Genomic DNA, 57671 nt, shown 5'->3' on the forward strand with positions numbered 1-57671 from the left:
TTCATATTTTTATCAAGCACAATGAAAATCTCCCCTCCTCATTTATTGTTAATGCGTTAAAAACTGCTCTTTGATTCTATGTGTTTTTCTGTCACATACGGTAGTGTCAAAATGTCATGGTTTCTATGACATAGCTATTAATACAGCCGTTTCCCACTCAATTTTTGTTGTTCTTTATAAATATGACAAAAGCTCACTATCGACTATGACTCGCCGCTTGCTACACTTTGTTCATACGCTAACGAGCCGCTAACTCGTTGTGCTAACAAAAAATTTCAATCAAATAAAGGAGCGTACAAAAATGAAAAAAGCAATTAACAAACTGGGGATCGTTGCCATTCTTCTTACTTCTTCAACCATGATTTCTGCGTGTTCCCAACAATCGTTAGAAGCAGGAAAATCAAAACCATCGGCATCCACGACTAATATCCAAATGAAGAAAGGACCTAATAATAAAAAAGAAATAGAATCTTTTGCTGATCCGTTATTTGAAGAAAAAATGAAGAAGTTCAATGTGAACGGTTCTAGTTTTGTCGTCGTTCATGATGGAAAGGTCGTTGTCAATAAAGGGTATGGATATGCCGATAAAGAAAAGAAAATCCCCGTCACTAAGGACACGGTCTTTCAAATCGGTTCAGTCACGAAAACTTTTACTGCTTTGGCTGTGATGCAGCAAGTCGATAAAGGAAAGCTTAAACTAGATCAAGACGTACAAAAATATTTTGGTGGATTAAAAATGCCTAATCAAACTGGGAAGCCTCTTACCCTGTTTGATATGCTCACTTATACCAGCGGGGTGGATTTTCCCGATCTTACAAACATAACTGGACCTGAATATATTAATAATAATAATAGTATACCGATGAAAGAATTTTTCTCTAAACAAATGCCAACTGTGGTACGGCCACCAGGAGAAGTTTATACGTATGACAACGTCGGATTTGCGCTCGCAGGGTTTGCAGTGGAGAATGCTACCAACACCCCTTTCTCGAAATATATGGAAAAGAATATTTTCAAACCATTAGATATGAAATCTACAAGCATGAGCTTTACGCCTGATCTTCTCGAAAAAATGGCTACACCTTATGGTCCCACTGGCGATCCGATTCCAGCAAGTGGGAGCGGTTTAAGGGATACACCACAAGGAGGCATTTTATCTACTGCGGAAGACATGTCAAAATACATGATTATGCAACTACAGAAAGGAAAGTTTAAAGACAAGGAAATTGTAAGTAAAAAAAGCATGGATATGATGCATGCCTATCAAGTTTTTGATGATAAGACGATTCCTGTTGCGACAATTGGATTTGAAACGCCTTTTAATGAATTTGCTAACGGTCAACATGTTGTAATAAAAGGGGGAAGCATGCCTGGACATCAATCACTGCTGATTTTAGTGCCTGAACAAAAAACAGCATTCTTCATGTCTTACAATAATGATTCAATGATGAGTGTAGACATATATGAAACTCTCATGGATCACTATTTCCCTGCTAAGAAGAATGAAGGAAAAACAAGTTATCTCCCGTTAGAGGAAAAAGAAGCTCATAAATACTTCGGCTTATTTCAAAATACGCGTTTCGCTGCACTTCGCACTCATTTTACTTATGAAAATGGGAACTTGGTCATGGAGAGTGGATTTGGAAAACAAGTTCTCAAAATGATTCATCCGTTGTTATTTGAAGATTCGGAAGGCAGCAAAGTTGCTTTCAAAAAGAATTCAGCTGGAGAAATCGCATATTTTCACTACAACTCTCCTAAAAGCCTTGATTTTGTAGCAGATGCCCAGAGATTTAACAACAAACCACCTTTTGATGACGTTCCACAAAAGAGTAACTATAGAAGTCACATTGATAATCTTCATGCTCTAAATATTATGGGTGCTAAAACAGGTAATCTATTCAAACCGATGGACATCATGACACAAGGAGAGTTTGCGGATACGTTGTTACTTGCTTATGGATGGAACGGTTTTCCAGACGACTCCAAGGTGGCAAGGGAAAAAGTTATGAAAGGAATTCCAGGGTATGACCGTGCAACTCCGATTACCCGACAGGTCGCAGCAACCATGATTCAAAACTTAAAGCAAATTCATGACATGAAACCGATTCAACCTGACAAAGCTATTAAAGTTAAATTACTTGATGCTCCGGATGACTGGGCAATTCAATCGATTCAGGCACTTGCCTCCCAAGGAATTCTAGACCCTGATACTTCCATCAATGCCGACGGATCCATTACCTTCCGTCCGAAGGATTTGTTACTGCGTCAAGAAGCAAGTGCTTTGCTGGATTTAGCTTTTGGCTATCATGCACTACCTAACAAACAGCAGTAGAGATTGAAAAAATTGGATGCTGATGAGAAACCAACATCCAGCTAAAATAATACAAAAAATTCGACTTTGTAAGACCTTTATGAAAACGGAAACGATTCTAAAGATAATGTTATTGCATTTAAAGAAGGAACCTATCATGAAATATGATAGGTTCCTTCTTTGTTATATAGGGGGAATCATACTTAAGGGAGAACCCGCAGGCGCAAAAGCGCCGAGGAGGCTTACGGACCGCCCGCGGAAAGCGAATGCCTGGAGCGGAAATCAACGGTTCGAGTTTTATAAACAAAATAACTTCAGGCAACAATGAGGTCTATCTAAGTATTAAAACAAAGTTGATTGGAGCGGGTGTTCGAGACTCCTGCGGAAAAAGCGAGTCCAAGGGAGACCCCGCAGGCGCGAAGCGTCGAGGAGGCTCACGGCCCGCCCGCGGAAAGCGAGTGCCTGGAGTGGAAATCAACGGCCGCGTTCTACAAACAAAAAAACTGCAGCCAAACTCGCTTTTCCTCGAATATATCTCCAGTCAGTCTGGGAGTTCCGATTGGTCTAATGCTAAACCATGATTTTAAAACAAGACTAGATTATTCTTCATGTTTTTTTACTGTAATCCTTATTGGATGGAAGAAATTTGCGACACTCCTGCCGAATTACTGGCTAGCCAAGACACCGCAGCCGCTAGGCGAGGAGGCTTGGCAGACAGTCGGCGGAAAGGGAGCGGATTTCTGAAATCAACTGGTACCTTTTTTTTAAAAAACAAAAACTCGCTTTTCCTCGAATATATCTCCAGTCAGTCTGGGAGTTCCGATTGGTCTAATGCTAAACCATGATTTTAAAACAAGACGAAATTATTCTTCATGTTTTTTTACTGTAATCCTTGGATGGAAGAAATTTGCGACACTCCTGCCGAATTACTGGCTAGCCGAGACACCGCAGCCGCTAGGCGAGGAGGCTTGGCAGACAGTCGGCGGAAAGGGAGCGGATTTCTGAAATCAACTGGTACCTTTTTAAAATAAAAAAACTGCAGCCAAACTCGCTTTTTCCTCGAGTTCGTCTGCAGTCTGTAACAGGTTTAATGTCCGCCTAAATAGGCATTCTTGATTTCTTCGCTTGCGGTCAGTTCCTCTGATTTGCCTGATAGGACGATTCGGCCGGTTTCGACAACATAGGCTCTGTCCGCGATGGATAGTGCTAAGTTGGCATTTTGTTCGACCAGCAGAATCGTCGTACCTGTTTTGTTGATTTCTTCAATGATATGAAAGATTTGCTTCACCAATAATGGAGCAAGTCCCATCGATGGCTCGTCCAGTAACAGAAGCCGGGGCTTGGCCATGAGTGCCCTGCCCATCGCGAGCATTTGCTGTTCCCCGCCGGAAAGGGTTCCGGATTGCTGTTTCAGGCGCTCCAGCAAACGCGGGAACAATTCATAGACTTTCTCCATGTCCTGCTTGATGCCTGCCTTATCCTTGCGTAGATAAGCACCAAGCTGAAGGTTTTCTTCGACGGTCATGTTAGCAAAGACCCGCCGGCCTTCAGGGACATGGGAAATGCCCATTTTCACGATGGATTGCGCTGCCTTCCCTCCGATGGAATCCCCTTCGTATATGATCTTCCCTTGTTTTGGTTTTAATAGGCCGGAAATGCTCTTCAGCAACGTGCTTTTCCCGGCTCCGTTCGCCCCGATCAGGGTTACGATTTCGCCTTCGTTAATAGAAAGCGAGATTCCTTTCAAGGCTTGAATGTTTCCGTAATAGACGTTGATGTCCTCGATTTTTAACATTATGAAACCTCCTCGCCCAGATAGGCCTCGATGACTTTTGGATTGTTACGGATTTCCTCTGGCTTTCCTTGAGCGATCAGTTGTCCGTGATCGAGTACATATATGCGTTCGCAAACACCCATGACGAGCGGCATATCATGTTCTATCAATAATACGGTCAAATCGAATTTCTCACGGATGAGGGCAATCAGGTTCATGAGTTCGTGCGTTTCCTGGGGGTTCATCCCCGCTGCCGGTTCATCGAGCAAAAGCAGTTTCGGGTTGGCGGCAAGGGCACGGGCGATCTCCAAACGTCTTTGTTTACCATATGGCAGGTTCTTTGCCTTTTCATCCTTATATTGATCAAGGTTGAAGATCTTCAGGAACTCAATCGCTTTTTCATCCATTTCCTTTTCGCCTTTAAAATGGATCGGCATGCGGAAGATCGAACTTAAGATGCCATGCTTCGAAAGCGAATGATAGGCCACTTTTACATTGTCGATCACCGATAGTTCGCTGAATAAGCGAATGTTCTGGAATGTCCGGCTGATCCCTTTTTGCGTAATTTTATATGGAGGCAGTTTTCTTAAGTTCTCACCTTCCAAAGAAATGGTGCCCTCCGTCGGGACGTAAACTCCTGTCAGCAAGTTAAAGAAAGTGGTTTTTCCAGCGCCGTTCGGCCCGATCAAGCCAATTAGTTCTCCTGGATATAATTCGACGTTAACATCAGAAACGGCTTTAAGCCCTCCGAACTGGATGCCGACCGAATCGACTTTAAGCAGCGGTGTTTTTATTTTTTTCATGGCTGCTTCCTCCTTTACGTTTGAACATGGATGTTATTTCTTTGGTACCCATTAAACCTTGCGGGCGATAGAGCATCATCACGATAAGCACAAGACTGTAGATGATCATTCGTGTTTCCGGATAATCCTGCAGGAAAGTCGTGACTACCGTCAGTAATATCGCTGCCAATACGGCACCGGAAAGACTTCCAAGACCGCCAAGTACGACAAGGATCAAAATATCGAATGATTTCAGGAATCCAAAGTTCGATGGCTGGATGATATAGAAGTTATGAGCGTAAAGCCCCCCAGCGATACCGGCAAAAAAAGCACCGATGGCAAAGGCGACAACTTTATAATAAGTCGTGTTGATTCCCATAGAATCGGCAGCCGTTTCGTCCTCGCGGATCGATATGCAGGCTCTTCCGTGGGTCGAGCTAGTAAAGTTTCTGATGACGATGATCGTTACGATGACGGAAGCGAATACCCACGGCCAAGTGGTCAAATGGGAAACCTGCATGCCGCTCGCCCCGCCGACATAATCGATATTCAAAAGCATGATCCGGACGATTTCCCCAAAACCAAGGGTCGCAATCGCTAGATAGTCACCTTTTAAGCGTAAGCTAGGAATTCCGATGATCAATCCTGCCAGCGCTGACGCCAAACCGCCGACTATCAATGCTGCATAAAATGGCATTTCCAGCTTCATCGTCATGACGGCTGAAGCATAGGCACCGACTGCCAGGAATCCGGCATGCCCGATGGAGAACTGCCCGGTTATCCCGATGATCAAGTGCAGGCTCGCCGCCAGAATGATGTTGATCCCGATGAACATGAGCGTATTTTGATAAAAAGGATTTAGCGATCCGCCGCCGATTAACACTTGAACTACGGCGAAAAAGATCAATGATAGTGAAATCGAGAGCCAAAAACCTTTTGCTCGCTTAATTGTAGTCATTGCTTTGTCTCCCCTATACTTTTTCTTTTTTGTTTTTACCGAATAAGCCTTGTGGCATGAAAATCAAGATAAGAATCAGTACGACGAAGGCTACAGCATCACGCCATAATGAGTAACCGGCGGCACTGACCAAAGCTTCGATGACACCTAGCAATAGGCCACCGACCATCGCGCCCGGTATAATCCCGATCCCTCCAAGTACGGCGGCAACGAATGCCTTCAATCCCGGAAGCACACCCATGAGCGGCTCGATCTTAATATAGTAAATACCGAAAATGACGCCCGCTGCCCCAGCCAATGCGGAACCGATTGCAAAGGTGGCAGAAATCGTGTTATCGACATTTATACCCATCAGCTTAGCTGCATCCGCATCGTAGGAAACGGCACGCATCGCTTTTCCAATTTTCGATTTATGAACGATGATTTGAAGGATGATCATCAAGACTACAGCCACTCCAAAAATCAAAATCGATTGACTATTGATGGAAACTCCAAAAATATTGAACTTGTCTGTCGGCAATACATCATTCGGATAAGCTTCCGGCTGTGCACCGCGGACGTAGATGAATCCGTATTCGATCAAAAGGGAAACACCGATGGCAGTGATAAGTGCCGCGATACGTGTTGCGTTACGCAATGGCTTGTACGCGATACGTTCGATCAATACTCCAAACAGAGCACAGACCGTCATCGAGATTAATAGGGCGGGCACGAATGACAGATCCAGGACCGTTATTGAGTAAAACCCAACGAATGAGCCGACCATGAATACATCGCCATGTGCGAAGTTTATCAATTTAACAATCCCGTAAACCATCGTATATCCGAGAGCGATAAGGGCATAAATACTTCCTAATGAAACCCCGTTAATTAACTGTTGTATCAATTCCATGTTCGACTCTCCTTGAAAATCTAATTTTATGAGTGATTAGTCCAGACTCTTTTCATTCCGCTAAGGGGATGTTCAGCACCCTGGCATGCTTGAAAAATGAGAATTCGCCAGCACCTTCTTATTAAGGAAGGGCCGGCGAAAGGGTTGGAGTTGTTCTCCGAAATTAAGGATTGATTTTTGTGTTGAATACTTGTTTTCCTTCTTTAAATTCAAGGATGGTGGCAGATTTGATTGGATTATGTTTTTCATCCAATGTGAATGTACCCGTAACAAGCTTAAGGTCAGCCGTTTTTTCCAGCGCTTCTTTGATTTTTTCCGAATCCGCTGAACCAGCACGTTTAATCGCGTCTGCAAGGAAGTATCCTGTGTCATATCCTAGGGCATTGAATGCATCCGGGGACTTATCTTTGTATTTCGCTTTAAATGCTGACACAAAATTCTGAATTTTCTTATCAGGATCACCTGAAGAATAGTGGTTCGTGATGAACGTATTATTTAGAGCTTTTGCACCGGCAATTTCAACTAGCTTAGGAGAATCCCAGCCGTCGCCGCCCATGAATGGAACGTCAAGTCCAGTTTCCCGTGCCTGCTTCACGATCAGACCAGCTTCCTCATAGTAACCAGGAAGGAAAATGAAATCAGGTTTTGCCGATTTCAAACGAGTCAATGTGGAACGGAAATCAGTATCCTTCGCAATGTAAGCTTCCTCAGCAACAACTTTTCCGCCATTCTTTTCGAATTGTTCTTTAAAGGCTGCGGCTAACCCTTTTGAATAATCACTTGAGCTGTCAATATAGATGGCTGCACTTTTGGCTTTGATTTCTTTAGCGGCAAAGTTTGCAGCTACCGTCCCTTGGAACGGATCGATGAAGCTTGTCCTGAAAACGTAATCGTTCAATTTATCCTTGCTGAAAGTGATTTCAGGGCTTGTACCAGAAGGTGAGATGACCGGTACTTTATTATCTTGGGCAATCTGTACTTGTGCAATCGAGTTCGTGCTTGTTGCTGCGCCCACGATCGCTGCAACCTGATCTTGCGATGTCAGCTTGATCGCCCCGCTTGTCGCTTCGGACGCTTCAGATTTATTATCGACTTTAATTAGTTTGATTTTTTTACCGTCAATGCCTTCTTTATTGATTTCTGCAGTTGCAAGCTCCAGACCTTCTGCAATCGATTGTCCATATGAAGCTACACCGCCTGATAATTCAAGGTTGACACCGATTTTGATCGTATCTCCATCCCCGCTTGATTTTTCAGATGAACCAGAGCCGGAACAACCCGCTAGCACTCCTGCAGCAAGTGATAGAGAAAGGAATGCACTTGCTAATTTTTTCTTTTTCATAAATAATCCCCCCATTTTGTAATCAAGCTCTGATGCATGAATATTTATTCATGATCCTTCAGAAAAAAATTGATTAGATGAAATGTTTCAAATTAAATTAATATTTCGAAAAATAGTTTACCGCATAATTTTCATTCCGTCTATACAATAATTGCGAGAAGATTTCGGTAATTAGGATATTTTTCACAGGTAGTGCTCTATCATTTTTATCTTTATATATTTTAAATATTGCGACAATAGGCGATATAATCAGAAAAAACGGATAATTAAATTATATTGATATTATAAATTCCTTACTTACAGATCAAAAAATTTTATTCATTCTCTAATTTTTATCATCCTATTAATTACATTTTTACCAAAATACAAGTATATTGATAGGGAATTAAACCCAGTTTTTTCGTGTTTTTTTAGTCTTAATTCCTATATCAAAATTGAATAATACTATATTGGATGTATAAAATCATGCATGAAACCCTGTGCTTTTTTATCTTTTTGCATATTTTGCATAACCCGATCAACAAACAAAAAAACCGCCAAACGGCGGTTTTAGTGGCCTCCTAAATAGGCCATTTTTATTTCTTCACTTGATGTTAGTTCCTCGGCATTGCCCGACAGGACGATTCGGCCCGTTTCAACGACATACGCCCGATCTGCAATGGATAAGGCGAGGTTGGCGTTTTGCTCGACCAAAAGGATCGTTGTGCCGGACTCACTGATTTCCTGGATGATGTTGAATATTTGCTTCACCAAAAGCGGTGCAAGGCCCATCGAAGGTTCATCGAGCAGTAATAATCGCGGTTTCGCCATTAAGGCCCTGCCCATTGCAAGCATCTGCTGTTCGCCGCCTGAAAGCGTGCCAGCCTGCTGTTTGATTCTTTCCAGCAGCCTTGGAAATAGCTCGTATACCTTTTCCATATCCTTATGGATGCCATCCTTGTCTTTTCGCAAATAAGCTCCAAGCTCCAGGTTTTCGGCCACCGTCATGTTGGCGAAGACACGTCGTCCTTCAGGCACATGGGATATGCCCAGTTTCACGATGGCCTGTGCAGCTTTTCCCCCAATCGGATCGCCTTCGAACAGAACTTTTCCTTGCTTTGGTTTTAACAGACCGGAAATCGTTTTGAGCAGCGTGCTTTTTCCCGCTCCGTTCGCCCCGATCAAAGTCACGATTTCCCCTTCATTTATCTCCATGGAAACCCCTTTTAGCGCTTGGATATTGCCGTAATAAACATTGATGTCCTCTATTTTCAGCATCAGGAAACCTCCTCCCCTAGATATGCCTCGATAACCTTTGGATTGTTGCGGATTTCATCCGGCTTTCCGTGAGCGATGAGCTGTCCATGATCAAGGACATAAATCCGTTCGCATACACCCATGACCAGTGACATATCATGTTCGATTAGCAAAACGGTAAGGTTGAATTGCTTCCGGATAAAAGCAATGAGGTTCATTAATTCTTTCGTTTCATGGGGGTTCATCCCGGCTGCCGGTTCATCCAGTAAAAGAAGTTTCGGATTGGCGGCAAGGGCACGGGCGATTTCCAGCCGCCTTTGCTGTCCGTATGGAAGATTCTTCGCTTTTTCATCCTTAAAATGGTCAAGGTTGAAAATCCGCAAAAATTCGAGCGCCTTTTCATCCATTTCCTTTTCCCCTGAAAAATGTCCGGGCAACCGGAATATGGAGCTTGGAATTCTATGCTTGGCAAGCGAGTGGTAAGCAACCTTCACATTATCGATCACGGATAACTCACTGAAGAGACGAATGTTTTGAAAGGTCCTCGAAATCCCTTTTCGGGTAATTTTATAAGGCTGCTGCTTATTTAGATTTTCCCCGTTCAAGGCGATCGTTCCTTCTGTAGGGACATACACACCCGTCAATAAATTGAAGAAGGTCGTTTTCCCAGCTCCATTCGGCCCGATCAGGCCTACAAGTTCCCCTGGAAATAATTCCACATTCACATCGGACACCGCTTTCAATCCGCCAAAGCGGATACCTACCGAATCTACCTTAAGCAACGGTATTGTGGCTTCCATCCTTTGGGCCCCCTTTCGTTTTTTTATGTGTGAACAATGATGTGATTTCTTTTGTTCCCATTAACCCCTGCGGGCGGAAAATCATCATCAGGATCAGGACAAGACTGTAGATGATCATCCTCGTTTCCGGGTAATCCTGAAGGAATGTCGTCACGATCGTCAGTAAAATGGCGGCCAAAACCGAACCTGAAAGACTTCCAAGACCGCCAAGTACGACGAAAATCAGTATATCGAAGGATTTCAGGAAACCGAAATTCGATGGCTGGATAATATAAAAATTATGGGCATAGAGCGATCCGGCAATTCCGGCAAAAAAAGCTCCGATGACGAAGGCCGCCACTTTATAATAGGTCGTATTGATTCCCATCGCATCAGCCGCCGTTTCATCTTCCCTTACGGATATGCATGCACGCCCGTGAGTCGAATTGGTGAAATTCCTGATGACTAAGACGGTGATCATGACACAGGCAAAAACCCATGGCCATGTAGTCAGGTGGGATACCTGCATCCCGCTTGCACCGCCTACATATTCAATATTCAAAAGGACGATCCGGACAATTTCCCCAAAACCAAGGGTGGCTATCGCCAGGTAATCCCCCTTCAGGCGCAAGCTGGGTATCCCGATCACCATACCCGCAACAGCGGCGATGACGCCCCCAGTCAATACAGCTATGATGAAAGGAAGTTCCAGCTTCATTGTCATGACTGCCGAAGCATAGGCCCCAACCGCTAAAAAACCTGCATGCCCGATCGAGAACTGCCCGGTTATTCCAATGATTAAATGAAGGCTCGTCGCCAGCATGATATTGATGCCGATGAACATGAGCGTGTTGATATAAAATGGATTGAGGATACCGTTTGAAATGGTGTACTGCATGATTCCGAAAAAAATAAGTGCGAGCACGATCGAGAGCCAAAAACCCTTTGAATTCTTTAAAGTAGTCATCGCCATGTCTCCCCTACACTTTTTCTCTTTTATTTTTACCGAATAGTCCCTGCGGCAAGAAAATCAAAATCAAGATAAGTACGACGAAAGCCACACCATCGCGCCATAATGAGTAACCGGCGGCACTGACCAAAGCCTCGATCACTCCAAGCAGCAGACCGCCGACCATCGCTCCCGGAATGATGCCGATGCCGCCCAGGACAGCTGCAACAAATGCTTTGAGGCCAGGAAGGACACCCATCAACGGTTCGATTTTAATATAGTAAATGCCAAAAATGACACCAGCCGCCCCTGCCAGGGCCGAACCTATGGCGAACGTAGCTGAAATCGTATTGTTCACATTGATTCCCATCAGCTTGGCCGCCTCGGAATCGAATGAAACGGCACGCATCGCTTTGCCGATTTTGGTTTTATGGACAACGAATTGCAGGATAATCATTAAAATGATGGATACGGATAAGATCAATATCGATTGACTGCTGATGGAAACTCCGAATATATCGAGTTTATCCATCGGAAGGACATTATTTGGATAGGCTTCCGGCTGGGCGCCCCGGATGTAAATCAGCCCATTTTCTATCAGAAGGGAAACACCGATGGCCGTTATCAAGGCCGCAATCCGTGTTGCATTACGAAGGGGTTTATAAGCAATGCGTTCAATTAAAACGCCAAAGATGGCACATGTAGCCATTGAAATCAATAAAGCCGGTATGAAGGATAAGTCCATTACGGTAATGGCGTAAAAGCCCACAAATGAACCGACCATGAATACGTCTCCATGAGCGAAGTTTATGAGTTTGACGATTCCATACACCATCGTATAACCAAGCGCGATCAAAGCATAAATGCTTCCGAGTGAAATGCCATTTACCAATTGCTGAATCAGTTCCATATTGCACTCTCCCCGTTAAGGTGTTTTTTAAGTGAATATAGAATAGGGGGGACTTGCCCCCTATCCACGTAAGGTATTATGGATTGATTTTTGTCTTGAATGTTTGTTTGCCATCCACATATTCCAGGATGGTCGCCGATTTGATCGGATCATGATTTTCATCAAGGTTCAGCGTTCCGGAAACTAATTTAAGATCTTTTACATCTTCCAACGCTTGTCTGATTTTTTCAGGGGAAGCATCTCCAGATCTCTTGATGGCGTCTGCCAGGTAGTACCCAGTGTCATAGCCAAGTGCAGCAAAGGCATCCGGTGTTTTATCGTATTCCTTTTTGAAGGCTGCAACGAAATCCTGGATTTTTGCATCTTCATCTTCTGGGGAATAGTGATTCGTGATATAAGTATTTTTTAAAGCTTCCGCTCCGGCAATTTCAACGACCTTCGGGGAATCCCAGCCGTCCCCGCCCATGAATGGAAGGTCTATGCCGTCTTCACGTGCCTGTTTTAGAATCAATCCGACTTCCTCATAATAACCAGGAAGAAAAACGAACTCAGGTTTTGCCGATTTGATACGTGTCAATGTAGAACGGAAATCAGTATCTTTCGTTACATAAGCTTCTTCCGCCACGATTTTACCGCCCTTGGCAGTGAATGCTTCTTTAAAAGCTGCGGCCAATCCTTTAGAATAATCACTTGCGCTATCCACATAGATCGCAGCCGTCTTTGCTCCAATTTCGTCAGATGCGAAATTGGCTGCCACCGTACCTTGGAATGGATCGATAAAGCAAGTTCTGAACACATAATCATTTAATTTTCCAGCTTTGTTGGTAATGTCGGGATTTGTTGCAGTTGGTGTGAGTAGAGGAACTTTATTATCCTGTGCGACTTGAACCTGTGCCAATGTATTCGTGCTTGTCGCAGATCCGACTACAGCCACTACCTTGTCCTGGCTGACTAACTTGATCGAACCGCTTGTAGCTTCTGCTGCATCTGATTTATTATCAACCTTCACGATTTCCAATTTTTTACCATTGATGCCCTCTTTATTAATCTCATCGATGGCCAGTTTCAAACCATCGGCAGCCGATTGGCCGAATGATGCCGTACCTCCTGACAATTCAAGGTTGGCCCCAATTTTAATGGTGTCACCCGATTTTGATGAACCCCCGCCTGAACTGCTGGTTTTCGAGTCGCCGCTGCAGCCTGCCAGCGCCCCTGCAACCAAAGAAAGTGATAGAAACACTCCTGCTAGCTTTTTCTTCTTCATTTGAAACCCCCTTGTTTTAATATGTTCTTTTAAACAAATAGAATATCTGAATAAAAATAATATTCTGAAAATATAGTGTATCTCATTCTTTCGACCCCGTCTATATGATATGGATAAAAAAGTTATTTAAAGGAATATCTACTATTCGCCACAAAAAAACTGACCCTTTATAGAGTCAGTTGATTTTTATCAATCATTTACACGGCGAACTTCAATGTCTTTCAATATATCATTGATCACCCAACTTGCTGCAATTAAGCCCGCAACGGATGGTACGAAAGCATTCGAAGACGGAGGCATTTGGGCTTTACGGATTTTTGCCTCATCATTGCCGACCTCTTTCCGCACATCCTCCCGAATGACAATAGGGCTCTCGTCGGAAAAGACAACGGGAATTCCCTTTGTTATGCCCTCTTTACGCAATCTAGTACGAATGACCTTGGCAAGCGGATCGGTATGCGTTTTGGAGATATCGGCAATTTGAAAACGCGTCGGGTCCATCTTATTAGCTGCCCCCATGCTTGAAATCACCTTGATATTCCGTTTGAGGCACTCCTTCATCACATGGATCTTGTAAATGACCGTATCCGATGCATCAATCACATAGTCCAAGCCATAACTGAAGAATTCTTCAAACGTCTCTTCTGTATAGAACATTTTAAGAGCGATCACTTCGCAATCGGGATTGATATCTTGAATGCGATTTTTCATCAATTCCGCTTTCGGTTGACCGACTGTTGATAATAGAGCATGAATCTGCCTGTTTACATTTGTGATGTCGACATCGTCTTTATCCACAAGAATAATACGGCCTACCCCGGAACGTGCCAATGCTTCGGCTGAAAATGAACCGACGCCTCCAACACCGAGGACTGCAACGGTCGTATTTTTCAGTATATCGATTCCTTCCTTGCCAATTGCCAATTCATTTCGTGAAAACTGATGCAGCATATATATTCAACTCCAATAAATTCTGTTCTTATTTAGCTTCCCAATTAACAATATATCATAAACATCATTAATGACAAGCGAAATATGAGCAGTCTAATCGGAATTAGTGTGCTAGGTCATTTTTGATAATTTTTGAATGACGGTTGCCAATAGGAGTGTCCTTTCCGTAAGGCTTGGGATTTCCAAATACTCCTCTTCACTATGTGCATTCCCTCCAATGGGCCCGAGTCCATCCACTGTCGCGATTCCCAAATCAGAAGTGATGGAAGCATCCGAACCTCCACCCGTGGCCGTATCCGTGATTTCGATGCCGATTTCCTTCCCAGCCTGGCGGATCGTCTCTAAAAGCAAGTTCGTTTTCTCATTCTTTTCCATGGGAGAGCGGTCCATTTTCCCGCTTAATGTCGTTTTCGTTCCTGGAATATAGGTTTCGGCACAGATTTTTTTCAGTTGCTTGAGGATGATGGCTTCCTGCCTTTTTTCCGAAATCCGCACATCCACAAAGGCAGCCGCATGGGAAGCGATCATATTGACAGCGGAGCCCCCTTCAATTTTGCCGACATTCACGCTGATTCCTTTCTGCTGATCATTCAATCGATGTAAGGCGATGATCTTATGGGCCAATTCTTCAATTGCACTTCGTCCCTTTTCCGGCTCGATCCCTGAATGGGCGGCCACCCCCGCAATATCCACTTTAAACTGACCGCAGCCCCTTCTTGCCGTGACAAGCGAACCGTCCGTCCTTGCCGGTTCAAGAATTAACGCAAACTTCTTATTGGCCGCTTTTTCCGATATGAGTGAAGCGGATGACGGAGACCCGATCTCCTCATCACTATTAAGAATGATCTGGACATGCTTATAGCCTGTCTGCCCCGTCTGTTTCAGGCAAAGAATCGCATAAAAAAGCTCAACCAAACTAGACTTCATATCCGCCACACCAGGACCGTATGCCCGATTTCCCTTCACTTTAAAAGGACGTTTTTGCGCTGTGCCCTCCGGAAAAACCGTATCCATATGGGCAACGACCAGAATATGCGGTTGATGCGCATCACGATGCTGGATGACCAGCTGATTGCCATAATTCTGCTGCTCAACGGTATCCACAATAAAATCCAGACTTTCAAATTTCGTTTTCAAAATCGAACCAATTTCATCAATACCCTTTTTTGTATGAGAACCACTATCTATATTCACTAGCCGCTCCACTAATTGAAGCATTTCCATCCTCTTTGCATACAATAAATCTTTCAAAGCCCTCACTACTTTCTATCCTTAGCTGACTATTGCTCAACCTTACTATAATTTACGACTCTATATTGCGGAGTGTTACTTAAATGGGAATATTTGAAGATTATTCGCTGGTTTTTGGTAGTTTTCTTTGAGTATGGGGTCTTTATTCGTGAGTCAGGATCGTTTACTCGTGAGTTTGCGGCATTTACTCGTGAATTTGCACCATTTACTCGTGAATTTGGCTCTTTTACTCGTGAATTTCCACTGTTTACTCGTGAGTTCGCCATTTACTCGTGAATTAATCCATTAAGTTTATAAGCTCTATTTTTAAACTGCCCCGAATAAGGCAATTCCAGTGAAGACAGCATCCGCTGCATAATATCAATTGAATCTATTTGTAAAAAGAGCCGTGCTTGTTTATTTGTTATATTTGTTTTTATGAGGAGAGCAAAATCGCGAAGAGCTTGAATGTGGGCATCTTTGGAGGCGTAGGAACATTGACTGCATGACCATTTGCCCCAGTGATAGTGCATATGGAAAGCAGCGCATTCAGGACATTGAACGCTTTTTAGCAGATCTTGCTCATCGATTTGATATAAATTGAGTATATCAGGATTAAGTGGAGTGTTTTTTTGCAGAATCGTATTCGAAAGTCTAGTGCTCTGCCTTTGGGTTAATTGCTCAGAAGGATACTTTTTTTCAAGGGTATTGATTTTGGTGATGAGGGTTTCTTTTCCCGTGATTTTTTTGAAAATGGGGGTAAAACCTGGGGTAGTCCTGATGATCGTATTCGAGTTTGCGTTGGCAATTAACGTTTCAATCGGCAGCGAGGGGAATTTGTGAAAAGTAAGCCAATCATTTAATCGGGATTTTTGTACGTCGACCTGGATTAGCGGATCCAGATATGCCTGTTCCTGTCCATCTTTTGAACGAATCAATTGGGGATAGGTGCGGTCAAAATAGAGCGTTCCCGCAAAGTTTTTCACTTCAATGATGATACAGTAATTCCTGGTGATTATTAGGAAATCCATTTGAAAATAACGGCTCCCATCGTGGTCTAACCTCAAATCATGAAATACTCGATATTCTTTCGGGAGATTCTTCAACTCCTTTCCAATACTCCGCTCCCCGTTAAATCCTGTACGAATTTTCCGGAAATCGTTCTTTATTCTTTCCTGTTTTGGATGATTTGATGATAGCCTCCTGCTTAATGCCTCCAATTTGAGCATTTTCATAGGCATCTCACACGGTTTTAACATCCATACATCAACTCCTTCTTCTTAAGCTTCTTTATTAATGCCCTTTTTTCCTGCTAGGAACTGAAATCAGACGTTTTACCGTAAGTTTACTCTTTTTAATTTATGAGATTTGTAGCTTACTCGTGAATTTCCGCTATTTACTCGTGAGTTTCCGCTGTTTACTCGTGAGTTTGCGCCGTTTACTCGTGAATTTCCGCTGTTTACTCGTGAGTTTGCGCCGTTTACTCGTGAATTTCCGCTGTTTACTCGTGAATTTCCGCTATTTACTCGTGAGTTCGCCATTTACTCGTGAGTTTGCACCATTTACTCGTGAGTTTGCGCCGTTTACTCGTGAATTTCCGCCATTTACTCGTGAATTTCCGCTGTTTACTCGTGAGTTTGCACCGTTTACTCGTGAATTTCCGCTGTTTACTCGTGAGTTTGCGCCGTTTACTCGTGAATTTACGCCATTTACTCGTGAGTTTGCACCATATACTCATGAATTTGCGGCATTTACTCGTGAGTTAACTATTTTAATGCACAAAAAAACCCATGTTATTTAACATGAGTTGCTTTGTAAGGTGTAAGAGTCCCAATTGTGCCGTTTACGCCTTTGTTTTGAACCCGCTCTCCGCAGGTGGGTGCTCGGTTCCTCGCGTTTGTAAGTCCTCTTCGAGGGAGGCTTTTACGCGGCCAGGAAACTAGTGCTCCCGGTAACTATAAGTGTTCGGTCAAAACTTATAGGTTAAAGAACGAACACATCAGGACTCTTACTTGTTGAAAACATCATAGCATAATGCTTAACTCTATTTCAAGGAAAAACACATAGGTATTTTTTCATATTTTTCCCAAATGAATTATTTTTTAAGTGCAGCAAGCCTTAGGTTAAGTTCAGCCAATTGCTTGTCACTTACGGTACTCGGTGCGTCAACGAGCAGGTCGCTTGCGCTTGCTGTTTTCGGGAACGCGATGGTGTCGCGAAGGTTCGTGCGGCCTGCAAGCAGCATGACCATGCGGTCCAGTCCAAGGGCGATTCCGCCGTGTGGTGGCGTTCCGTATTCGAATGCATCCATTAGGAAGCCGAATTGTGCGTTTGCTTCTTCTTCGGAGAATCCAAGAACTTTGAACATTTTTTCCTGAACGTCGCGTTCGAATATCCGCAGTGATCCACCGCCAAGTTCGTAGCCGTTCAAGACAAGGTCATATGCTTGTGCACGGACGCTTGCTGGGTCTGATTCCAGTTTGTCCATGTCTTCACGGAATGGCATTGTGAATGGATGGTGTGCTGCATAGTAGCGTCCTTCTTCTTCGTCATATTCAAGTAATGGCCAGTCCGTCACCCATAGGAAGTTGAATTTGCTTTGATCGATCAAGCCTCTTTCTTTACCAAGCTTGATGCGAAGTGCTCCAAGTGCATCTGCGACTATGCCTTTCTTATCCGCCACGAATAGGATTAAATCGCCCACTTCAGCTTCCAATGCAGATACTAATTGCTCTTGATTTTCTGCGAAGAATTTGGCGATTGGCCCTTTTACACCGTCTTCTTCAACTTTTAGCCATGCAAGGCCTTTAGCGCCATAAATCGCTGCAAATTCAGCCAAGCCATCAATGTCTTTACGGGAATAATCCGCATTTCCGTCCTTAACGACGATCGCCTTAACTTGTCCTCCGCTTGCAACAGCACCGGTGAACACTTTGAAATCACTGTCTTTGACGATTTCGGAAACATCTTTAAGTTCCATTCCGAAACGTGTATCCGGTTTGTCGGAACCGTAACGGCTCATCGCTTCGTTGTAAGTCATTCGAGGGAATGGCAGTGTTACGTCCAATCCTTTTACGTCTTTCATCACTTTAGCCATCATGTTTTCTGCCGTGTTAATGATATCTTCTTGGCTCATGAAGCTTGTTTCAATATCGATTTGCGTGAATTCAGGCTGTCTGTCAGCACGTAAGTCTTCATCACGGAAACAGCGGGCAATTTGATAATAACGTTCGAAACCGGATACCATCAAAAGCTGCTTGAAGATTTGCGGTGATTGCGGAAGTGCATAGAACTCCCCTTCGTGTACGCGGCTAGGCACTAAATAATCACGTGCTCCTTCAGGTGTACTTTTTGTTAAGATAGGTGTTTCGATATCAAGGAAGCCTTCACCGTCCAAGTAATCACGGATCGCTTTTGTTGTTTTGTTGCGCATTTTCAATGTTTCGAACATCGCCGGACGACGCAGGTCCAGATAACGATATTTCAAGCGGATGTCTTCTGATACATCCGTTCTTTCATCAATGATGAATGGAGGGGTCTTTGCTTCGTTTAAAATTGTAACGTTTTCGGCTTGAACTTCGACGGTCCCTGTTGTTACGTTCGGGTTGAAGTTGGCTTCGTCACGTTTGATGACGGTCCCTTGGATATCAAGGACGTATTCATTACGGATTTTTTCGGCTGTGGCAAGCGCGTCTGCCGAAATGTCCGGATTGAAAACGACTTGGACGACTCCGCTTCTGTCACGTAGATCGATAAAGATGACACCGCCCAAATCCCGGCGTTTTTGTACCCATCCTTTTAATGTTACTTTTTCACCAATAGCTGCTTCTGACACTTCACCATTGAAGTATGTTCTGCCAAACATGGTATTTCCCCCTTAAGCCTGTAGCTTTTTGAATTGTTCAACGAATGTTGCAAGATCCATTTGGACTTGTTCACCGGTTTCCATGAACTTTACATTGATTTTATTATTTGCCAATTCATCATCCCCAAGTGTCGCCACATATCTTGCTTCGAGGCGGTCGGCTGATTTGAATTGTGCTTTCACTTTACGATCTTGATAGTCTTTTTCGACGGTAAAACCGGCATTCCGCAATTGATGGGCAAGTTTGACGGTATAATCCTTGGCTGTTTCACCTAGTGAGACAAGATAGCAGTCAATTCCCTTTTTGATCGGAAGCTCGATGTTTTCTGCTTGGAGGGCAGCAATCAGCCGTTCAATGCTAAGTGCAAAGCCGATTCCTGGTGTTTCCGGTCCGCCAAGTTCTTCAGCCAGCCCGTTATAACGGCCGCCGCCGCAAAGTGTAGTGATGGCGCCAAAGCCTTCTGCATCACTCATGATTTCAAATGCGGTATGATTATAGTAATCCAAGCCCCTCACTAGAGTCGGATCTTCGACGAAATCGATTTCCAAATCGGTTAAGTGCTGTTTCACCTTTTCGAAATAAGTACGGGATTCATCATTTAAATATTCAATGATGGAAGGAGCCGTGTTCATCAATTCGTGATCGTGATCCTTTTTGCAATCCAGGATACGCAATGGATTTTTTTCGAGGCGGTTTTGACAATCGCCGCAAAACTCGCCGATGCGTGGTTCGAAATGTTTGATTAACGCATTGCGATGCGCTGTCCGGCTTTCCTTATCACCAAGGCTGTTGATGACTAGCTTCAGCTTTTTCAAACCAAGTTCCTTGTACAGGTTCATCGCAAGTGACAGAACCTCTGCATCGATTCCGGGATCCTTACTTCCTAAAGCTTCGATGCCGAATTGAACGAACTGGCGGAATCGACCTGCTTGCGGACGTTCGTAACGGAACATCGGCCCGATATAATAAAGCTTGACCGGTTGATTGGCCCACCCGAACATTTTGTTCTCGATATATGACCGTACAACCGATGCAGTGCCTTCCGGACGAAGGGTTAAGTTCCTTTCACCGCGATCTTGAAATGAATACATCTCTTTTTGAACGATATCGGTTGTATCCCCAACACCGCGTAAAAATAATTCCGTGTGCTCAAAAATCGGTGTGCGGATTTCTTTATATTGGTAACGGTGACAAATATCACGCGCTGTGTTCTCGATATACTGCCAAATTTCCGTTTGGCCAGGCAATAAATCCTGGGTACCTCTAGGAATCTGAATAGACATATGTGTTTCCTCCTTTAAAGCAAAGCGCCCTTTCTTATTCGGCACGCTATACTGATTTTTTCCAAACAAAAAACTCCCGCCCCTTGTAACGTAAATGTTACAAGGGACGAGAGTTTGGATATCCCGTGGTGCCACCCTAGTTGAAGCACACAAAAAAGTGCCCCCGCTCAAAAACAGTTAACGCCTGTTTTACGTCCATCTCCTATTAAGTAAATCCGTTCGGAGTGAAGCCTACGGAGGGTTCTTTCATTAAGTCATCATGTGGAATGCTTTCAGCCTCGGCATTTCCTCTCTTTTCATGTGTTTCTTAATTACTCTTCTCCATCATTGGTTATTGCAGTAATAAGTCTGATATTTTATAATCATACGGACGTTAACATCAAATGTCAAGGCAGACTGAGGAATATTTATCGCTTTTTACTGGTTCAAACGTTTTTTCAAATTTTTGATCGTCCGGACATTGACCCCGAATTCGGATGCCAATTCAACAAGGTTTGCGCTTTGTTCCTTTTGGATGAAATCGTGAAAATCGACACCCAGTACTTGGTTGCCTCCGCTTAAGCTCGTTTGATCTTTTTCGCTGAATTTCATGTGGTTTCCCTCCTACAGTTATTTAAGCTCTATTCTTTCCTAAAAAAAATGTTTTTTGCACAGGGAAAGAGGGAAATTTTCATTGAACGAGAATACATACATATAGACATTTAAAGGGAGAGACAACTTATGAAGAAGAAATCGGGTTTATTCGGCCTGACACTGATGCTGATATTCTCAGCGATTTTCCCCGTCCATCACGCTTTTGGAAAAGATGATGGGGAAAATATCGTGACGACCCAAGTGGTCAATGTCCGTGAAGGTGCAGGTCTCAGTTTCCCTATCGTAAAAAAACTGTCAAAAGGGGAATCGTATCCCATTCTGAATGAAGATGGCGACTGGATTGAAATCCGGATTGGCACCGGCAAAACGGGCTGGGTTGCCAATTGGTTAGTGGAGAGACAAACAGGGTCTGATACCAATCAAGTCAAAAAGGAATCCGGACAAGGGACGATATCAGGCAGCTCCGTCCGTGTCCGAACAGGCCCCGGCACTACATTTCAAACGGTTGGGTCCTTGAGTAAAGGAACTTTTGTTGACATCATTGAAAAGAATGAGAATTGGATAAATGTCAAAACGGCGGATATCGAAGGCTGGGTCTCTGCTGACTACATAACGCTTCCCTCCGCATCAGAAAAAGCAGCAAAGAAAGATTCAACTAGGGAAAAAGGAACGAATCAATCCGTAAAAACCGGAGTAACTTTGGTGGACCGGCTCAATGTCCGTTCGGAACCGTCAACAAGCAGTGCCGCTCTCGGAAAGCTTAATAAAAATACGTCAGTGACCGTGTACAGGGTTGAAAATGAATGGGCGGAAATTGATTTCCAAGGAACCCGCGGTTGGGTAGCTGAACCCTACATACAAGTAAGCGAAAATCATGATGATATGAAAAAGGACACGGCAGGCGCTACTGCAAGGGTGACCGCCACGGGTTTAAATGTAAGGAATGAAGCCTCGCTCTCAAGCAAGGTCATCGGTTCGGTGAACAAGGATGAGACTTACGCTGTGCTCCAAACAAAGGAAAATATGACACAGATCCAGCTCACTGGTTCAAAAAAGGGCTGGGTAGTGAGTTGGTACCTGGAAAAAGAGAATGTTGAGCAAACGGCGAAGGAAAAAAAGGTTGATGTAAAAGGAAACAAGATTACCATCATTCATGATGGTACGATCCTTAGAAATGAGCCGGATGGCAACTCGGGGATTGTAAAGCAGGTCAATGCAGGTGAAACGTTCACGGCATCAGGTATGAAAGGCGATTGGTATTCCATTAAACTAAAGGGCGGCAAAACAGCTTATGTGGCCGGATGGATCGTGACGATCGAAGGGAATGCCGAGCAGATCCAACGACCAGGCGTCGAGAAATACCTAAAGGATAAAACGATTGTAATCGATCCCGGACATGGCGGCAGGGATAGCGGTACAATCGGGGTCGGTGGAACACTTGAGAAAAACCTGACGATTCGAACGGCAGAATTACTGCGGGACAAACTTCAGGCGGCAGGAGCAAAAGTGATCCTGACCAGGAGCGGAAATACCTATGTTCCACTCCCTTCCCGGGTCAGCACTTCTCATATACATAATGCGGATGCTTTCATCAGCCTCCATTATGATAGCACCAAGGACCAGATCACCAGCGGGATAACCACATATTACTATCATGACTACCAGCGTGCGTTGGCGGCGACACTGGCCAATTCAATCGGTTCCACCATGCAGGTGCCCAATCGCGGATCACGATACGGGGATTATCATGTGACCCGTGAAAATAAACGGGTAGCTACACTCATTGAACTAGGTTATTTAAGTAATCCAGTGGAAGAATTGACATTAACATCGAATGAGTATCAAGAAAAAATCACATCGGCCATCTATAATGGCTTGGCGCGGTATTTTAAATAAGGACCAGAAAAGCCAGCTTCGTATAAGAAGCTGGCTTTTCTGCATAAAAAAAACCTGCCGCAGCAGGTCACTTTTTGCTTTCGAGTATTAATGTGACGGGACCGTCATTAGTAAGCTGAACATCCATCATGGCACCAAATTGACCTGTTTCCGTATGGACGCCTTTTTTGCGGAGCTCCTCGTTAAATGCTTCATATAATTCATTCGCCTCTTCAGGACGGGCGGCGTCCATGAAGTTCGGTCGACGGCCTTTACGGCAATCGCCGTATAAGGTGAATTGTGAAACGGATAAAATCGAACCTCCCACATCCAATAGTGAGTGGTTCATCTTTTCATTTTCATCTTCAAATATTCTAAGATTGACAATCTTTTCGGCCAAATAGGCGGCGTCATCGATCGTATCTCCATGGGTGACACCAACCAATAGGACGAGGCCGCTGTCGATTTGTCCGATTATTTGGTCTGCGACAACTACTTTTGCCGCTTTGGAACGTTGTAAAACAACACGCATGGCAATAAAAACTCCTTAGTTCATGATCCTTCTAACGGAATAAACATCTGAAATTTGTTTAATACGGTCGACAACCTTTTGCAAATGGGCAATGTTATGAATATAAATCGACATGTGAATGGTCGCCACCTTATTCCTGTCGGATTTACCCGAGACCGCTGAAATGTTGGTCTTGGTTTCATTGACGGCTTGAAGGACTTCATTCAATAAGCCGCGACGGTCATAGCCGCTGATTTCAATTTCCACGATGTATTCCTTGCGTTCGTTAATCGTACTTTCCCATTCAACCGGTACAAGGCGATGATCGGCATCCCCGCTATCCAGGTTCGGGCAATCTTGCCTATGAACTGAAACTCCACGGCCTTTGGTTATATAACCAACGATTTCGTCCCCTGGTACTGGGTTGCAACAACGTGATAAGCGGATAAGCAGGTTATCAATCCCTGGTACCTGTACGCCCGAGTCACGTTTTTTAGATGTATTGGAGAAGGTTTTCAGATCGGCTACCGCTTCAGAAATATCCGCTTCTTGCTCGACCATTTTCTGCTTACGCCATTTTTCGGTAAGGCGGTTAGCTACCTGAAGGGCTGTTATTCCGTTATATCCAACTGCTGCATACATATCCTCTTCATTCAGGAAGTTGAATTTATCCGCAACACGCCTGATATTCTCGGCAGCCAGGATTTCCTTCAGGTCGAACTCCATATCCTTGATTTCCTTTTCAACAAGCTCTTTGCCTTTTTCGATATTTTCTTCCCGGCGCTGCTTCTTGAAAAATTGGCGGATCTTATTTTTCGCTTGAGATGTTTGCGTCAGTTTAAGCCAATCCTGACTTGGACCATATGAATGCTTCGATGTTAAGATTTCTATGATATCGCCAGTTTTCAGTTTATAATCCAGCGGTACCATTTTCCCGTTCACTTTGGCACCAATCGTTTTGTTTCCGATTTCCGAATGAATCCGGTAAGCGAAATCAATCGGGTTGGATCCTGATGGCAGTTCGATGACATCGCCTTTTGGAGTGAAAATGAATACCATATCAGAAAAAAGATCTATTTTAAGGGATTCCATGAATTCCTCGGCATTAGTCGCATCATCCTGGAATTCAAGAATTTCCCGGAACCATGTCAATTTTTCTTCCAGTGAAGGCTGTTCACCGACATCTTTTCCCTCTTTATAAGCCCAGTGCGCAGCAACCCCGAACTCGGCAATGCGATGCATATCGGAAGTACGGATCTGCACTTCCAGCGGATCGCCTTTCGGTCCGATCACCGTCGTATGGAGCGATTGATACATATTCGGCTTCGGCATCGCGATATAGTCTTTGAATCGGCCAGGCATCGGTTTCCAGCATGTATGGATGATCCCTAAAACGGCATAGCAATCTTTTATGCTATTGACGACGATCCGAACGGCAAGCAAGTCATAAATTTCGCTGAACTGTTTATTCTGCAAAGCCATTTTGCGATAAATGCTATATATGTGTTTCGGCCTGCCGGATAGGTCAGCCTTAATGTTGACTTCCTCAACGTTTTTACGCACTTCATCAATGACTTCTTCCAGATAGTTTTCACGTTCTGCACGCTTTTTCTTCATCAGGTTGACGATTCGGTAATACTGCTGAGGATTCAAATACCTTAGTGCAGTATCTTCCAGTTCCCATTTAATCGTGCTGATCCCAAGACGATGGGCAAGCGGTGCGAAGATTTCCAGCGTCTCGTTCGATATCCTTCTCTGCTTTTCCTGCGGCAGATGCTTCAATGTCCGCATATTATGCAGTCTGTCCGCAAGCTTGATCAAGATGACCCGTATATCCTGGGCCATCGCCACGAACATTTTCCGATGGTTTTCCGCCTGTTGCTCCTGCTGTGATTTGTATTTGATTTTCCCTAACTTGGTCACGCCATCCACAAGCATGGCGACTTCAGGACTGAAATTTTCTTCAATATCCTTCAAAGTGATCTCCGTGTCTTCAACAACATCATGTAAAAAACCTGCCGCAATGGTTGCAGGGTCCATTTCAAGATCAGCCAGAATGCCCGCCACTTGAATCGGATGAATAATATACGGCTCTCCCGATTTACGGAATTGTTCTCGGTGAGCATACTCTGCATACTTAAACGCTCTATGAATAAATTCAGCTTCTTCCGGCTGAAGATATAAGCTGGCCCGTTCTACAACCTGCTCGGCAGTCAATATTTGATCATTAGCCATTTAATCACCTTAACCCCACTTTAACTGCCACCGGATATGATCCGGATTGAGTATGATTGGTAGCACTTCCCTTTATTCTGCAAAACGTGACAATTTTTGCGAAAAAAAATAAATCCGCTTAAACGGATAAAAGTGCAAATAAACTTATTAGCAGAAAAACTCTTTATTATTACTATTATCGAAAAAAAAGGCAAGGATGTAAAGAGTTAAACGTGTATTTTATTAAGAATAGTGCATTTTTTCACTGGAAATTCGACAAAATCCAGCTAAAATGGGAAAAACAGAAAGAGAGCACCCTGGTCAGAGTGCTCTCCTTTATTAAAAGCTCATTAATGTCAAGACATCATAGCCGTCTAATTTATCTTTTCCATCCAAGTCAGTCAATTCAATAAGGAAGGCAATCCCTGCTACAATTCCGCCAAGCTGTTCAACCAACTTGATCGTCGCTTCGATTGTTCCCCCGGTAGCAAGCAAATCGTCGGTAATCAGGACACGCTGTCCCGGTTTAATGGCATCTTTATGGATTGTCAATACATCCTTGCCGTATTCTAAACCATATTCGACTTTTATCGTTTCACGTGGAAGTTTTCCTTCTTTTCTCACTGGCGCAAAGCCCACTTCCAATGAGTATGCGACTGGACATCCGATAATGAATCCGCGTGCTTCCGGCCCGACCACCAAGTCGATATTTTTATCGCGAGCATACTCGACGATTTGGTCTGTTGCGTATTTATAAGCTGCGCCGTTATCCATTAATGTTGTAATATCTTTAAAGACGATACCCGGTTTTGGCCAGTCTTGCACAATTGTTACATATTGCTTTAAATCCATTGCTTTGTTTCCTCCTCAAGGTCTGTTGCCTCATGAACTAAATAATGATTGAACCAATCGAATAATTGCTGATAGGAAGAATAAACAAGCTCTTGTTCAAGCTCAAATTGCTCTTTCTTTCTTGTATACGATTCAGATTCACTGAGATCGCGTTTTTTCGCATTGGTTGTGAGCATAATTAACCCATTCTCTATTGTAACAAAATCAAGCTCAAAAAACACCTTAGAAATGAATTCCACTGTATCTCTTGACCAGCCGCGATATTTGGCCAGGTCATCACCATATCTTTTCACATCAAGCGGACCCTTCTTGGCAAGGAAGGCATAAAACCATTTAAAATGATCCCTTGTCGGCATCGTACTTAAGAAATGGTCCTGTTCATGGGAAAAGTGAGCGTAGATACGGGAAGGGTTCTTTTTGGCAACCGCCCGTTTCAAATATTCCCTGGACGGCGGCATGTCCATGAGTACCAAATGCCCTTCGAAGCAGTCGAGCTGCTCAGCATCCAGTTCATTCTCGATATAAACGAGGTCTGGATGGTTTTGCAAAAATGGATATCTGCTATAAATATCTTCCGAGAAAATGACGATCTTCCGGTTTTGTGCAGGAATGTCGGCAAGCCACTTCTCTGCTTGTCCCTTGCCGCGGTAATCGAATAACTGCCAATGGTCCACCGAGACATCCTGGACAAAGATCTGGGGCTTTTTCATATTATTCCACTCATTGATGGAGAGCTCTCCAATCACCGAAACTTCAGCGTGCGGAGCTATTTCATCGACAAAATGACCGAGACCGAAGCCCACACCGTCAAGTTTGTGTTTTTCACCATCTTCCAGCTGAACCTTCAAGTGATTTTGGTTGGCACCAATTTTACGGACACTTGAAAGTTGTACGGAATCTATCAAAATCTTCGGCTTGGGATTCGTAACCCCAAATGGTGCAAGCAAGCTCATTTCCTGAATCGTTTGAATGGAAACTTCAGCTAAAGTCGTAGCACCGTCCAAGTTTGTAATCGGTGTGAAGTCTTCTTCATTCAGTTCTTCCTTCGCAATCAAGTTCATGCGGTCCCTAAGCTCCTGAACATCTTCTATTTTCAACGTCATTCCAGCTGCCATAGGATGTCCGCCGAAATGAGGCAGCATTTCACGGCATTGGGAAAGACTTTGAAAAAGATCGAAACCAACGATGCTCCGAGCAGAACCTTTAGCTAATCCCTTATCCCGATCATAGCTCAATACAATCGTCGGCCGGTAAAAGCGTTCAACAAGTTTAGAGGCCACAATCCCCACAACTCCGGCATTCCAGCCTTCCCTGCCGATGATGAGCACGCCATTGGACTCCGGCGGGAAGTTTTCCTCGACTTCAGCAATCGCTTCCTCAGCCATTGCTGCAACCATTTCCTGCCGCTCTTTATTGATATCATTGATTTCATTAGCAAGTTCCATTGCTTCTTCGAGACTTGCGGACATCAATAAATCAACAGCGGGATCGGCATCTCCAAGGCGGCCGACAGCATTGATCCTCGGTGCCATTGCAAAGCCGATCGATTCTTCATTCAATGCTTCCTGCTGAACATTCGCCACTTTCATTAACGCAACAAGTCCCGGGCGGCGAGTCAATCGTAACTGCTCGATGCCTTTCGCAGCAATGACGCGGTTTTCCCCTTGTAAAGGCACTAAATCCGCTATCGTGCCGATTGCCGCTATTTCAAGCAAATCCTCAGGCAATTCCCCAAGCAAGGCGTGTGCAAGCTTAAATGCGACCCCTACTCCGGCAAGGTCTTTAAATGGATAGGTACTGTCCTCAAGTTTAGGATGGATGATCGCCAATGCCTCAGGCAGCTGCGGTCCAGGTTCATGGTGATCGGTCAAAATATAATCCATGCCTAGTTCGGCGGCAAGCTTCGCTTCAGCGACTGCGGAAATTCCGGTATCGACGGTTATTAATACCTTCACACCTTGCTCGGCTGCAAGGCGGAATGCCATTGGATTCGGACCATATCCTTCTGTAAACCGATTCGGGATATAAAAATCAACATCGGCCCCCAATCTCGTCAGCGCGGTCATCATCACTGTGGTCGATGTCACGCCGTCCGCATCATAATCACCGAATATACGTATTTTTTCTCCATTTTGAATCGCTTCTTTTATTCTATATACTGCTTTATCCATATCCTTCAATAAAAATGGGTCATGAAAAGTTTGATTTTTTACAAATAAAAACGATCGGGCACTTTCAATCGTATCCAGGCCTCGATTCACAAGCAGGGCTGCAACCAAAGGTGTGATATGAAGCTCTTCAGCTAGTACAGCAACTTTGTTTTCATCGGCAGTTCGCAAGTTCCACCGGGTTTTTGGCTTTAACATTTATTCACCCCTCAACCTACTCATTATACAAAACGAATATACCAGTTTCAATTTTATTTTAAACTCATAATTGGCTGTAATTCCCTATTCAATAAGCTAGTTCAACAAAAAGAAGGCTGGCATCATGCCAGCCCCCTCTCACCTATTAAACTTGTCCTTCAAGACTTTGTTTCTTTTCTTTCGCTGTATTCAGCGGACCTTTCTTCTTCAATTCCCTGATTTTCAAATCAAGCCAGAATTGGGAAGCGATCAATAGCGATGAATACACGCCGCAAATTAAACCGATAAACAGGGCAATCGAGAAGTTACGGATAGCTTCACTGCCGAAGATCATCAACGCGATGACCGTGATGAGAACGGTCAGAACCGTGTTAATGGATCTCGTCAAAGTTTGCCTGATACTGATGTTCACAATGTTCTCAAGTTCTTCGGCGGTTTTGATTTTACGGCTGAAGCGCAGGTTTTCACGAATACGGTCAAAGGTTACGATCGTATCATTGATCGAATAACCGACGATCGTCAGAACCGCAGCAATGAAGGTGATATCCACTTCGAGCCGGAGCAAGCTGAAAATCGTGATGATGAAGAAGGCATCATGTATGAGCGCGACCACGGCGGGTACGGCCATTCGCCATTCAAATCGTATCGATACATACAATATGATTCCGATTGATGCGATCGCTAACGCATACATGGCATTTTTAGCAAGCTCTTTTCCTACGGTCGGTGATACGGTACTGACATTCGGTTCCGCTCCGTAATCTTTCTTGAAATGGTCCTTCAATTCAGCAATCTCTTGTTTATTTAGGACACCGACTGTCCGAACGACAGCATTTTTATTGTCTTGTCCAGCGAGCCTGACATCCTTGATATCATCCTCGTCGATACCGACCTTTTGCATTTCGGTTTTGACTTGCTGAGTCGTCAAGACATCTTTGGAAGCGATCTCGATTCGGGTTCCGCTCGTGAAATCAATCCCAAGATTCAATCTGAAGACGAGCAGGAAAATGATCCCGATAATGGTGACACCGATTGAAATGCCATAAAAAACTTTCCGATGTTTCACGAAATCGATTTTATCAAAGCGTGTTGGCAATGACATTAAATCCATTTTCTCTTTTAAATCGTGAATGTATTTCTTCTTCACGCCAAACCACGATGCACGTTTGTCCAGGAACCCGCTATTCACCCACAGGCTCATGAAGAGGCGTGTACCATAGACGGCTGTAATGAAACTCATTAAAATCGAAATGATCAAAGTGGTGGCAAACCCTTTAACCGAGCTTGTTCCATAATAGAACAGAACAGCCGCAGCCAGCAGGGTCGTTAAGTTGGCATCCGTGATTGTAGCAAGTGAATTCTTGGTACCTTCTTTATAAGCCGCTTTAACCGACCTGCCAAGTTTCATTTCATCCCTGATTCGCTCATAGGTTATGATATTGGCGTCGACGGCCATCCCGACCCCGAGTACCAATGCTGCAATACCAGGCAGCGTAAGGACCGCATTCATCCAATCAAACACTAAAAGCGTCAAGAAAAGGTATATGCTTAAAGTGACGACTGCAATGAATCCCGGGAAGCGGTAATACACAAGCATGAAGATAAAAACAAGTGCAATTCCGATGATTCCTGCAAAAATAGTATCATGCAGTGCACCTGCACCAAACTGGGCACCTACAGAAGTCGAATACTTTTCTTTTAAATCTACAGGCAAAGCACCGGCATTAAGAAGGGCTGCAAGCTCTTTCGCTTCTTCCACCGTGAATTGACCGGTAATATACACCTTCTTCGTATTGAAAACTTCACTGACAGCCGGAGCGGATATCATATTGTCCTGTGAGGCTGTATCCTTAATGGAATCTTTTCCTTCCTCAAAATCCAGCCAGATTGCAAGTACATTAGTCGGACTTGGCATCGAGGATATTTTTTGAGTGATGTCCTTAAATTTATTTACGTCTTTCAATGTGACTTCGACAACCGGTTTATTATCTTGGAACGTTTGTTTCGCGCCGCCTTCTTTAAGGTCGGCACCGGTCATCATTTCCTTATCGTTATAGTCACGGAAAGATAATTTAGCTTGTGTCGAGAGGATTTCGCGAGCGTTGTTTTGGTCTTTGACTCCAGCCAATTGAACGCGGATCCGGTCTTTCCCTTCAATTTGAATGTTAGGTTCGCTAACGCCCAAAACATTGACACGCCGTTCAAGTGAGCTTACTGTAGCCCGTAAAACGTCCGGGGTTATCTTTTCCCCTGACAGCGGTTTTACTTCATATAACACTTCAAACCCGCCTTGAAGATCAAGACCCAGCTTGATATCCTTTAGGATTCCTTTTGAAGTTGTCCCCATCGCTGCGAAAATCAAAAGTGCGATTAGAAAAAACGCAACGATCCTGCTTCTTTTTACCATTATGTAGTAGGCCCCTTTCTATAATACGCCTGTTCCTGAAGTTAATAAAACCGTCATTTGTTGTTTAAATGATAACTGCATACCCTATGCTTCTTGAGAAAAAAGACACAACTTTCCATACTTTTTCCAAAAAAGCATAACCATATCTATTATGAGTCATATACAAACAGCTGTCAATTTAAGTATATCTTTGCGTTATTCTTTCAAAAGCTCCTTCAGTTCCTCTTCGGAAAGCGGCTCGAATAGGTTTGGTGATTTATAAGCTTCGACCATTTGGAAGGTCATGAACTGGTTGCTCGAAAATGTCACGATATCTGCGACAAGTTCATGAAGGTGAATGTTTTCCTGCGGGCGCTTCCATTTATTTTTGGTTAAGGTTCCCCAAATGTCTTCCTCTGTTACGGCATTCAATCCGACCATTTGGAATTCCTCACGCTTACTCTTCAAGAATGGACGCACCTTTAGATAATACCTTTGATAGGGATGATTCTTTTTTGCCATCACTTTGCCTCCAGTAAAATGATTCTCAAATGAATGCGCAGTTTCTTAGAAGGGTTTCTTATCATTTGTTAGAACGCAAACAAACACTTTTGTCATGCTTTGTCCAAGTACAAGCATATAGATAATTGTATAGCATAACCGCTTTTTTGAGAAGGCAGGGAGGGAGTTCAATGTCCAAATTTTTAAAAGGGACGCTGATTTTATTAATCGCAAGCCTGATTACAAGGGTTCTTGGTTTCATTAACCGTATTGTCATCGCCCGCTTCATCGGCGAAGAAGGCGTTGGTTTATATATGATGGCTTTACCGACACTCTTTCTCGTCGTGAACATAACCCAGTTGGGCCTGCCAATCGCCATTTCGAAATACGTGGCCGAAGCCAATGCCAGGGGTGATGAACGGAAAATCAAGAAAATCCTTGTCGTCTCTTTGGCCTGCACCTTTACTCTATCGATGATTTTCACTCCTGCGATGCTGCTTTTCGCACCGGTTCTATCAGAATACCTATTCACGGACGAACGGACGTTATGGCCGCTCATGGCGATTGCCCCAATCGTACCGATCATTGCCATTTCATCCGTACTGCGCGGTTATTTCCAAGGCAAGCAAAATATGAAGCCCTTCGCTTTCTCACAAGTTATCGAACAGGTGGCCCGAATCACTTTCATAGCCGTCCTGACCAAGGCCTTTTTGCCATATGGAATCGAATATGCGGCAGCCGGGGCAATGCTTGCATCGATTATCGGTGAGCTCGTCTCTCTCATTTACTTATTGACCAGCTTTAAAATAAAGAAACATTTTAAGTTCAGAAAGGGTTTCTTCAATAATGTCAAATCCGGAAAAGGAACGTTCACCGAATTGATGGGGATTGCCCTTCCTACCACCGGAAGCAGGATGATTGGATCGGTATCGTGGTTTTTCGAACCGATAGTGGTCGCCCAGAGTTTGGCACTTGCCGGAGTCACCGCTGCCGCAGCCACCAGTCAATACGGGGAGTTGACTGGATATGCTCTGCCTTTACTCATGCTTCCTTCCTTCGTTACATCATCATTGGCGACGGCACTTGTCCCGGCAGTGAGCGAAGCCCGTACGACCGGAAACTTTTTACTCGTTGAACACAGGCTTCAACAAGCCCTGAAAATCACCTTCATCACAGGCTGTTTAGCTATCGTCATTCTGTTCATCTTTGCCGAACCGATCTTGCAAGTCATGTATGGATCTTCGCATGCTGCCGTTTTCATTAAATTCCTGGCACCTTTTTTCATCCTTTATTACTTTCAATATCCGCTGCAATCCATGCTGCAAGCACTGGACCTTGCAAAGGCTGCAATGTTCAACAGCCTGGCTGGGAACATCCTTAAAATTGGTGTGATCTGGCTTCTGGCTTCAAAGGAAAGTTTCGGGATCATGGGAGCCGCAATCGGGATAGCTGTCGGTACGATGCTCGTTACTTTCCTGCATTTTTCAACCGTGCTGAAGGTCGTCCCTTTCACGCTTCATTTCCGAAGCTATATGTCAGCTCTGGTACTTGCTTTAATTTCAGGATGGGGCGGTTATTATCTTTATCAATTCCCGCTCTCCTCACAGCCTATCGGCATACGGCTTTTGCTTTCCGTAACCGTGGTTATCCTGCTGTTCACATTTTCCCTGCTCATGACCGGCAGCATAAAAAAGGCCGATCTGATCAGGATTCCTGTAGTGGGCGGCTTTTTGTCAAAATTGGCTTGGAAATAAAATGAACCGAAGCATTCAAAGGCTTCGGTTCATTTCTTCGTTTCATTTTTATCGATGTAAATTTGGCCATCTATGTACCCGCAAATCGAAATCTCTTTAACCTTCGTTTCTCCATGTTCTTTTAACTGATTCAGAAGCCAAACATGGTTTTTCCCAATTTTATCAAGATTTTCTTCCTGTATCTCTCCGTCGACAATCAGCGGGAATGGTACCTGATTTTCCACTCCTTCTTCGTCGCTTTTTTTAATCACTGAGAGCTTTCCTGAAGTTTCAAGGATGGCAAATTGCACTTCGTTTATATCAATAATTCCTTGTTCACGAAGTTGCGTCAATAAGTCATCAAAATTATATCGTTGTTTGCGCATCGCTTTTTCATCTATTTTCCCCTGATTAATGATGATCTGCGGCTTACCGTCCATGAGATTGCGTAATTTGACACTTTTCAATGAGGCAAATGCCAATGTGATTTGGAGGAACGCGAGAACAAACATCGGGATAGTCTGTCGGATAAACGGTTTTTCCAAATCTTCAAAGGATAGCACAGCAATGTCCCCTATCATGATGGATACCACTAAATCAAGAACGCTCAGTTCCCCAACTTCCCGCTTACCCATCATTCGAAAAAGGAACCAGATGACCAGATAGATTACCGTCGTTCGAAATATAATCCCTAGATAGATATCCACTTCAACAACACTTCCTTCATCCATAGCATGGCTTGGGAATTGAAAAATTACTCCATAATCTTTTCTAATTTTACGTGAAGCTTCTTAAACCTGGTCTAAAGGTTCGATATCGGGAATATGCTTGTACAAACACATAAACAGGCTATACGTATCAGCCTTTTAAAAAGGAGGAATACCCATCGAAACTAAAAAAATGAGTGTCGCCGTAATTTATGGCGTAGGCTCCATCTTTGCCATAGCGATGATTGCTAGTTTAATCGTTTCCATCCTTCTTCGCTTTACTTCATTGACGGAATCATCCCTGACATACGTGGTCATGATCGTGTCCTTTTTATCGCTGTTCATTGGTGGATTCATATCAGGAGGCAAAGGGAAAAAGCAAGGACTATTCCTGGGCGGAAGCACTGGGCTACTTTATCTGTTGGTCGTGTTCCTTTTTCAATATTTAGGTCACGATGCCCTTTTCACCATCAAGCAATGGATATACTATGGCTGTTTTGTGATTACGGCCATGATGGGTGGCGTTCTTGGGGTCAACATGAGTTCCGACTCACGCTCCGATTAAAAAAAGACAGCAAAAAACCGGGCACATGGCCCGGTTTTCGTTTGTTTTATAGGGATGCTTCTTTATTCGGTGCGCTTTCCGTAATTTCACGGATTGCTGCACGGTCAAAAGTCAGTTTTGTACCGTCTGGTGATTTAATGACGATTTGCTGTTCATCGATTGCATCGATTGTTCCGTGCATGCCGCCGATAGTAGCAACTTTATCACCTTTTTTCAAACTGCTTTGCATGCTTTGCGTAGCCTTTTGGCGTTTTTGCTGCGGACGGATCAATAAGAAATAGAACAATACGAACATTAAAATCAACGGAAGTATTTGTGTTAAAGAACCCATTTAAGTATATTCACTCCTTTCGTTCATTAAAATATTTATGGAATTAGAAGTTTCTCGCATTTGGTTCATTGAAACCATACTGCTCAAAAAACTCTTCCCTAAAGTCTCCAAGACGATCTTCTCGAATAGCTTGTCTGACCTGTTCCATCAAGTTTAACAGAAAATGAAGATTATGGTAAGTCGTAAGGCGAATTCCAAAGGTTTCTTCACATTTAATCAAGTGGCGGATATATGCCCGGCTATAGTTCTTGCAAACATGGCAATCGCAATTTTCATCGATTGGACCGAAATCGCGTGCATACTTCGCATTTTTCACAACCAGCCGCCCATTGCTCGTCATGAGCGTACCATTACGCGCGATTCGCGTTGGCAGTACACAGTCAAACATATCAACACCGCGGAGTGCACCATCGATCAATGAGTCCGGTGAACCGACCCCCATAAGATAGCGCGGTTTATCAGATGGCAGCAGCGGAGTTGTAAACTCAAGGACGCGGTTCATGATATCCTTCGGTTCCCCTACGGATAGTCCTCCAATAGCATAACCCGGGAAGTCAAGGGAGACAAGGTCTTTTGCACTTTGTTTGCGAAGATTTTCAAACTCCCCGCCTTGAACGATTCCGAACAGCCCTTGGTCATTTGGACGCTCATGTGCATTCAAACAGCGTTCCGCCCAGCGCGATGTCCGTTCAACCGATTTCTTCATATACTCTTCAGTAGCCGGGAATGGCGGACATTCATCAAATGCCATCATGATATCGGAGCCAAGCGCATTTTGTATTTCCATCGCTTTTTCCGGAGATAAAAATAATTTATCGCCATTCAGATGGTTCCTGAAATGCACACCTTCTTCTTCAATTTTGCGGAACTCGCTTAAACTGAAGACTTGAAAGCCGCCTGAGTCGGTCAAAATCGCCCGATCCCAGTTCATGAACTTATGCAATCCGCCAGCTTCCTTGATGATTTCATGCCCTGGACGCAGCCATAGGTGGTACGTATTGCTCAGGATGATGCCTGCCCCCATTTGTTTCAAATCTTCCGGGGACATCGTTTTGACAGTAGCCATCGTTCCAACCGGCATAAATGCCGGCGTTTCAAAAGAACCATGCGGTGTATGGACCCGTCCTAGCCGTGCCCCTGTCTGTTTACATGTTTTGATTAACTCATATCGTATTGCAGTCAACGCAATAACTCCCTTCAAGAGCTTCTCACTCTTATATTACTTAATTAACATTGCATCTCCAAAGCTAAAGAACCTGTATTTTTCTTCCACAGCCGTTTCATAGGCATGAAGGACATGCTCCCTGCCTGCAAGTGCAGAAATAAGCATGATTAAAGTCGATTTAGGCAAATGGAAGTTCGTTATCATCGCATCGATCCCTTTGAACTCATAACCAGGATAAATGAAGATGCTCGTCCAGCCATTCTCTTCCTTGAAAACCCCATCATTACGGGACGCAATCGTTTCCAATGTCCTTGTTGACGTAGTGCCGACCGTAATGATTTTCCCGCCTTTTTCCTTCACGTCATTCAGTAATCTGGCAGTGCCTTCCGTCATTTGATAAAATTCCGAATGCATTTCATGGCTGTCAATATCGTCGACACTTACCGGACGGAATGTACCAAGCCCGACATGCAGCGTGATGAAGGCGATGTGGACACCCATCCCTTTAAGTTTCTCAAGCAAATCCTCCGTAAAATGCAGGCCAGCGGTAGGTGCCGCTGCAGACCCCCTTTCCCGCGCATAAACGGTTTGATAGCGGTCCTGATCATCAAGTTGTTCCTTGATGTATGGAGGTAACGGCATTTCGCCCAGCTTCTCCAGTATTTCATAAAATATGCCATCATATTTAAATTCAAGGATACGGCCGCCATGCTCGAGTACACCTGTACAGACGGCACTCAGCTTACCATCACCGAAAACGATCGTCGAGCCTTCCTTAATCCGTTTGGCCGGCTTCACAAGCGTTTCCCAGACATCATCATGCTCTTGCTTAAGCAGCAATACTTCGATCTTTGCCCCTGTCCCTTCTTTACTGCCGTATAGTCGGGCCGGAAGCACTTTTGTATCATTCAACACCAGGCAATCTCCCGGTTTGATATATTCCGTGATATGGCTGAATACATCATGCTGGAGCTTACCGGTTTCTTTGTCCAGTACCATCAATCTACTTGCTTCCCTATCCTCCAAAGGAACTTGGGCAATCAGTTCCTCCGGTAAATGAAAATCAAACATATCCAATTTCATCTGTTCCACTTCCTTACGTGTCTATCAAGCTGTAATCATTATTTAAAACGGCCGATCAAATAAAAAATCGCGGACAACACAACACTGACGATGATTGATGTAACGATAGGAAAGTAAAAAGTCGTATTCCCCTTTTTCAGAAAAATATCTCCCGGCAGCCTGCCGAGATGGATATATTTCATCGCAAAACCAATCACGAAAATAATCACACCCAGAATCATGACCATCTTTGGTATATTCATCATTTAGGCATCTCCATGCCGAAATGCTCATAAACAAGCTGTGTTGCCATCCGGCCTCTTGGGGTGCGCTGAAGAAAACCGACTTGCAGCAGATATGGTTCATACACATCTTCGATCGTATGTGCCTCTTCGCCAATTGTTGCCGCAATCGTTTCCAGGCCCACGGGCCCGCCACGGAATTTTTCAATGATCCCTTTAAGTAATTTATGGTCAATATGATCGAGTCCTAAACGGTCGACCTGCATTAATTCAAGCGCATAATCGGCAAGCTCCGCCGTTATCGTCCCATCACCGCGTACCTGGGCGAAATCCCTGACCCTCCGTAAAAGCCGATTGGCTATTCTTGGTGTGCCCCTTGACCTTCTTGCAAGCTCTGCCGCTGCTTGATCGTCCATTTCCGTATCCATGATTCTTGCTGTACGGATGATGATATCAGTCAAATGGTTTTCGGTATAATATTCAAGACGGCTCAATACGCCAAAACGGTCCCTGAGCGGTGCAGACAGCGAGCCTGCCCGTGTCGTGGCCCCTACAAGGGTGAACGGCGGCAAGTCAATCCGGATCGAACGGGCTTCCGGTCCCTTACCGACTACAATATCCAGACAGAAGTCCTCCATAGCCGGATATAACACTTCCTCAACGACACGAGGGAGACGGTGAATCTCATCAATGAACAATACATCACCTGGTTCAAGTGCACTCAAAATGGCCGCCAGATCTCCCGGACGCTCAATGGCGGGACCGGAAGTCGTGCGGATATTCACACCCATTTCGTTGGCGATGATGACGGCAAGCGTCGTCTTGCCAAGACCAGGCGGTCCATATAAAAGTACATGATCGAGCGTTTCTTCACGCATCCTTGCCGCCTCGATGTATACACTCAAATTCGCTTTCACTTTATCCTGTCCGATATATTGCTTTAAGTTTTGCGGCCGCAGGCTTTGTTCAAAGGACAGTTCGTTCAGATCGGCTTCCTGATTGAATATTCTCTCCTCCATTGCGCCACTCCTTATCTTAACATCATTTGCAATGCTTTCTTAATATATTGCTCGGTCGTCATATCTTCAGCCTGCAATTTCTTGGCTACCTTTTGGACTTCCTTTTCAGAATAACCAAGAGCCTTCAATGCAAGAATTGCTTCATCCAATTCCTCCGTATAACCATTTGGACTGATTGCAGCCGTGACACCTTCGTTAAACAAGCTTGGAAACGCATCAGGTATAATGTTCTCCAGTTTCCCTTTTAAGTCGAGAATCATTTGCCGTGCCGTTTTCTTTCCGACTCCCGGGAATTTCACCAAAAATGATTCATCTTCATTTTCGATCGCCTGTACCACCTGATCAACCTGGCCTGATGCCAATATGGCTAGGGCACCCTTCGGCCCGATTCCGGTTACATTCAATAATTTTGTGAATAACGCCTTTTCTTGACGAGTCTGAAATCCGTATAATGCCACCATATCCTCACGAACATAATGATACAGGAAAACTTGGATTTCTTTCTGGTATTGAGCGGAAAAAATAAAAGGATTCGGCGTCATCACTTGATATCCGATCCCCCCATTTTCCACAACTATGTATTCAGGTCCAATATAATCGACCTTGCCTTTTATATAATCATACAAATTAATTCTCTCCCTGATTTTGCTGTACCTCTCATTTTATCATAAAAAGGGGGTGTTGTTCATTAAAAGTTATTTCATAATCGGCAAAGTCTATTCACGGGGAATTCCAGGTGTCACCTCACTGCTTAAAACAAAGTTGATTGAAACAGGCGTGCAAGACTAGCGTCCAAGGGAGACCCGACAGGCGCAAAAACACAAAGGGTGGACCGCCCGCGGAAAGCGAGTTCCCGCAGTTGAAATCTACCGTAATGATAAACACCAAAAAAACTGTAGACAACTCTCCATCATTGTTAGTCTACAGTCTGAAGGGTGGGATATCATCCCACCCTAGTTTAACGAATATGGCTCATATTCTTTAATGAGCTGTTTATATTGGTCTTTATTCATGATCGGAATCCCTTTTTGCAGTTCCTCCTGCTTGTATGCTTCAAGTTTACCAACGTCTATTTGGTAGAATGTATGAATGATCTTGGCGTGCTCAGGTCTTCCGATAAAAATGGATAATGTACCATCTTCCCTCATCCCAAGGTAACCATTCGCTTTTAACAGCGGAGATATGTCATTCTCAATTTTCTTCATGACAATTTGCTCTTCATTTTGATCGACTACTTGCCATCCTTCATATTTTGCCCAAAAGTCCTCCATCGACCAAATTGTTTCTGTCAATTTCTCTTCACTTAACTCGCCATCCAAATACATACGCTGAAGAATGACCTTCCTTTCAATTGGATCATTTTCCTTTTGAACGGTTTCTTCCGCAAAAACGGTTAAGCAAAATGGCAATATGAAAAGTGCCATGAAAAATTGGATTCTAAGTTGATTAAACAATATACTCACCTCTTAAGGCGTTTACTTTTTATGTAGTTTGACCCAAATAAGGATTATTAACCAGAAAAAAATCAAAAAGAGCTGACTCCAAGTCGGGTCAGCCCACAAATTATTTTAAGTGATTTTCGTGGATGTTAAGGTTATCGAACATGTCATTGGCATCCAAAATGATCATTTCCCTCGTATCTCCATCCCGAAGATTGTTATCAAGTGTCATCGTCCTGAAATAGACACCTTCATCGGTGGTTACATATAGGGTACGGCCATTGGTAAGCGGTCCGATCTCCTTCTTGATTCTTTGTTTAACATCATTTGCTTGGCTGTAGTCATCCAGCCGCAAGGCTACCAGCATTTCATCTTGCATGATGATTGTCCTGGCATCGCTAACCGGCTCCACTTTATTGGCGACACCATTTACTCTGTCGGCTAAAGAGCCTTCATAAGAATTATAATAAGATGATTTTGCCTTTAGCGGCTTACTTTCATGTCCATGGTAGTTACGGTCACTCTTACTGTATGCATCATCTTTATTGTATAAACCATCCGCCATATTCTCATAATTGATGTTTCGCACCAATGCATCTTTTTCATGGTACCCTGTATCATTCGTGATATTTTCATTTTCCGCTGTATCATTATTAGCACATCCAACCAAACTGACGGCGGCCAATACCGTATAAAGCGGCTGTGCCCATTTTATTTTCTGCACCAATAACCCTCCCATTGCAATAGAATGAGCTATATTCCGCTCATAATTAGCATGGGTGTCGAACGGGAAATGTACTCTGTAAGATACGGCCAAAAACCCGTTTTAATTCCTATTAAGGGAAGAAATCCTTTTCGCCAATTTTTCATTCATCTCCATCCGCTCCGAAAAACCTTCCACTGTCATTTTCCAGACCGAATGAAGCTGGGAAGAACTTTTATTAAGACGATTCCATTCACGGAAGATATCGGTAGGGTAAGTTAAAGCATATAAAAAGGCCAGGTCTGACTGATACCTTTGCAATTGCGGCACTTCCCACAGCTCGTTGGCCGCGTCTTCCAGATGTGGCGAAATTCGATTTGCGTACTGTAAATAATCAATGCACCTCGGGGCATTTGCCATTAAGTCAAAATCGATTAAAGTCAAAGTGCCGTCCGCTCTCCGCAAGAAATTATGGTGGGCACAATCACCATGAATGATGACTTTCTTTTCCTTATCCCATGAAGACTGATATTTATCAAACCCCTCTAGCGACCATTCCCCCCATCTAATCCATTCCTTGATAATATCTTCGGAAACATATTGGCGAACATAAGAAAAGTTCTTTTTAAATAGTGATAAGCGTTCTTTCCACTTTTTTGATTGATTGAACACAGGCGCGTTAATGGAGAGATTTTCCGACACATCATGGAAGCTTTCCAGTAAATGAATGCCTTCTAAGCGGTCCTTATCATTGGAAAACCTGAATTTTTTCTTGTTCGGCGGAAAATAGTCCATACTGCCATACCACTTCCCTTTAAATTGAAAGGGCATTAAATTCTGATGAATATAATACGTTTGATGAAATCCCTTTTGTTTTAATAAAGAAGTCAATTCTCTTTGTCGATCCCATTTTTCAAAACTGTCAAACCCTTTAAGGATCATTGAATGACCTTTTTCAAAAGTTATTAAATAGACACTGCTTTGGATATGGTGGACATTCTTTGGCTTACGATTTAAATAAGAGAGGAGACGAGTGTTAAAAACACTGTCTCCTTGATGATTAGTAGTCATCGCTTTCATCTACATATGTCGGTATCCCAAATGTTTCAGGTGCACGCACGCCCCCGAATTGGCCTGGCTGGCCTCCCATTTGTCCAGGTAACATAGCTTCAGGTTGCCCCCCAAGCTGTCCGCGCATCATGTCCGGCTGACCGCCAAATTGTCCCGGCATCATTCCTGGTTGACCTCCGTTTTGGCCGCCCATCATCATGCCTGGTGGCTGACCTCCGTTTTGGCCGCCCATCATCATGCCTGGTGGCTGACCTCCATTTTGGCCGCCCATCATCATGCCTGGTGGCTGACCTCCATTTTGGCCGCCCATCATCATGCCTGGTGGCTGGCCTCCGTTTTGGCTGCCCATCATCCCTGGAGGACCTCCTATTTGCATCTCCTTTATGCCGGGCTGGCCTCCGTTTTGACCGCCCATCATCATACCTGGTGGCTGACCTCCGTTTTGGCCGCCCATCATCATGCCTGGTGGCTGGCCTCCGTTTTGGCCGCCCATCATCATGCCCGGTGGCTGACCTCCATTTTGGCCGCCCATCATCATGCCTTGTGGCTGGCCTCCGTTTTGGCCGCCCATCATCATGCCTGGTGGCTGACCTCCGTTTTGGCCGCCCATCATCATGCCTGGTGGCTGGCCTCCGTTTTGGCCGCCCATCATCATGCCTGGTGGCTGACCTCCATTTTGGCCGCCCATCATCATGCCTGGTGGCTGACCTCCGTTTTGACCGCCCATCATCATGCCTTGTGGCTGACCTCCGTTTTGGCCGCCCATCATCATGCCTGGTGGCTGGCCTCCGTTTTGGCCGCCCATCATCATGCCTGGCTGACCTCCGTTTTGGCCGCCCATCATCATGCCTGGCTGACCTCCGTTTTGGCCGCCCATCATCATGCCTGGTGGCTGACCTCCGTTTTGGCCGCCCATCATCATGCCTGGCTGGCCTCCGTTTTGGCCGCCCATCATCATGTCCGGCTGGCCTCCGTTTTGACCGCCCATCAACATGCCTGGCTGACCTCCGTTTTGGCCGCCCATCATCATGCCTGGCTGACCTCCGTTTTGGCCGCCCATCATCATGCCTTGTGGCTGACCTCCGTTTTGGCCGCCCATCATCATGAATCCTTCCGATTCTACTGACTCATCATCAAATTGATATTGCATATCCATTCCCATCTGAGACTCGTTAGGTGACATCCCTTTGTATGGGGCCTGTTGCTGTGATTGAACGGATTGATATTGGTTATAATCCGGATGGTGAAGTGCATTGGCATCCATCCCTTGGTTCCCTTGATACTGTCCCTTCACTTCCGGGCCATAAGTTCCAAGTAGCCCCTTATTACAGCCGCAATCTTCCTCTTCCTCACCGGCAGTCTGTGAAAACTGAGGGAAGTTTTGATTGTAGGAAGATGATTCGCCTGGTGACTCATAATCTTGTTGCATATATGAACCCGCTTGAGGTTGTTGATTCATCCCTCCATAATAATGGTGCGGAACCGGTGCGGAGGCTTGATATGGATAATATTGCTGGCTTGGTGCATTCATGCTCGCCCCTTGGACAAATCCATGATCCATCATTTCCATGTCAGGAGATTCTCCCCAAATATCAGAGCTCTCTTCCATCATCTGATAACCATGCATTTCCGGAGCCGCCTGATACCCTTGAACGCCTTGGTATGGGGCTTGCATGCCTTGCATTTGCATATGCGCCCACGGTGGCGGTTGAATGCAATAGCCGCTTCCAGGCAAGATGGGCGTTACTGGAATACAATCATCCACCGGCTCATCCTGAGCTGACTGTACAGCAGGCTTTTTCTTCTTCTTTTTAGTGACTGCAGGCTCTTCTTTTTTCTTTGGTAAAGGCGGTGGTGCAGGAGGCTTTTGCACACTCATATTAGTCATGTTGACCATATAATAATTATTGACATCGATCTCCGGAATTACCGGCATAGGCACCGGCATTTCTTTTGGAACAACTTTTTGCTTTTCTTTAATGATAGGCTTTGGCTGAATGATTTGCTGCTCTTTTTTTGGTTTTTGAACGATTGGTTGCTCTTTAACAGGCTGTTGAAATTTCGGTTGCTCTTTAACGGGCTGTTGAAATTTTGGCTGTTCTTTCACAGGTTGTTGAAATTTCGGCTGTTCTTTTACAGGCTGTTGAAATTTTGGCTGCTCTTTTACGGGCTGTTGAAATTTCGGCTGTTCTTTTACAGCCGGTTTTTGCATGATTTGCTGCTCTTTCATAGGTGCTGGCTGAGCCTGATACGGTTGAATTTGGGATTCTTTCATTCCTAGCTGAATATTCACGTTTGGTTTACCCGTTTCTTTTATTACAGCTCCGGATGTCCCTGGAATTTTAATTTTCATTCCGGGCATCATCATGTCCGGGTTGCTCAATTGCGCGTTAACTTTTTTAAGTTCTTCAAAACTGACGCCGTATTTTTTGGCGAGTTTCCAAAGTGTATCGCCTTTTTGGACTATATGAATTTTCACGCTGTTAACCCCTCCTGTGCATATGTCCATATATTCTATGAAGCAGTGGGTGAAATGCTATTATTTTTATCATGAAAACTTATGCGTGAAAAATGACTTTTATGATTGGTTCAATGATTTAGGGACATGGAAGCTACTTTTTTAGAGAAGAAATAAATGATATGACATCTTAAAAAAGGAGATTCCATTGCATTCAGGAGGCAATGGTTTTTTAGTTATGTTCTGAAATGCTTCAATCAAGCTTCTGTCTAAACTTAGGGAAATACGGGTATAAGAAAGTAAATGGCCTAAGGCTTTGTCTTCAGGTACTTATCTTACATTCCTGGGGGGAATAATAATGAAATGGAAAGGTAGACAGGGCAGCTCGAATGTCGAGGACAAAAGAGGGATGACCGGAAAAGGCATGGCAGGAATCGGCGGAGGGGTCGGATTGGTAATTGTCTTGATCGTGACGCTCCTTGGCGGTAATCCAAGTGATTTGCTGGGCAGCTTGAATTCTACTGAGCCGAACAATGACAGCTCTTATGTAGAAACGGATGAAGAGAAGGAGCTTACGCAGTTCGTATCTGTCGTCCTTGCAGAAACAGAACAGGTCTGGACAAAAGAATTCCGTAAAAATGGACTGGAATATAGGGAACCTACCCTTGTCATGTATTCAGGCAGTGTCGAATCGGCATGCGGGATGGCAGCTTCTTCGGTAGGGCCATTTTATTGTCCTGGTGACATGAAACTATATATTGATCTCAGCTTTTATCAAGAGTTGAAGCAAGAATTCCAGGCACCCGGTGATTTCGCCATGGCCTATGTCATTGCCCACGAGGTCGGACATCATGTTCAGACACTTTTAGGGACAACGGAAAAGGAAATGCCCGATCGGTCAAAGGTCAGCGAGACTGAATATAATAGGTATTCTGTCCGTCTTGAATTACAGGCCGATTATTTGGCTGGAGTTTGGGCACATCATGTCCAAGGAGAGAATTTGCTTGAAGAAGGCGATCTTGAGGAAGCCTTGAATGCAGCAAGTGGTGTGGGAGATGACCGTATCCAAAAAAAGGCACAGGGGTACGTGGTTCCAGACAGCTTCACGCACGGTACATCCGAACAGAGAAAACGGTGGTTCAATAAAGGATTTAAATCCGGTGATATGAATGAAGGCAATACTTTTAAAGCGAATAACCTTTAAGAGTTCTACTTGTTTCAAAACATGAAAAAAGGGGGAGTTTATCCCCCTTTTTAGACTGAAGACAAATTCGAAGAAAAGCGAGTTTGTCTACTTTTTTATGGTGAAAATTATATTCGATTTCAGAAATCCGCTCCCTTTCCGCCGACTGTCTGCCAAGCCTCCTCGACGCAAGTGTCTCGGCTAGCCAGTTATTCGGCAGGAGTGTCGCAAACCTGTGAGTTTCAGTTAAAACAGTAACAATACACGTGGATTACTCGGTCTTGTTTTAAAATCATGGCAATGATCCCATGATAAAATTGCATTCGGGATAAGACCATTCAATCCTCATTAGGCCGACTGACCGAACGGGTGTTTTACCCCTCTATTTCTTATGATTCAAAGTCTTTTGCACTGACTCAAACGCGCTCCAGCATTCTGTTTAATGCTAGGATGGCATTATCCGCAATGTTCTTCTCCACTTTTATCGGATTGATGATGATACCTTCTTCAATGGATTCAAGCGCCCATAGCAGGTGAGGCAGATCAATCCGGTTCATTGTAAGACATGGACACATATTCGGATTTAATGAGATGATGTTCTTGTCAGGATTATTGGCGATAAGACGCTTGACAAGGTTCATTTCCGTGCCGATTGCCCAAGAACTACCTGGATCGGCTTTTTCAATCATATTTATGATGTACGATGTCGAACCCGCATAATCTGACAGGGCGACTACCTCACGGCGGCATTCGGGATGAACGATGATATTCATTTCAGGCTGCTCCGCTCTAAGCGTTTCAATATTCGCCGTAGTGAAATTTTCATGGACTGAACAATGTCCTTTCCAAAGAAGTACCTTCAGATCTTCCAGTTCCCCTTCATAGATCAATTCATCCTTATGCGGGTCCCAGACAGCCATTTCATTCAATGGGATTCCAAGGTCAAAGGCGGTATTCCTCCCAAGATGCTGATCAGGAAGAAAAAGGATTCTTTCTTTTTGCGAGAGGGCCCACGAGACCATCCCTTGTGCATTGGAAGACGTCACCGTCGCCCCGCCATTTTTCCCTACAAAAGCTTTGATGGCCGCAGTTGAATTCACATAAGTTAGCGGAAGGATCGTATCACCAAAAAGATCCTGAAGCTTTGTCCACGCCCGTTCCGTTTGTTCAATATCGGCCATATCCGCCATGGAGCAGCCTGCACGCATATCAGGAAGGATAACCGTCTGCCCTTCTTCCGTCAAAATATCCGCTGTTTCAGCCATGAAATGCACGCCGCAAAACACGATATAATCCGCTTCACGATTTTGCGCGGAAAGCTGGGCCAATTGAAGTGAATCCCCCGTTGAATCCGAAAATTGAATGACTTCCTCCCGTTGATAATGATGACCTGGGATATAAAGACGGTTCCCCAGTCGTTTCTTGATGTCATGGACCCGATTCTCCATCTCTACCTTTGTCATCGTTTTATACTTTTCAGGCAATGTATTTCCTGCTGTTTTAGCCATCTCCAATATGTTCATTTCAATATCCCCTCCTGCTCTTTGACCTTTGCGCTGATATCAAGTGCCCTGACACTGTGCGTCAAGCTGCCCAACGAAATATAATCTACCCCTGTTTCCCGATATGAGGCTAGATTGTCTAAATGGATTCCTCCAGAAGCTTCAGTAATGATGTGGGCGGGAACCAATTGGATCAGTTGCTTGATTTCTTCGGGGCTCCGGTTATCGAACATGATGATATCTGCACCGGCTTCCACTGCTTCAAGCACCTGCTGTGGTGATTCCGTTTCCACTTCCACCTTAGTGGTATGTCCCAGTTTGGATTTGACCGTTTGAACCGCTTTCGTTATGGACCCAGCGAAAGAAATATGGTTGTCCTTTATCATGACTGCATCATACAGACCATATCGGTGATTGAATGCCCCGCCGGAACGGACCGCATATTTTTCAAGCATCCGCAGGCCCGGTGTGGTTTTCCTCGTATCACAAGCTCTCGTCTTCGTCCCCGCTAATATCATGGCAGCTTTATGGGCCTGTGTCGCAATTCCGGACATACGCTGCACCAAATTCAAAACGACCCGTTCCCCTTTTAAAAGGGAGGCCATATCGCCGGTCATTTTTGCAAGCTGCTGTCCTTCTTCGAAAACTTCGCCATCTTGAACAAAAAGGAAAACCTCTATTTGATCATCCAGCAATGCAAATCCCGTCTTGATGACGTCCCCTCCACTGAAGACGCCGCCTTCTTTTGCGATGAATGTCAAAGTACCTTGTTCACCTTGGTCAAAAATCGTATCGCTCGTTACATCGCATTCCCCTATATCTTCCATTAAAAATTGTTGCAGCATCTGCTTAAGCTTCAATATATTCATATAGTCGTCTCCCTTTCACTCGGTTTTTTACATCCGTGCAAGCAAGGATAACCGAATTTTCAAGCCATTGGGTGTCATCTTCGTTAGGATAGTCACTGCGGAAATGACCGCCCCTGCTTTCGGTTCTGGTCAATGCGGATTCGGCAATCAGCCACGCCACGATGATGGCATTGATTTTCGTTATTTCCTGTATCGGTAATGCCGTCACTTCCATTTGCAGCAATTTTTCGATATTAAATGTCTCAAGATAATCCTTCAGTCGAGTTAAACCCGCTTCATTTCGAACGATTCCCGCTTCGTTCATTAATTTTTCCTGCAATGTCGTGAGTTCAGGTAGGAAGGAAATTTGACTGGAACTCTTGGACTGCTCTTTTTCTTGCGGTATCGACCTTGCCGGCACTTTAGCAAGGAAACGGCCAAGCGTATTTCCAAAAACCAATCCTTCGAGAAGGGAATTGCTTGCCAATCGGTTTGCACCATGTACACCAGTGCATGCCACTTCACCAACTGCATACAAAGAGGGTACAGAGGTTTGCCCCGATTCATCCACATCAATCCCTCCCATTAGAAAATGGTTTCCAGGTGCAACCGGGATTTTCCCCAATTGAAGGTCCAGCCCGCTTTTTTCACATAATGAGCTCACTGTCGGAAAACGATTTTTAAAATCCTTGATCATCGAAATATCCAAAAATACCTTTTCACCGCGCTGCAAATAAGAAAAAATCGTCTGTGCAACAATATGCCTTGGTGCTAGATCCTTCAAGCTATGGACATCCTCCATGATTGGTTTTCCCATTTCCGTCACTAATCTCGCACCATCCCCGCGAACCGCTTCTGAAACCAGCCCTTTCACTTTGCCATTCACAAAAAGCAGGGTCGGATGGAATTGGATGAATTCCATGTCACGCACTTTTGCACCCGCCTTGAATGCAAATGCGATCCCATCACCTGAAACCGTTTGTGAATTTGAAGTGAAATGGTATAGGGAACCACAGCCGCCTGTTGCCAAAACCGTCCGTTCCGCGTGATAGGCAACAAGTTCCCCTGCCTTATCAAGTGTTTTGACGCCTATGCAAGAATCATCTTTCCCGATGATCAACTCCACTGCAGCAACATTCTCCATCACAGTAACCGATGATTTTTTCAAGCAGCCTATAAGATGTTCCATCATGTACTTTCCGGTAGCATCCCCGTGACTATGGAGGATTCTTCGTTCACTGTGGGCCCCCTCCATGCCGAGCAATAAAGTTCCGTCATCATCTTGGTCAAATCGCATACCCGAAGCAATAAGTTCAGCTATAACCGAAGGTGCCTCTTCAACGAGTTTTTCCACTGCCTTCACCTTGTTATATCGCTGACCAGCCGCCAGCGTATCTTTTTTATGAAAGGATACTCGATCACGATCAGATATTGCAGCAGCAATCCCGCCCTGGGCTAAATAAGAATTACCATGACGGATATTTGATTTTGTGATGAGTATCACATGCTTATGTTCACTTGCTTCCAATGCCGTTTTCAAGGCAGCAATCCCACTGCCTATCACGATGATATCCGCTTTTACCATTATTTCATTCCTCCTGTTTATGACAGGTGTCTTGACAACTATATTTACATATTATTAAACTATTATCAAGAGTTTTTTAAGTTTAAAGGATGGAAGTGATTTCTTGATTTATTTGGATTACGCCGCTACTACTCCGATTGATGAGGAGGCTCTTGACGTATTCAGCCAAGCATCCCGGAAGTTTTTCGGGAATGCGAGCAGTTTGCATGATATTGGCTCTGAAGCGGCACGTTTATTGGATATGTCACGGCAGCAACTCGCAGAAATGCTGAACATAAAAAAGGAAGGAATCATCTTTACGAGCGGCGGATCAGAAAGCAACATGCTTGCGATAGATACTTTCATCGCTTCGAAACCATCCTGGCAGAACCACTTGATTGTAAGCCGGACTGAACATGCATCTCTTGCCAATTTCGTCGAAAAGCTTGAACAAGATGGCTTCGAGGTTACTTATTTACGGCATTTGAAAGATGGCCGTGTTGATATTGAACATCTGCAGGAATCCATGTCGGAGAGAACATGCTTAGTCATTGTCCAACATGTGAATTCGGAAATCGGGGTCATTCAACCCATTGAGCAAATAAGTGAAATCGTTCGAAAACACCAGGCTTTTTTTCATGTGGATTGCGTCCAATCATTTGCTAAATTACCGCTTGGCAAGATAGCCGCCTCATGTGATGGAATATCCGTTTCCAGTCATAAAGTTTATGGTCCAAAAGGGACTGGGGCCGTCATTTTCCCGGCCATCCATCAGTTGAAGGCTTCGGTACCGAATATCACACATGAATATGGTTTCAGACCAGGAACAGTGGACGTTCCTGGGATAGCTTCCTTCGTGACCGCTGCTAAGAAATTGGGCGACATCATGGAAGATGAACGAAAACGGATTTCCGCACTTAGGACGCAATTGATTCAACGGCTGACGGAAAGGAAAATCGATTTTCAAATCATCGAAGCAAAATACGAGCAATTGCCTCACATATTGGCGCTGACCTTCGCTGGATTGCAAGGACAGTACATCATGCTGGAATTAAACCAGAAAGGATTCGCCGTTTCGACGGGAAGCGCCTGTCAAATCGGTAAACAGGATCCTTCAAAAACGATGATGGCCATTGGAAAAAGCGAAGATGAAGCCCATCAATTCGTCCGCTTTTCCTTTGGCAAAAACACGACGGCCGACGACATTCACAAGTTGGCGGACTGCATCGAAGGAATAGCTTCCATTCGATAAACCCCTCCAATCTGTGTTAGAATGTTTGTAATTAAAGAGGTGAGTGTTTATGGAAAGAAAGAAATTACTTGGGGAAGAAAGACGGACGAAACTCTTACATTTATTGCAAACAAGCACGGAGCCTGTAACGGGCAGCGAGCTTTCGCAAATAACGAATGTAAGCCGGCAGGTTATCGTTGGTGACATAACCCTCCTGAAAGCGCGGAATGAACCTATCATTGCCACAAGCCAAGGCTATCTGTACCTGCAATCGGGGAGCACGCAGAAGCCGGAAAGGATCATTGCTTGCCAGCACGATCCTTCCCGGACCCAAGAAGAACTATATTTACTAGTGGATATCGGCATCACGGTGAAAGATGTCAAAATCGAGCACCCCGTATACGGCGACCTAACCGCTTCCATCATGGTCAGCAGCCGTAAGGAGGTACAGCAATTCCTTTCAAGGGTGACGGCAACGAATGCATCGTTTTTATCGGAACTAACGAGCGGCATCCATCTCCATACACTGAGCGCATCTTCTGAAGAACTGCTCGACGAAGCGGAGTGCGCTTTGAGGGATGCCGGCATTTTAGTCGATTGAATGAACGAAAAATCCTCAAAAGATAGGGCTTTTGAGGATTTTTTTTTATGGACTCTCATGCTCACTCATCATTGGAATTGCTTTCATTTGAGCTTCCATTCCCGGAGTTTTCATCTTCGTTACTTCTCAACTGCCCTATAAGGCTAATGACGGAACCGACCGCCTGTACCCAGCCCCCCGTCACTTGGATTAATTCTCCATCAGATGGCTTCTCTTCCAAATTAGGATATTGATATTTTTGCTGTTCCTGCTCCTTATCTTGTTCATCTTGTTCTTGATCCTTATCTTGGTCTTTTTCTAGAATGCTATTTTTAAGTTCGGCAATTCCACCCATCGCTTGCATCGAATTCCCAATCGCCTGCAACAAATTTCCCGTAGCATTGAAGGCCTGTTCCGGTTCATCCGGATTTTCGTATGCCCCCGCCAAAGCGGTTCCTCCTCCCAACGCTTGAATCAGATTGCCTTTGATGATTAATTCCTGTTTCGTTATTTCATCAAAATCAATGACTAGGCCTAAGATAACAGTCGAATTTCCGATTGCCTGTATTATATTCCCGAATTTATCCAGTGACCAGGTTTCTTCCGCGTCGGCCAATAAGGCATTTCCTGTTGCTTGAAGTTCATTTCCAATCAAATCCAAGTTAGTGCGATATTTTTCGTCCAAGACATGTGAGGGTGTACCCGCTATAGCAGAAATGACAGTTCCTATCGCTTGAATCCAAGAACCGAAAGTTTCTTTGAATTGATTATCCATCTCTGCTGATCACCACCCTCTCTCTGTATTTTTTGATAAAAAAGGTGCATCCACTGAATTAGTTTTCAAAATATGTATTGCCAGTTCCACATATGGGCCACCGAGATTTACTTATTGTATTTGCTTTCAGCACAATCGGTGTTTGTTTTCCATCCAGAATCATAGGCACTTTTTATCATGAAAAACTTCGCCATCTTCCCAAAATCCAATGAACCTGCCTATTGCTATATATTTCATCAAATGACAGCCCACCATTTTAGGAACTTGTACACAAGGGAAATACAAATCTTAACGAACACAAAAAATGCCCCGGAAATAATCCCGGGGCACCCTTCTTATTCATTGTACTCAGCTTTTAACATTCATCGTTGCGGTACACCAGTTTGGACTTTAAAGCATGTATAGCTTCCCATGATCGATACCGTACATCCTAAGGCCTCGAGCTCAGAGATCGCTCCTGGGATCAGGACATCGTCAAGGGACATTTCGATGTCGATGATGAAGAAGTAATTGCCTAATCCTGTTTTCATGGGTCTTGATTCAATCTTGGAAAGGTTAAGTTTCCTCCAGGAAAAAGCGGAAAGCACTTGGTGCAGCTGCCCTGAGTGGTCGGCAGGCAGCTGAATCATCAAGGTCGTTTTCTTATCCCCTTCAACGGTCAAATGCCCTTCATAGTCGACTTCACTGTTGGATACGACGATAAACTTGGTGTGATTATGTTCATAATCGTGAATATTTTGTTTGACAATCGTCAAACCGTACTCCTCTGCAGCCATATCATTTGCAATCGCCGCAATATTGATATCGGGATTCTCCATCACCATCTTCGCAGCGGCTGCAGTGGATGTGACATACTCATATGGAATGCCCCTTAGCTCATTATGTAGGAATTTGCGGCATTGAGCGATGGCATGGGAATGCGAATAAACCATGTCAGGTTTGAAACCAGGATATGCATGATCCGGGTGCACCATATAATGCTGTTGGATTGGAATCGTTACTTCGCCTTTCATCGGCAATGTGACTTCATGGACTAAGTAATCCATCGTTATATTTACCGAACCCTCTAAAGCATTCTCGATCGGCACGAGCGCGTGATTCACTTCCCCGTCCCGAACAGCATCAAGGCAGTCCGGAATCGTGTTCATCGGTATTTTTATATCATTAGGAAATAGTCGCGATACAGCTAAATCCGTGAACGTTGCTTTTGGTCCAAGAAATGCAATTTTCGCTGTCATATTATAAACTCCTTTTCACGGAAAATCTATTGTTTATGTTATGCCATTTTCTGATTTTTTACAATAGTTAATCGTTAATTTCCTCTTACAAATGAAAACAGCCTGAAGACAAACCCGATAATAAATGAGTTTGTCTTCAGGCTAATTTATGTTTTTAAACGTTGACCGTTGATTTTCGCTCCAGGCACTCGCTTTCGGAGTCTCGTACCTTACGTTCCAATCAACTTTGTCTATTCAGCGAGATCAAAAATGATCACGAGAGCCCATTGGCCTTTAGGTTACGGTTTCCATGATAAATGCTTTACTTCTCAACGTTCGCACAAATTATGAGCCACGCTTTAAAGATACCGACCTGTTTGAACAGATTTACTATTGCATCTTAATGAAAGCTTCCGGATTATTTCGCGGAGCTACTATCTACGGTCTGCACCGCATGAAACGAATAGGCAAACTTTTTTGTTCAGTATCAGTTGGAAAAGGTTTAGGAAACCTTTTGTCTACAAACTGACAGCCTGTACATGTGTCATGTACAGGCTGTTTTCATGCGCCGTTACCAATGATTTCGACTTTTTCGACGAACTCCATTTTACGCAGTTTAGTGAGCAGTTCATTAATATCCATCGTCATCCCACCCGTATTCAGGGATAGGGTGACATTTGCACGTCCCTGTAAAGGAATCGTTTGGTGGATGGTCATGATGTTGCAACCGGATGAGGCGACGAGCCGTAAAAGCTCCGATAGAGTACCAGAACGATCTTCAAGATAGAAGAACAGTGTAATCAGCTTTTCCTTAACAACTGTATGAAACGGAAAAACCGTGTCACGGTATTTGTAAAAAGCACTCCTGCTTAGGTCCACTCGCTGTACCGCTTCCCAAACTGATTCCGCTTTTCCCCGTTCAATCATTTCTTTTGCATCCAGCGTTTTTTTCATCGCTTCGGGAAGGACATCCTCTCGAACGAGGAAAAATTTCTGATCGGACTTATTCAAACTCCGCACGCCTCCTTTTGCCTGCCATCATGGTCTCCAATCAATCAACAAATTCAAATTCATATTCAAGGATACGGACGATATCGCCATTTGTCGCACCTTTTTGGCGAAGGCCTTCGTCGACTCCGAATGAACGAAGCTGTCTGGCGAAACGACGTATGGACTCTTCACGGGTGAAGTCAGTCATTTTGAATAGACGCTCGATCTTGAATCCTGATACGGCAAAGCTGCCATCGGGTTCGCGTTCAATGTTAAATTCATCCGACTGTGATGTATGTTTATATAGAACCCGGTGGATTCCAGTATTCTCTTCTTCATGTTCAAGAGGGAACTCAGGGGTCTCTTCGATTTTATCAGCGATTGCATAAAGAAGCTCACGGATCCCTTCACGCGTCACGGCAGAAATCGGGAAGACAGGATAGTCTTCTTCCAGCTTTTCTTTGAAAGCAGCTAAGTTATCTTCTGAGTCCGGCATATCCATTTTACTTGCTACAATGATTTGCGGACGTTCAGTCAAGCGCAGGTTATACTCTTCCAATTCTTTATTGATTGTTTGGTAGTCTTCATATGGATCCCGGCCTTCAAGACCCGACATATCGATTACATGAACGATTACCCTCGTTCTTTCAATATGGCGCAGGAATTGATGTCCAAGTCCCACTCCTTCTGAAGCGCCTTCGATCAGACCAGGTAAATCGGCCATGACGAAGCTGCGGTGATCTTCCGTTTCCACCATTCCGAGGTTAGGTACGATCGTTGTAAAATGATATTCGGCAATTTTAGGCCTTGCTGCGGATACGACAGAAAGCAAAGTGGATTTCCCTACACTTGGGAAACCAACCAAACCGACATCAGCCAACAGTTTCAATTCCATGACGATATCGCGTTCTTGGCCGGGTTCGCCATTCTCCGCGATTTCAGGTGCAGGATTGGCAGGCGTGGCAAAACGGGAATTTCCCCGGCCTCCGCGGCCACCTTTGGCGATAACGGCGCGTTGTCCATGCTCAACTAAATCAGCAATGACTTCCTTCGTTTTATCATCGATGACAACGGTGCCAGGTGGAACCTTGATGACCATATCTTTTGCAGCTGCACCATGCATGTTTTTGGACATGCCATGTTCTCCGCGAGGTGCCTTAAAGTGACGTTGGTAACGGAAATCCATTAATGTACGCAAGCCCTCTTCCACTTCAAATACGACATTGGCCCCATTACCGCCATCTCCGCCAGCCGGTCCGCCTTTAGGTATGAATTTCTCACGACGATAAGCAACTATCCCGTTACCACCGTCTCCGCCTTTTACATAGACTTTCGTTTGATCGACAAACATGCTATCACTTCCTTGTTTTCTGCAAGTCAATTCTTGCTGTATACTTCTCTAAAAGTTAATATCCATCTTAAAAAATATTTCATCCTCATTACATTCAAGAATTTCAATTGATTGCTCGGCCGTTAATGAACTCTCCAAAAACTCGATCACTGGGGATTGATCAATGAACCTGCCTTGCATATGAAATGTACAGTGCATATCACTCACTTCTTTTTTACACATAGAAACAGCCAGTATATTTTCAAAAAACGGATCCAGGTTTTTATCCAGAATCTTGAAGAAATCGTTTGTCCAGCGATACATCAGCCCGTCCATCTCGGCTGAGCCTTCAAAAACATCAATGATTTCATATTCGCAATAAAATGATCCATTATTCCAATTCGACGTCAACAGCATCTCGGTGAACTTAGGCAAATTCAAACTGGAAAGTCGTGCTTCATTCTGGGTTTCAACAATGATTTCATCAATGATGCCCTTGACACGATCAATTCTGTTCAACTCCAGATTCCCTTTGATGATTTGAATTTTATTCAGCCAGTCATGCCTGGTTTGACGCAGAGTTTCAATAGTCGTCCAATTTTTATCCATTATTAACACCTTCAATTATGATAAAGAAACTTTTTTCAGCTCTATCATGTTGAATACTTCCATTTGTACAGTATATCAAAAAAACAACAAACAGGAAATGAAGCTCGATTCACATGCCTTCACATGAAAGCCCCCGTCCAAAAAATACAGCCGCACACCCTGAGTTCTTTGGACGATGGTAGAGCCATTTGAACTAAAAAAGAGAATGGGCCTTATTTATGCACCAATTGGAGATATTATAGTTGAATTGGAGTGTCTATTTGGTTTAACCAAATAGGATGGATGAATAATCTTGGATTTACCCCCTGAAAGTTTAAGAAAGCCCGCCTATTGGCGAGCCTTTTGTAAGTCAGAGGTTGTTTCCTTATACTAATGACTAAAGTCTCCTGCAAAATGCTGGTTCGTTCCTATAGTATAAATAAAGGGCCGGACCCCTTCATCACTATATAGCATACCATTATTAATAATGACGCGGTATATAGTGTCTTGTAGAAGGAATCAGACCCTTTTGAGTCAGCCTCTGTTCAAAGATGCCAATTATGCTTCTTGTGCAACTGGATATACGCTTACTTTTTTACGGTCACGTCCGAAACGTTCGAATTTAACAACACCGTCTACTTTAGCGTATAGAGTATCGTCTCCACCACGGCCTACGTTCTCACCAGGATAGATTTTTGTTCCGCGTTGACGGTAAAGGATAGAACCACCAGATACGAATTGACCATCTGCACGTTTAGCGCCAAGACGCTTGGAGATTGAGTCACGTCCGTTCTTTGTAGAACCTACTCCTTTTTTCGAAGCGAAGAACTGAAGATCTAATCTTAACATTTGTTCCACCTCCTATTGGTTGAGGATAATTTTCATGTATTTACCATAATCACGTTCGATGGTTTGCAGCGATATGAGCATTCCGTTCAAAAGCAGCTGAACCTTCTCTTCCGATTCCGGCGAAAGATTCCCCGGAATGGCGCAGCGAAGATAGCCGCCTTCTCGCCCTTGCTCAATCTCAGGCTCTACGTCCGTTAAGGACATGATGGCATTGACTGCCCCGAAGGAAACAGCCGATACACCTGCACAAACGATATCAGAACCTTTTTTAGCAAAATTAGCATGTCCGCTTAAGGTGAACGAAGCAATCCGTTCCTGCGGAGCATCAAATACAACTTTGATCATCTAGAATCAGCCCTTACGCGTTGATTGCTTCGATAACAACTTTAGTGTATGGTTGACGATGACCTTGTTTTTTACGATTGTTTTTCTTCGCTTTGTATTTGAAAACAGTGATTTTCTTTTGCTTACCTTGTTTTTCGACAGTACCTGTTACAGTAGCGCCTTCAACTAGTGGAGCACCGACTTTCACGTCTTCGCCACCTACGAATAAAACTTTGTCAAATGTAACAGTTTCGCCTGCTTCTGCGTTTAATTTTTCAATGTAAACCGCTTCGCCAGCTGCTACTTTAATTTGTTTACCGCCAGTTTCGATAATTGCGTACATACTTGCACCTCCTTAAATGTCTC

54 protein-coding genes, 1 other RNA gene, 1 pseudogene and 2 other annotated features (1 of these 58 only partly in view) are annotated in these 57671 nt (G+C 44.2%); of the genes and pseudogenes, 11 read left to right on the forward strand and 45 right to left on the reverse strand.

Features of this window, described 5'->3' with window-relative positions; all coding sequences use genetic code 11:
• Positions 1–301: 301 nt before the first annotated feature.
• The 3 genes from ACJ9PY_RS18370 to ACJ9PY_RS18380 all read left to right on the forward strand — a co-directional run bounded on the left by ACJ9PY_RS18370 (position 302) and on the right by ACJ9PY_RS18380 (position 3319).
• Positions 302–2335, forward strand: a complete 2034-nt coding sequence (locus ACJ9PY_RS18370) for a serine hydrolase (RefSeq protein WP_411738710.1) — start codon at positions 302–304, stop codon at positions 2333–2335.
• A gap of 546 nt (positions 2336–2881) precedes the next feature.
• Complete coding sequence (locus tag ACJ9PY_RS18375) at positions 2882–3058, forward strand: hypothetical protein (RefSeq protein WP_411738711.1); 177 nt, start codon at positions 2882–2884, stop codon at positions 3056–3058.
• An 87-nt stretch (positions 3059–3145) separates the two neighbouring features.
• The gene (locus ACJ9PY_RS18380; RefSeq protein ID WP_411738712.1) at positions 3146–3319 is read left to right on the forward strand and encodes a hypothetical protein; all 174 of its coding nucleotides are present in this window, start codon (positions 3146–3148) and stop codon (positions 3317–3319) included.
• An 82-nt stretch (positions 3320–3401) separates the two neighbouring features.
• Here the strand turns inward: ACJ9PY_RS18380 and ACJ9PY_RS18385 are convergent, their stop codons facing one another.
• The 12 genes from ACJ9PY_RS18385 to ACJ9PY_RS18440 form a co-directional block, all read right to left on the reverse strand.
• The gene (locus tag ACJ9PY_RS18385; RefSeq protein WP_034308744.1) at positions 3402–4109 is read right to left on the reverse strand and encodes an ABC transporter ATP-binding protein; all 708 of its coding nucleotides are present in this window, start codon (positions 4107–4109) and stop codon (positions 3402–3404) included.
• Entirely contained in the window at positions 4109–4891 is a 783-nt protein-coding gene (locus ACJ9PY_RS18390; RefSeq protein ID WP_034308746.1) for an ABC transporter ATP-binding protein, read from the reverse strand. Before ACJ9PY_RS18390 ends, ACJ9PY_RS18385 begins: the two co-directional genes overlap by 1 nt.
• A complete protein-coding gene (locus tag ACJ9PY_RS18395) occupies positions 4863–5828 on the reverse strand; it encodes a branched-chain amino acid ABC transporter permease (protein WP_034308749.1) in 966 nt (321 codons plus the stop codon). The genes ACJ9PY_RS18390 and ACJ9PY_RS18395 overlap by 29 nt, the downstream gene beginning before the upstream one ends.
• Positions 5829–5841: 13 nt before the next feature.
• A complete protein-coding gene (locus ACJ9PY_RS18400) occupies positions 5842–6720 on the reverse strand; it encodes a branched-chain amino acid ABC transporter permease (protein ID WP_034308751.1) in 879 nt (292 codons plus the stop codon).
• Between the two features lie 163 nt (positions 6721–6883).
• The gene (locus ACJ9PY_RS18405; RefSeq protein ID WP_411738713.1) at positions 6884–8062 is read right to left on the reverse strand and encodes an ABC transporter substrate-binding protein; all 1179 of its coding nucleotides are present in this window, start codon (positions 8060–8062) and stop codon (positions 6884–6886) included.
• Between the two features lie 549 nt (positions 8063–8611).
• Positions 8612–9319 carry an ABC transporter ATP-binding protein gene (locus tag ACJ9PY_RS18410; protein ID WP_098865108.1) on the reverse strand — a complete coding sequence of 236 codons (708 nt, stop codon included), beginning with the start codon at positions 9317–9319 and terminating at the stop codon, positions 8612–8614.
• Complete coding sequence (locus ACJ9PY_RS18415) at positions 9319–10098, reverse strand: ABC transporter ATP-binding protein (RefSeq protein ID WP_411738715.1); 780 nt, start codon at positions 10096–10098, stop codon at positions 9319–9321. Before ACJ9PY_RS18415 ends, ACJ9PY_RS18410 begins: the two co-directional genes overlap by 1 nt.
• Positions 10073–11044, reverse strand: a complete 972-nt coding sequence (locus ACJ9PY_RS18420; RefSeq protein ID WP_034308758.1) for a branched-chain amino acid ABC transporter permease — start codon at positions 11042–11044, stop codon at positions 10073–10075. Before ACJ9PY_RS18420 ends, ACJ9PY_RS18415 begins: the two co-directional genes overlap by 26 nt.
• A 13-nt stretch (positions 11045–11057) precedes the next feature.
• Positions 11058–11936: a branched-chain amino acid ABC transporter permease gene (locus ACJ9PY_RS18425; RefSeq protein WP_034308761.1), complete on the reverse strand. Its 879-nt coding sequence runs from the start codon at positions 11934–11936 to the stop codon at positions 11058–11060.
• Between the two features lie 76 nt (positions 11937–12012).
• Complete coding sequence (locus ACJ9PY_RS18430; protein ID WP_411738716.1) at positions 12013–13200, reverse strand: ABC transporter substrate-binding protein; 1188 nt, start codon at positions 13198–13200, stop codon at positions 12013–12015.
• Between the two features lie 189 nt (positions 13201–13389).
• The gene (locus ACJ9PY_RS18435) at positions 13390–14151 is read right to left on the reverse strand and encodes a ThiF family adenylyltransferase (protein WP_034308767.1); all 762 of its coding nucleotides are present in this window, start codon (positions 14149–14151) and stop codon (positions 13390–13392) included.
• Positions 14152–14262: 111 nt separating this feature from the next.
• Complete coding sequence (locus tag ACJ9PY_RS18440) at positions 14263–15411, reverse strand: M20 family metallopeptidase (protein ID WP_411738717.1); 1149 nt, start codon at positions 15409–15411, stop codon at positions 14263–14265.
• An 84-nt stretch (positions 15412–15495) separates the two neighbouring features.
• On the opposite strand from ACJ9PY_RS18440, the gene ACJ9PY_RS18445 reads away from it, so the two are divergent.
• A complete protein-coding gene (locus ACJ9PY_RS18445; RefSeq protein WP_411738718.1) occupies positions 15496–15678 on the forward strand; it encodes a hypothetical protein in 183 nt (60 codons plus the stop codon).
• Here ACJ9PY_RS18445 and ACJ9PY_RS18450 read toward each other — a convergent pair.
• Complete coding sequence (locus ACJ9PY_RS18450) at positions 15669–16640, reverse strand: nuclease-related domain-containing protein (RefSeq protein ID WP_411738719.1); 972 nt, start codon at positions 16638–16640, stop codon at positions 15669–15671. The genes ACJ9PY_RS18445 and ACJ9PY_RS18450 overlap by 10 nt on opposite strands.
• A 122-nt stretch (positions 16641–16762) precedes the next feature.
• Here ACJ9PY_RS18450 and ACJ9PY_RS18455 point away from each other — a divergent pair, with 122 nt between their 5' ends.
• The gene (locus tag ACJ9PY_RS18455) at positions 16763–17182 is read left to right on the forward strand and encodes a hypothetical protein (protein ID WP_411738720.1); all 420 of its coding nucleotides are present in this window, start codon (positions 16763–16765) and stop codon (positions 17180–17182) included.
• A gap of 22 nt (positions 17183–17204) precedes the next feature.
• On the opposite strand, the gene ssrS is transcribed toward ACJ9PY_RS18455, so the two are convergent.
• The 4 genes from ssrS to ACJ9PY_RS18475 form a co-directional block, all read right to left on the reverse strand.
• A non-coding RNA gene (gene ssrS, locus ACJ9PY_RS18460) (6S RNA) lies at positions 17205–17390 on the reverse strand.
• 86 nt (positions 17391–17476) lie between these two features.
• Positions 17477–19246 carry an aspartate--tRNA ligase gene (gene aspS / locus ACJ9PY_RS18465; RefSeq protein WP_411738721.1) on the reverse strand — a complete coding sequence of 590 codons (1770 nt, stop codon included), beginning with the start codon at positions 19244–19246 and terminating at the stop codon, positions 17477–17479.
• Between the two features lie 12 nt (positions 19247–19258).
• Complete coding sequence (gene hisS, locus ACJ9PY_RS18470) at positions 19259–20530, reverse strand: histidine--tRNA ligase (RefSeq protein WP_034308774.1); 1272 nt, start codon at positions 20528–20530, stop codon at positions 19259–19261.
• A gap of 99 nt (positions 20531–20629) precedes the next feature.
• Positions 20630–20867 (reverse strand) — a binding site (T-box leader).
• A gap of 80 nt (positions 20868–20947) precedes the next feature.
• Positions 20948–21121: a hypothetical protein gene (locus tag ACJ9PY_RS18475; protein WP_034308777.1), complete on the reverse strand. Its 174-nt coding sequence runs from the start codon at positions 21119–21121 to the stop codon at positions 20948–20950.
• 129 nt (positions 21122–21250) lie between these two features.
• On the opposite strand from ACJ9PY_RS18475, the gene ACJ9PY_RS18480 reads away from it, so the two are divergent.
• Entirely contained in the window at positions 21251–23020 is a 1770-nt protein-coding gene (locus tag ACJ9PY_RS18480) for an SH3 domain-containing protein (RefSeq protein ID WP_411738722.1), read from the forward strand.
• Positions 23021–23087: 67 nt separating this feature from the next.
• Here ACJ9PY_RS18480 and dtd read toward each other — a convergent pair whose 3' ends face one another.
• From dtd to ACJ9PY_RS18510, 6 genes are all read right to left on the reverse strand, one after another.
• Positions 23088–23531, reverse strand: a complete 444-nt coding sequence (gene dtd, locus ACJ9PY_RS18485; RefSeq protein WP_053535817.1) for a D-aminoacyl-tRNA deacylase — start codon at positions 23529–23531, stop codon at positions 23088–23090.
• A 15-nt stretch (positions 23532–23546) separates the two neighbouring features.
• Positions 23547–25745, reverse strand: a complete 2199-nt coding sequence (locus tag ACJ9PY_RS18490) for a RelA/SpoT family protein (protein WP_034308787.1) — start codon at positions 25743–25745, stop codon at positions 23547–23549.
• 318 nt (positions 25746–26063) lie between these two features.
• On the reverse strand, positions 26064–26576 hold the full coding sequence (locus tag ACJ9PY_RS18495) for an adenine phosphoribosyltransferase (protein WP_034308789.1): 513 nt from the start codon (positions 26574–26576) through the stop codon (positions 26064–26066).
• Entirely contained in the window at positions 26567–28942 is a 2376-nt protein-coding gene (recJ, locus tag ACJ9PY_RS18500; RefSeq protein ID WP_411738723.1) for a single-stranded-DNA-specific exonuclease RecJ, read from the reverse strand. The genes ACJ9PY_RS18495 and recJ overlap by 10 nt, the downstream gene beginning before the upstream one ends.
• A gap of 145 nt (positions 28943–29087) precedes the next feature.
• Positions 29088–31349 (reverse strand): protein translocase subunit SecDF, encoded by a 2262-nt coding sequence (secDF, locus tag ACJ9PY_RS18505; RefSeq protein ID WP_411738724.1) that lies wholly within the window; start codon positions 31347–31349, stop codon positions 29088–29090.
• A gap of 195 nt (positions 31350–31544) precedes the next feature.
• Positions 31545–31850 (reverse strand): post-transcriptional regulator, encoded by a 306-nt coding sequence (locus ACJ9PY_RS18510; RefSeq protein WP_034308797.1) that lies wholly within the window; start codon positions 31848–31850, stop codon positions 31545–31547.
• 170 nt (positions 31851–32020) lie between these two features.
• Here ACJ9PY_RS18510 and spoVB point away from each other — a divergent pair, with 170 nt between their 5' ends.
• Entirely contained in the window at positions 32021–33583 is a 1563-nt protein-coding gene (gene spoVB / locus ACJ9PY_RS18515) for a stage V sporulation protein B (protein ID WP_411738725.1), read from the forward strand.
• 29 nt (positions 33584–33612) lie between these two features.
• On the opposite strand, the gene ACJ9PY_RS18520 is transcribed toward spoVB, so the two are convergent.
• Positions 33613–34269 carry a DUF421 domain-containing protein gene (locus tag ACJ9PY_RS18520; RefSeq protein ID WP_411738726.1) on the reverse strand — a complete coding sequence of 219 codons (657 nt, stop codon included), beginning with the start codon at positions 34267–34269 and terminating at the stop codon, positions 33613–33615.
• A gap of 193 nt (positions 34270–34462) precedes the next feature.
• On the opposite strand from ACJ9PY_RS18520, the gene ACJ9PY_RS18525 reads away from it, so the two are divergent.
• Positions 34463–34834: a TIGR04086 family membrane protein gene (locus tag ACJ9PY_RS18525; protein WP_096337820.1), complete on the forward strand. Its 372-nt coding sequence runs from the start codon at positions 34463–34465 to the stop codon at positions 34832–34834.
• Between the two features lie 46 nt (positions 34835–34880).
• Here the strand turns inward: ACJ9PY_RS18525 and yajC are convergent, their stop codons facing one another.
• From yajC to safA, 10 genes and pseudogenes are all read right to left on the reverse strand, one after another.
• Positions 34881–35165: a preprotein translocase subunit YajC gene (gene yajC, locus ACJ9PY_RS18530; protein WP_098865119.1), complete on the reverse strand. Its 285-nt coding sequence runs from the start codon at positions 35163–35165 to the stop codon at positions 34881–34883.
• Positions 35166–35208: 43 nt separating this feature from the next.
• A complete protein-coding gene (gene tgt / locus ACJ9PY_RS18535) occupies positions 35209–36348 on the reverse strand; it encodes a tRNA guanosine(34) transglycosylase Tgt (protein ID WP_034308807.1) in 1140 nt (379 codons plus the stop codon).
• A gap of 36 nt (positions 36349–36384) precedes the next feature.
• Entirely contained in the window at positions 36385–37413 is a 1029-nt protein-coding gene (queA, locus tag ACJ9PY_RS18540; RefSeq protein ID WP_063575570.1) for a tRNA preQ1(34) S-adenosylmethionine ribosyltransferase-isomerase QueA, read from the reverse strand.
• A 38-nt stretch (positions 37414–37451) separates the two neighbouring features.
• Positions 37452–37658 (reverse strand): DUF2905 domain-containing protein, encoded by a 207-nt coding sequence (locus ACJ9PY_RS18545; RefSeq protein ID WP_034308809.1) that lies wholly within the window; start codon positions 37656–37658, stop codon positions 37452–37454.
• Positions 37655–38653: a Holliday junction branch migration DNA helicase RuvB gene (gene ruvB / locus ACJ9PY_RS18550; protein WP_411738727.1), complete on the reverse strand. Its 999-nt coding sequence runs from the start codon at positions 38651–38653 to the stop codon at positions 37655–37657. The genes ACJ9PY_RS18545 and ruvB overlap by 4 nt, the downstream gene beginning before the upstream one ends.
• Positions 38654–38664: 11 nt before the next feature.
• Positions 38665–39279 carry a Holliday junction branch migration protein RuvA gene (ruvA, locus tag ACJ9PY_RS18555; RefSeq protein ID WP_057276624.1) on the reverse strand — a complete coding sequence of 205 codons (615 nt, stop codon included), beginning with the start codon at positions 39277–39279 and terminating at the stop codon, positions 38665–38667.
• Positions 39280–39606: 327 nt separating this feature from the next.
• Positions 39607–40107, reverse strand: a complete 501-nt coding sequence (locus ACJ9PY_RS18560) for an intercompartmental signaling factor BofC (protein WP_096337823.1) — start codon at positions 40105–40107, stop codon at positions 39607–39609.
• Between the two features lie 109 nt (positions 40108–40216).
• Positions 40217–40816, reverse strand: coding sequence for a YhcN/YlaJ family sporulation lipoprotein (locus ACJ9PY_RS18565; RefSeq protein ID WP_057276625.1), 600 nt, complete (start codon positions 40814–40816; stop codon positions 40217–40219).
• Positions 40817–40918: 102 nt separating this feature from the next.
• Complete coding sequence (locus ACJ9PY_RS18570; RefSeq protein WP_411738728.1) at positions 40919–41866, reverse strand: phosphotransferase; 948 nt, start codon at positions 41864–41866, stop codon at positions 40919–40921.
• Positions 41867–44197: 2331 nt separating this feature from the next.
• A pseudogene (gene safA / locus ACJ9PY_RS18575) lies at positions 44198–44345 on the reverse strand (SafA/ExsA family spore coat assembly protein); the annotation flags it as partial.
• A 337-nt stretch (positions 44346–44682) separates the two neighbouring features.
• Here safA and ACJ9PY_RS18580 point away from each other — a divergent pair.
• Complete coding sequence (locus ACJ9PY_RS18580; protein ID WP_411738729.1) at positions 44683–45528, forward strand: neutral zinc metallopeptidase; 846 nt, start codon at positions 44683–44685, stop codon at positions 45526–45528.
• A gap of 395 nt (positions 45529–45923) precedes the next feature.
• Here the strand turns inward: ACJ9PY_RS18580 and nadA are convergent, their stop codons facing one another.
• From nadA to nadB, 3 genes are read right to left on the reverse strand one after another with little or no spacing between them, the layout of a single operon-like run.
• Positions 45924–47030 (reverse strand): quinolinate synthase NadA, encoded by a 1107-nt coding sequence (gene nadA, locus ACJ9PY_RS18585; RefSeq protein WP_411738730.1) that lies wholly within the window; start codon positions 47028–47030, stop codon positions 45924–45926.
• Complete coding sequence (nadC, locus tag ACJ9PY_RS18590) at positions 47027–47878, reverse strand: carboxylating nicotinate-nucleotide diphosphorylase (RefSeq protein ID WP_411738731.1); 852 nt, start codon at positions 47876–47878, stop codon at positions 47027–47029. Before nadC ends, nadA begins: the two co-directional genes overlap by 4 nt.
• Positions 47859–49442 (reverse strand): L-aspartate oxidase, encoded by a 1584-nt coding sequence (gene nadB / locus ACJ9PY_RS18595; protein ID WP_411738732.1) that lies wholly within the window; start codon positions 49440–49442, stop codon positions 47859–47861. The genes nadC and nadB overlap by 20 nt, the downstream gene beginning before the upstream one ends.
• Before the next feature lie 103 nt (positions 49443–49545).
• Between nadB and ACJ9PY_RS18600 the strand changes: the two genes are divergently transcribed.
• Entirely contained in the window at positions 49546–50673 is a 1128-nt protein-coding gene (locus tag ACJ9PY_RS18600; protein WP_411738733.1) for an IscS subfamily cysteine desulfurase, read from the forward strand.
• A gap of 49 nt (positions 50674–50722) precedes the next feature.
• Entirely contained in the window at positions 50723–51253 is a 531-nt protein-coding gene (locus ACJ9PY_RS18605; protein ID WP_063575563.1) for a transcription repressor NadR, read from the forward strand.
• Positions 51254–51314: 61 nt separating this feature from the next.
• Here ACJ9PY_RS18605 and ACJ9PY_RS18610 read toward each other — a convergent pair whose 3' ends face one another.
• The 8 genes from ACJ9PY_RS18610 to rplU form a co-directional block, all read right to left on the reverse strand.
• On the reverse strand, positions 51315–52007 hold the full coding sequence (locus ACJ9PY_RS18610; protein ID WP_411738734.1) for a DUF6944 family repetitive protein: 693 nt from the start codon (positions 52005–52007) through the stop codon (positions 51315–51317).
• A 362-nt stretch (positions 52008–52369) separates the two neighbouring features.
• Positions 52370–53245 carry a prephenate dehydratase gene (gene pheA, locus ACJ9PY_RS18615; RefSeq protein ID WP_063575561.1) on the reverse strand — a complete coding sequence of 292 codons (876 nt, stop codon included), beginning with the start codon at positions 53243–53245 and terminating at the stop codon, positions 52370–52372.
• Positions 53246–53785: 540 nt separating this feature from the next.
• Complete coding sequence (locus tag ACJ9PY_RS18620) at positions 53786–54235, reverse strand: ACT domain-containing protein (protein ID WP_034308837.1); 450 nt, start codon at positions 54233–54235, stop codon at positions 53786–53788.
• Positions 54236–54275: 40 nt separating this feature from the next.
• Positions 54276–55565, reverse strand: coding sequence for a GTPase ObgE (gene obgE, locus ACJ9PY_RS18625; protein WP_048688961.1), 1290 nt, complete (start codon positions 55563–55565; stop codon positions 54276–54278).
• Positions 55566–55613: 48 nt separating this feature from the next.
• Entirely contained in the window at positions 55614–56153 is a 540-nt protein-coding gene (locus ACJ9PY_RS18630) for a Spo0B domain-containing protein (RefSeq protein WP_063575560.1), read from the reverse strand.
• A 537-nt stretch (positions 56154–56690) separates the two neighbouring features.
• A complete protein-coding gene (gene rpmA, locus ACJ9PY_RS18635; RefSeq protein WP_048688955.1) occupies positions 56691–56981 on the reverse strand; it encodes a 50S ribosomal protein L27 in 291 nt (96 codons plus the stop codon).
• Between the two features lie 12 nt (positions 56982–56993).
• Positions 56994–57326, reverse strand: a complete 333-nt coding sequence (locus ACJ9PY_RS18640; RefSeq protein WP_048688952.1) for a ribosomal-processing cysteine protease Prp — start codon at positions 57324–57326, stop codon at positions 56994–56996.
• A gap of 13 nt (positions 57327–57339) precedes the next feature.
• The gene (rplU, locus tag ACJ9PY_RS18645; RefSeq protein ID WP_034308849.1) at positions 57340–57648 is read right to left on the reverse strand and encodes a 50S ribosomal protein L21; all 309 of its coding nucleotides are present in this window, start codon (positions 57646–57648) and stop codon (positions 57340–57342) included.
• A 13-nt stretch (positions 57649–57661) separates the two neighbouring features.
• Positions 57662–57671: a sequence feature (ribosomal protein L21 leader region), on the reverse strand (it continues 74 nt past the right edge of the window).

Origin of the sequence: Peribacillus sp. S4 (assembly GCF_046715815.1) — a bacterium.
In the GTDB taxonomy this organism is placed as follows: Bacteria; Bacillota; Bacilli; order Bacillales; family DSM-1321; genus Peribacillus; species Peribacillus frigoritolerans.

Excerpts from the sequence above, each read along its gene's own strand:
- ACJ9PY_RS18370 (WP_411738710.1), top strand. The coding sequence starts at position 302 with ATGAAAAAAGCAATTAACAAACTGGGGATCGTTGCCATTCTTCTTACT.
- ACJ9PY_RS18375 (WP_411738711.1), top strand. The coding sequence starts at position 2,882 with ATGCTAAACCATGATTTTAAAACAAGACTAGATTATTCTTCATGTTTT.
- ACJ9PY_RS18380 (WP_411738712.1), top strand. The coding sequence starts at position 3,146 with ATGCTAAACCATGATTTTAAAACAAGACGAAATTATTCTTCATGTTTT.
- ACJ9PY_RS18385 (WP_034308744.1), bottom strand. The coding sequence starts at position 4,109 with ATGTTAAAAATCGAGGACATCAACGTCTATTACGGAAACATTCAAGCC.
- ACJ9PY_RS18390 (WP_034308746.1), bottom strand. The coding sequence starts at position 4,891 with ATGAAAAAAATAAAAACACCGCTGCTTAAAGTCGATTCGGTCGGCATC.
- ACJ9PY_RS18395 (WP_034308749.1), bottom strand. The coding sequence starts at position 5,828 with ATGACTACAATTAAGCGAGCAAAAGGTTTTTGGCTCTCGATTTCACTA.
- ACJ9PY_RS18400 (WP_034308751.1), bottom strand. The coding sequence starts at position 6,720 with ATGGAATTGATACAACAGTTAATTAACGGGGTTTCATTAGGAAGTATT.
- ACJ9PY_RS18405 (WP_411738713.1), bottom strand. The coding sequence starts at position 8,062 with ATGAAAAAGAAAAAATTAGCAAGTGCATTCCTTTCTCTATCACTTGCT.
- ACJ9PY_RS18410 (WP_098865108.1), bottom strand. The coding sequence starts at position 9,319 with ATGCTGAAAATAGAGGACATCAATGTTTATTACGGCAATATCCAAGCG.
- ACJ9PY_RS18415 (WP_411738715.1), bottom strand. The coding sequence starts at position 10,098 with ATGGAAGCCACAATACCGTTGCTTAAGGTAGATTCGGTAGGTATCCGC.
- ACJ9PY_RS18420 (WP_034308758.1), bottom strand. The coding sequence starts at position 11,044 with ATGACTACTTTAAAGAATTCAAAGGGTTTTTGGCTCTCGATCGTGCTC.
- ACJ9PY_RS18425 (WP_034308761.1), bottom strand. The coding sequence starts at position 11,936 with ATGGAACTGATTCAGCAATTGGTAAATGGCATTTCACTCGGAAGCATT.
- ACJ9PY_RS18430 (WP_411738716.1), bottom strand. The coding sequence starts at position 13,200 with ATGAAGAAGAAAAAGCTAGCAGGAGTGTTTCTATCACTTTCTTTGGTT.
- ACJ9PY_RS18435 (WP_034308767.1), bottom strand. The coding sequence starts at position 14,151 with ATGCTGCATCAGTTTTCACGAAATGAATTGGCAATTGGCAAGGAAGGA.
- ACJ9PY_RS18450 (WP_411738719.1), bottom strand. The coding sequence starts at position 16,640 with ATGTTAAAACCGTGTGAGATGCCTATGAAAATGCTCAAATTGGAGGCA.
- aspS (WP_411738721.1), bottom strand. The coding sequence starts at position 19,246 with ATGTTTGGCAGAACATACTTCAATGGTGAAGTGTCAGAAGCAGCTATT.
- hisS (WP_034308774.1), bottom strand. The coding sequence starts at position 20,530 with ATGTCTATTCAGATTCCTAGAGGTACCCAGGATTTATTGCCTGGCCAA.
- ACJ9PY_RS18475 (WP_034308777.1), bottom strand. The coding sequence starts at position 21,121 with ATGAAATTCAGCGAAAAAGATCAAACGAGCTTAAGCGGAGGCAACCAA.
- ACJ9PY_RS18480 (WP_411738722.1), top strand. The coding sequence starts at position 21,251 with ATGAAGAAGAAATCGGGTTTATTCGGCCTGACACTGATGCTGATATTC.
- dtd (WP_053535817.1), bottom strand. The coding sequence starts at position 23,531 with ATGCGTGTTGTTTTACAACGTTCCAAAGCGGCAAAAGTAGTTGTCGCA.
- ACJ9PY_RS18490 (WP_034308787.1), bottom strand. The coding sequence starts at position 25,745 with ATGGCTAATGATCAAATATTGACTGCCGAGCAGGTTGTAGAACGGGCC.
- ACJ9PY_RS18495 (WP_034308789.1), bottom strand. The coding sequence starts at position 26,576 with ATGGATTTAAAGCAATATGTAACAATTGTGCAAGACTGGCCAAAACCG.
- recJ (WP_411738723.1), bottom strand. The coding sequence starts at position 28,942 with ATGTTAAAGCCAAAAACCCGGTGGAACTTGCGAACTGCCGATGAAAAC.
- secDF (WP_411738724.1), bottom strand. The coding sequence starts at position 31,349 with ATGGTAAAAAGAAGCAGGATCGTTGCGTTTTTTCTAATCGCACTTTTG.
- ACJ9PY_RS18510 (WP_034308797.1), bottom strand. The coding sequence starts at position 31,850 with ATGGCAAAAAAGAATCATCCCTATCAAAGGTATTATCTAAAGGTGCGT.
- spoVB (WP_411738725.1), top strand. The coding sequence starts at position 32,021 with ATGTCCAAATTTTTAAAAGGGACGCTGATTTTATTAATCGCAAGCCTG.
- ACJ9PY_RS18525 (WP_096337820.1), top strand. The coding sequence starts at position 34,463 with ATGAGTGTCGCCGTAATTTATGGCGTAGGCTCCATCTTTGCCATAGCG.
- yajC (WP_098865119.1), bottom strand. The coding sequence starts at position 35,165 with ATGGGTTCTTTAACACAAATACTTCCGTTGATTTTAATGTTCGTATTG.
- queA (WP_063575570.1), bottom strand. The coding sequence starts at position 37,413 with ATGAAATTGGATATGTTTGATTTTCATTTACCGGAGGAACTGATTGCC.
- ACJ9PY_RS18545 (WP_034308809.1), bottom strand. The coding sequence starts at position 37,658 with ATGATGAATATACCAAAGATGGTCATGATTCTGGGTGTGATTATTTTC.
- ruvB (WP_411738727.1), bottom strand. The coding sequence starts at position 38,653 with ATGGAGGAGAGAATATTCAATCAGGAAGCCGATCTGAACGAACTGTCC.
- ACJ9PY_RS18570 (WP_411738728.1), bottom strand. The coding sequence starts at position 41,866 with ATGACTACTAATCATCAAGGAGACAGTGTTTTTAACACTCGTCTCCTC.
- ACJ9PY_RS18580 (WP_411738729.1), top strand. The coding sequence starts at position 44,683 with ATGAAATGGAAAGGTAGACAGGGCAGCTCGAATGTCGAGGACAAAAGA.
- nadA (WP_411738730.1), bottom strand. The coding sequence starts at position 47,030 with ATGAACATATTGGAGATGGCTAAAACAGCAGGAAATACATTGCCTGAA.
- nadC (WP_411738731.1), bottom strand. The coding sequence starts at position 47,878 with ATGAATATATTGAAGCTTAAGCAGATGCTGCAACAATTTTTAATGGAA.
- nadB (WP_411738732.1), bottom strand. The coding sequence starts at position 49,442 with ATGGTAAAAGCGGATATCATCGTGATAGGCAGTGGGATTGCTGCCTTG.
- ACJ9PY_RS18605 (WP_063575563.1), top strand. The coding sequence starts at position 50,723 with ATGGAAAGAAAGAAATTACTTGGGGAAGAAAGACGGACGAAACTCTTA.
- ACJ9PY_RS18610 (WP_411738734.1), bottom strand. The coding sequence starts at position 52,007 with ATGGATAATCAATTCAAAGAAACTTTCGGTTCTTGGATTCAAGCGATA.
- pheA (WP_063575561.1), bottom strand. The coding sequence starts at position 53,245 with ATGACAGCGAAAATTGCATTTCTTGGACCAAAAGCAACGTTCACGGAT.
- obgE (WP_048688961.1), bottom strand. The coding sequence starts at position 55,565 with ATGTTTGTCGATCAAACGAAAGTCTATGTAAAAGGCGGAGACGGTGGT.
- ACJ9PY_RS18630 (WP_063575560.1), bottom strand. The coding sequence starts at position 56,153 with ATGGATAAAAATTGGACGACTATTGAAACTCTGCGTCAAACCAGGCAT.
- rpmA (WP_048688955.1), bottom strand. The coding sequence starts at position 56,981 with ATGTTAAGATTAGATCTTCAGTTCTTCGCTTCGAAAAAAGGAGTAGGT.
- ACJ9PY_RS18640 (WP_048688952.1), bottom strand. The coding sequence starts at position 57,326 with ATGATCAAAGTTGTATTTGATGCTCCGCAGGAACGGATTGCTTCGTTC.
- rplU (WP_034308849.1), bottom strand. The coding sequence starts at position 57,648 with ATGTACGCAATTATCGAAACTGGCGGTAAACAAATTAAAGTAGCAGCT.